This is a genomic window from Priestia endophytica, from assembly GCF_026790145.1.
GTDB classification, from domain to species: domain Bacteria; phylum Bacillota; class Bacilli; order Bacillales; family Bacillaceae_H; genus Bacillus_I; species Bacillus_I endophytica_A.
In genome coordinates this window covers 18,726-76,396 of sequence record NZ_JALAMS010000018.1, presented here as the reverse complement: position 1 = coordinate 76,396, position 57,671 = coordinate 18,726, and the positions used below count along the sequence as shown (strand labels likewise).

At 35.3% G+C, this 57,671-nt stretch carries 53 protein-coding genes (1 of these 53 only partly in view); 11 read left to right on the top strand and 42 right to left on the bottom strand.

All coding sequences use genetic code 11. The features are described 5' to 3' along the window. The 7 genes from MOC86_RS14160 to MOC86_RS14130 form a co-directional block, all read right to left on the bottom strand. A protein-coding gene (locus MOC86_RS14160; protein WP_268584738.1) for a hypothetical protein crosses the window boundary here: on the bottom strand, positions 1-14 show its start. 292 nt of this gene lie to the left of the window's left edge; 14 of the gene's 306 nt are visible here — the first part of the coding sequence; its start codon is at positions 12-14; the stop codon falls past the left edge of the window. Between the two features lie 195 nt (positions 15-209). Beyond that, on the bottom strand, positions 210-590 hold the full coding sequence (locus MOC86_RS14155) for a RidA family protein (protein ID WP_268584737.1): 381 nt from the start codon (positions 588-590) through the stop codon (positions 210-212). Positions 591-626: 36 nt separating this feature from the next. After that, a complete protein-coding gene (locus tag MOC86_RS14150) occupies positions 627-1,355 on the bottom strand; it encodes a 4-carboxy-4-hydroxy-2-oxoadipate aldolase/oxaloacetate decarboxylase (RefSeq protein ID WP_268584736.1) in 729 nt (242 codons plus the stop codon). Next, a complete protein-coding gene (locus tag MOC86_RS14145; protein ID WP_268584735.1) occupies positions 1,355-2,086 on the bottom strand; it encodes a PIG-L deacetylase family protein in 732 nt (243 codons plus the stop codon). Before MOC86_RS14145 ends, MOC86_RS14150 begins: the two co-directional genes overlap by 1 nt. A 244-nt stretch (positions 2,087-2,330) precedes the next feature. Then, positions 2,331-2,972, bottom strand: a complete 642-nt coding sequence (locus MOC86_RS14140; RefSeq protein ID WP_268584734.1) for a GntR family transcriptional regulator — start codon at positions 2,970-2,972, stop codon at positions 2,331-2,333. Between the two features lie 488 nt (positions 2,973-3,460). Continuing rightward, on the bottom strand, positions 3,461-4,822 hold the full coding sequence (locus MOC86_RS14135) for an MFS transporter (protein ID WP_268584733.1): 1,362 nt from the start codon (positions 4,820-4,822) through the stop codon (positions 3,461-3,463). A 113-nt stretch (positions 4,823-4,935) separates the two neighbouring features. Continuing rightward, entirely contained in the window at positions 4,936-5,892 is a 957-nt protein-coding gene (locus MOC86_RS14130; RefSeq protein ID WP_268584732.1) for a catechol 2,3-dioxygenase, read from the bottom strand. A 618-nt stretch (positions 5,893-6,510) separates the two neighbouring features. On the opposite strand from MOC86_RS14130, the gene MOC86_RS14125 reads away from it, so the two are divergent. After that, on the top strand, positions 6,511-7,671 hold the full coding sequence (locus tag MOC86_RS14125) for an MFS transporter (RefSeq protein WP_268584731.1): 1,161 nt from the start codon (positions 6,511-6,513) through the stop codon (positions 7,669-7,671). A 600-nt stretch (positions 7,672-8,271) separates the two neighbouring features. Here MOC86_RS14125 and MOC86_RS14120 read toward each other — a convergent pair. The 7 genes from MOC86_RS14120 to MOC86_RS14090 all read right to left on the bottom strand — a co-directional run bounded on the left by MOC86_RS14120 (position 8,272) and on the right by MOC86_RS14090 (position 14,493). Beyond that, positions 8,272-8,730 carry a L,D-transpeptidase family protein gene (locus MOC86_RS14120; protein WP_268584730.1) on the bottom strand — a complete coding sequence of 153 codons (459 nt, stop codon included), beginning with the start codon at positions 8,728-8,730 and terminating at the stop codon, positions 8,272-8,274. Continuing rightward, a complete protein-coding gene (locus tag MOC86_RS14115; RefSeq protein ID WP_268584729.1) occupies positions 8,727-9,032 on the bottom strand; it encodes a L,D-transpeptidase in 306 nt (101 codons plus the stop codon). The genes MOC86_RS14120 and MOC86_RS14115 overlap by 4 nt, the downstream gene beginning before the upstream one ends. A 491-nt stretch (positions 9,033-9,523) precedes the next feature. Then, a complete protein-coding gene (locus MOC86_RS14110; protein WP_268584728.1) occupies positions 9,524-10,768 on the bottom strand; it encodes a serine hydrolase domain-containing protein in 1,245 nt (414 codons plus the stop codon). A gap of 320 nt (positions 10,769-11,088) precedes the next feature. Beyond that, positions 11,089-12,471 carry a protoporphyrinogen oxidase gene (gene hemG / locus MOC86_RS14105; RefSeq protein ID WP_268584727.1) on the bottom strand — a complete coding sequence of 461 codons (1,383 nt, stop codon included), beginning with the start codon at positions 12,469-12,471 and terminating at the stop codon, positions 11,089-11,091. A 388-nt stretch (positions 12,472-12,859) separates the two neighbouring features. Beyond that, positions 12,860-13,234: an ArsR/SmtB family transcription factor gene (locus MOC86_RS14100; RefSeq protein ID WP_268584726.1), complete on the bottom strand. Its 375-nt coding sequence runs from the start codon at positions 13,232-13,234 to the stop codon at positions 12,860-12,862. Further along, the gene (locus MOC86_RS14095) at positions 13,235-13,654 is read right to left on the bottom strand and encodes an SRPBCC family protein (protein WP_268584725.1); all 420 of its coding nucleotides are present in this window, start codon (positions 13,652-13,654) and stop codon (positions 13,235-13,237) included. Positions 13,655-13,944: 290 nt separating this feature from the next. Next, the gene (locus MOC86_RS14090) at positions 13,945-14,493 is read right to left on the bottom strand and encodes a hypothetical protein (protein WP_268584724.1); all 549 of its coding nucleotides are present in this window, start codon (positions 14,491-14,493) and stop codon (positions 13,945-13,947) included. Between the two features lie 484 nt (positions 14,494-14,977). Here MOC86_RS14090 and MOC86_RS14085 point away from each other — a divergent pair, with 484 nt between their 5' ends. Continuing rightward, complete coding sequence (locus MOC86_RS14085) at positions 14,978-15,337, top strand: hypothetical protein (protein WP_268584723.1); 360 nt, start codon at positions 14,978-14,980, stop codon at positions 15,335-15,337. A gap of 143 nt (positions 15,338-15,480) precedes the next feature. Here the strand turns inward: MOC86_RS14085 and MOC86_RS14080 are convergent, their stop codons facing one another. From MOC86_RS14080 to ybaK, 6 genes are all read right to left on the bottom strand, one after another. Beyond that, on the bottom strand, positions 15,481-16,407 hold the full coding sequence (locus MOC86_RS14080; RefSeq protein ID WP_268584722.1) for an alpha/beta hydrolase: 927 nt from the start codon (positions 16,405-16,407) through the stop codon (positions 15,481-15,483). Between the two features lie 74 nt (positions 16,408-16,481). Continuing rightward, positions 16,482-16,637, bottom strand: a complete 156-nt coding sequence (locus tag MOC86_RS14075) for a hypothetical protein (protein ID WP_268584721.1) — start codon at positions 16,635-16,637, stop codon at positions 16,482-16,484. A 43-nt stretch (positions 16,638-16,680) separates the two neighbouring features. Beyond that, positions 16,681-17,343, bottom strand: coding sequence for a hypothetical protein (locus MOC86_RS14070; RefSeq protein WP_268584720.1), 663 nt, complete (start codon positions 17,341-17,343; stop codon positions 16,681-16,683). Between the two features lie 45 nt (positions 17,344-17,388). After that, complete coding sequence (locus MOC86_RS14065) at positions 17,389-17,583, bottom strand: hypothetical protein (RefSeq protein ID WP_268584719.1); 195 nt, start codon at positions 17,581-17,583, stop codon at positions 17,389-17,391. A gap of 605 nt (positions 17,584-18,188) precedes the next feature. Further along, the gene (locus MOC86_RS14060; RefSeq protein ID WP_268584718.1) at positions 18,189-19,385 is read right to left on the bottom strand and encodes a cytochrome P450; all 1,197 of its coding nucleotides are present in this window, start codon (positions 19,383-19,385) and stop codon (positions 18,189-18,191) included. 468 nt (positions 19,386-19,853) lie between these two features. Beyond that, positions 19,854-20,336 (bottom strand): Cys-tRNA(Pro) deacylase, encoded by a 483-nt coding sequence (gene ybaK / locus MOC86_RS14055; RefSeq protein ID WP_268584717.1) that lies wholly within the window; start codon positions 20,334-20,336, stop codon positions 19,854-19,856. Between the two features lie 320 nt (positions 20,337-20,656). On the opposite strand from ybaK, the gene MOC86_RS14050 reads away from it, so the two are divergent. Then, a complete protein-coding gene (locus tag MOC86_RS14050; RefSeq protein ID WP_268584716.1) occupies positions 20,657-21,331 on the top strand; it encodes an NAD(P)H-dependent oxidoreductase in 675 nt (224 codons plus the stop codon). Between the two features lie 371 nt (positions 21,332-21,702). Then, entirely contained in the window at positions 21,703-22,818 is a 1,116-nt protein-coding gene (locus MOC86_RS14045; protein ID WP_268584715.1) for an NADH:flavin oxidoreductase, read from the top strand. 276 nt (positions 22,819-23,094) lie between these two features. Here the strand turns inward: MOC86_RS14045 and aldA are convergent, their stop codons facing one another. Together aldA and rhaD are read right to left on the bottom strand one after the other, a co-directional pair. Then, entirely contained in the window at positions 23,095-24,561 is a 1,467-nt protein-coding gene (gene aldA / locus MOC86_RS14040; protein ID WP_268584714.1) for an aldehyde dehydrogenase, read from the bottom strand. 45 nt (positions 24,562-24,606) lie between these two features. Further along, positions 24,607-25,431 (bottom strand): rhamnulose-1-phosphate aldolase, encoded by an 825-nt coding sequence (gene rhaD / locus MOC86_RS14035; RefSeq protein WP_243520898.1) that lies wholly within the window; start codon positions 25,429-25,431, stop codon positions 24,607-24,609. Positions 25,432-25,902: 471 nt separating this feature from the next. Here rhaD and MOC86_RS14030 point away from each other — a divergent pair, with 471 nt between their 5' ends. The 3 genes from MOC86_RS14030 (at position 25,903) to MOC86_RS14020 (ending at position 28,782) form a co-directional block, all read left to right on the top strand. Then, positions 25,903-26,715 carry a DeoR/GlpR family DNA-binding transcription regulator gene (locus tag MOC86_RS14030; protein ID WP_268584713.1) on the top strand — a complete coding sequence of 271 codons (813 nt, stop codon included), beginning with the start codon at positions 25,903-25,905 and terminating at the stop codon, positions 26,713-26,715. A 392-nt stretch (positions 26,716-27,107) separates the two neighbouring features. Then, entirely contained in the window at positions 27,108-27,422 is a 315-nt protein-coding gene (rhaM, locus tag MOC86_RS14025) for an L-rhamnose mutarotase (RefSeq protein ID WP_268584712.1), read from the top strand. A gap of 88 nt (positions 27,423-27,510) precedes the next feature. Continuing rightward, the gene (locus MOC86_RS14020) at positions 27,511-28,782 is read left to right on the top strand and encodes an MFS transporter (RefSeq protein WP_268584711.1); all 1,272 of its coding nucleotides are present in this window, start codon (positions 27,511-27,513) and stop codon (positions 28,780-28,782) included. Between the two features lie 398 nt (positions 28,783-29,180). On the opposite strand, the gene MOC86_RS14015 is transcribed toward MOC86_RS14020, so the two are convergent. From MOC86_RS14015 to MOC86_RS13950, 14 genes are all read right to left on the bottom strand, one after another. Continuing rightward, positions 29,181-29,894: a LutC/YkgG family protein gene (locus MOC86_RS14015; RefSeq protein ID WP_268584710.1), complete on the bottom strand. Its 714-nt coding sequence runs from the start codon at positions 29,892-29,894 to the stop codon at positions 29,181-29,183. After that, positions 29,894-31,318 carry a LutB/LldF family L-lactate oxidation iron-sulfur protein gene (locus MOC86_RS14010; RefSeq protein WP_268584709.1) on the bottom strand — a complete coding sequence of 475 codons (1,425 nt, stop codon included), beginning with the start codon at positions 31,316-31,318 and terminating at the stop codon, positions 29,894-29,896. The genes MOC86_RS14015 and MOC86_RS14010 overlap by 1 nt, the downstream gene beginning before the upstream one ends. 18 nt (positions 31,319-31,336) lie before the next feature. Next, the gene (locus MOC86_RS14005) at positions 31,337-32,053 is read right to left on the bottom strand and encodes a (Fe-S)-binding protein (protein ID WP_268584708.1); all 717 of its coding nucleotides are present in this window, start codon (positions 32,051-32,053) and stop codon (positions 31,337-31,339) included. 103 nt (positions 32,054-32,156) lie between these two features. Next, a complete protein-coding gene (locus MOC86_RS14000; protein WP_268585076.1) occupies positions 32,157-32,846 on the bottom strand; it encodes a FadR/GntR family transcriptional regulator in 690 nt (229 codons plus the stop codon). 221 nt (positions 32,847-33,067) lie between these two features. Then, positions 33,068-34,336: an L-rhamnose isomerase gene (rhaA, locus tag MOC86_RS13995; RefSeq protein ID WP_268584707.1), complete on the bottom strand. Its 1,269-nt coding sequence runs from the start codon at positions 34,334-34,336 to the stop codon at positions 33,068-33,070. A gap of 16 nt (positions 34,337-34,352) precedes the next feature. Continuing rightward, the gene (rhaB, locus tag MOC86_RS13990) at positions 34,353-35,768 is read right to left on the bottom strand and encodes a rhamnulokinase (RefSeq protein ID WP_268584706.1); all 1,416 of its coding nucleotides are present in this window, start codon (positions 35,766-35,768) and stop codon (positions 34,353-34,355) included. 271 nt (positions 35,769-36,039) lie between these two features. Next, complete coding sequence (locus tag MOC86_RS13985) at positions 36,040-37,008, bottom strand: AraC family transcriptional regulator (protein WP_268584705.1); 969 nt, start codon at positions 37,006-37,008, stop codon at positions 36,040-36,042. A gap of 347 nt (positions 37,009-37,355) precedes the next feature. Beyond that, the gene (locus MOC86_RS13980; RefSeq protein ID WP_268584704.1) at positions 37,356-38,192 is read right to left on the bottom strand and encodes a sugar phosphate isomerase/epimerase family protein; all 837 of its coding nucleotides are present in this window, start codon (positions 38,190-38,192) and stop codon (positions 37,356-37,358) included. A 107-nt stretch (positions 38,193-38,299) separates the two neighbouring features. Then, the gene (gene kduD / locus MOC86_RS13975) at positions 38,300-39,082 is read right to left on the bottom strand and encodes a 2-dehydro-3-deoxy-D-gluconate 5-dehydrogenase KduD (protein ID WP_111923051.1); all 783 of its coding nucleotides are present in this window, start codon (positions 39,080-39,082) and stop codon (positions 38,300-38,302) included. A 154-nt stretch (positions 39,083-39,236) separates the two neighbouring features. Further along, a complete protein-coding gene (gene kduI, locus MOC86_RS13970) occupies positions 39,237-40,067 on the bottom strand; it encodes a 5-dehydro-4-deoxy-D-glucuronate isomerase (RefSeq protein ID WP_019395252.1) in 831 nt (276 codons plus the stop codon). 60 nt (positions 40,068-40,127) lie between these two features. After that, positions 40,128-41,141: a sugar kinase gene (locus tag MOC86_RS13965; RefSeq protein ID WP_268584703.1), complete on the bottom strand. Its 1,014-nt coding sequence runs from the start codon at positions 41,139-41,141 to the stop codon at positions 40,128-40,130. 2 nt (positions 41,142-41,143) lie between these two features. Then, positions 41,144-41,782 (bottom strand): bifunctional 4-hydroxy-2-oxoglutarate aldolase/2-dehydro-3-deoxy-phosphogluconate aldolase, encoded by a 639-nt coding sequence (locus tag MOC86_RS13960; RefSeq protein ID WP_113752517.1) that lies wholly within the window; start codon positions 41,780-41,782, stop codon positions 41,144-41,146. A 169-nt stretch (positions 41,783-41,951) separates the two neighbouring features. Beyond that, a complete protein-coding gene (locus MOC86_RS13955; RefSeq protein ID WP_268584702.1) occupies positions 41,952-43,499 on the bottom strand; it encodes an MFS transporter in 1,548 nt (515 codons plus the stop codon). A gap of 159 nt (positions 43,500-43,658) precedes the next feature. Next, on the bottom strand, positions 43,659-44,762 hold the full coding sequence (locus MOC86_RS13950; protein WP_268584701.1) for a glycoside hydrolase family 88/105 protein: 1,104 nt from the start codon (positions 44,760-44,762) through the stop codon (positions 43,659-43,661). A gap of 576 nt (positions 44,763-45,338) precedes the next feature. Here MOC86_RS13950 and MOC86_RS13945 point away from each other — a divergent pair. Further along, positions 45,339-46,103 (top strand): IclR family transcriptional regulator, encoded by a 765-nt coding sequence (locus MOC86_RS13945; RefSeq protein ID WP_268584700.1) that lies wholly within the window; start codon positions 45,339-45,341, stop codon positions 46,101-46,103. A gap of 99 nt (positions 46,104-46,202) precedes the next feature. Here the strand turns inward: MOC86_RS13945 and MOC86_RS13940 are convergent, their stop codons facing one another. Continuing rightward, positions 46,203-46,964, bottom strand: a complete 762-nt coding sequence (locus tag MOC86_RS13940; RefSeq protein WP_268584699.1) for an IclR family transcriptional regulator — start codon at positions 46,962-46,964, stop codon at positions 46,203-46,205. A 1,064-nt stretch (positions 46,965-48,028) separates the two neighbouring features. Here MOC86_RS13940 and MOC86_RS13935 point away from each other — a divergent pair. Further along, positions 48,029-48,775 (top strand): ABC transporter ATP-binding protein, encoded by a 747-nt coding sequence (locus MOC86_RS13935; protein WP_268584698.1) that lies wholly within the window; start codon positions 48,029-48,031, stop codon positions 48,773-48,775. Then, on the top strand, positions 48,772-50,736 hold the full coding sequence (locus tag MOC86_RS13930; protein ID WP_268584697.1) for an ABC transporter permease: 1,965 nt from the start codon (positions 48,772-48,774) through the stop codon (positions 50,734-50,736). The genes MOC86_RS13935 and MOC86_RS13930 overlap by 4 nt, the downstream gene beginning before the upstream one ends. Positions 50,737-50,758: 22 nt before the next feature. Here MOC86_RS13930 and MOC86_RS13925 read toward each other — a convergent pair whose 3' ends face one another. From MOC86_RS13925 to MOC86_RS13905, 5 genes are all read right to left on the bottom strand, one after another. Beyond that, positions 50,759-51,757, bottom strand: a complete 999-nt coding sequence (locus tag MOC86_RS13925; RefSeq protein ID WP_268584696.1) for a sensor histidine kinase — start codon at positions 51,755-51,757, stop codon at positions 50,759-50,761. Further along, a complete protein-coding gene (locus tag MOC86_RS13920) occupies positions 51,754-52,428 on the bottom strand; it encodes a response regulator transcription factor (RefSeq protein WP_268584695.1) in 675 nt (224 codons plus the stop codon). The genes MOC86_RS13925 and MOC86_RS13920 overlap by 4 nt, the downstream gene beginning before the upstream one ends. 511 nt (positions 52,429-52,939) lie before the next feature. After that, the gene (locus MOC86_RS13915; protein WP_268584694.1) at positions 52,940-53,932 is read right to left on the bottom strand and encodes an NAD(P)/FAD-dependent oxidoreductase; all 993 of its coding nucleotides are present in this window, start codon (positions 53,930-53,932) and stop codon (positions 52,940-52,942) included. A 72-nt stretch (positions 53,933-54,004) separates the two neighbouring features. Beyond that, the gene (locus MOC86_RS13910; RefSeq protein WP_268584693.1) at positions 54,005-54,238 is read right to left on the bottom strand and encodes a ferredoxin; all 234 of its coding nucleotides are present in this window, start codon (positions 54,236-54,238) and stop codon (positions 54,005-54,007) included. 160 nt (positions 54,239-54,398) lie between these two features. Then, on the bottom strand, positions 54,399-55,940 hold the full coding sequence (locus MOC86_RS13905; RefSeq protein ID WP_268584692.1) for an NAD(P)/FAD-dependent oxidoreductase: 1,542 nt from the start codon (positions 55,938-55,940) through the stop codon (positions 54,399-54,401). Between the two features lie 308 nt (positions 55,941-56,248). Here MOC86_RS13905 and MOC86_RS13900 point away from each other — a divergent pair, with 308 nt between their 5' ends. Then, on the top strand, positions 56,249-56,824 hold the full coding sequence (locus MOC86_RS13900) for a TetR family transcriptional regulator (RefSeq protein ID WP_268584691.1): 576 nt from the start codon (positions 56,249-56,251) through the stop codon (positions 56,822-56,824). Positions 56,825-57,671: the final 847 nt, after the last annotated feature.

The window sequence follows — 57,671 nt, the reverse complement described above, 5'->3', positions numbered from 1 at the left end:
TTAAAATCCTTCATTCATAAACATCCTTTCGTATACATTTGTATACACTTTTTATATTTCCACTGTATACAAACGTATACGATTTGTCAAAAGAATTTTTTCTTATTTTCCAATCTGTTAACGCTCATTTGCTCATAGATTTTATGAACAAAAAGAACCCCACCTTGCATAAGGTAGGGATTGAATGACTACTTTCTTTATGTTAGATATTACAAAACTGCTGTCATTTCGATTTGCACTCTAAGTCCATCTCTTAGTTTTTGAACAGTACTATGTCTTGCCGGACGATCATCTTCATTTGGAAACATCTTCAGCCACTCTACATTAACAACTTTCTTATATTCACGATCAGTTAATGAAACGCTTAGATGAGCAATATCGTCGGTCGTTCCCCCAGCAAGCTCCATAATCTCTCTCATATAATGAAAAAGATTAGCTACCTCTTCTTCAACGCTTTCTGGCATTTTTCCTGTTTCTGGGTCAGAGCCAATAATTGCTGACGTATATACCATATTGCCTATCTTTACTGCCGTTGGTATTGGGTTCTGATGATTAGATCCTTTCACATGTAAAACTTGACGTTTTGCCATCTGTCCATTCGCCCCTTTTCAAAATTCACCAATTCTCTATCCATTTAATTCATTTGATTTTAGACATTTCTTGTTAAACTCATCTTCATCTTCATAATAAACAACCTGTTCTTTTTCAAGCGTTGGTCTAAGATTGTAGAAGTCTAAGCTTATTTCTCCCCGTGCAATTTTCTGCTTTGTTCCCTCTTCTTTTTGGAGACGTTGTTTTGATAACTCTAATGTAGACTGAAAATCTGCTTTTTTCACAACAACAACGCCATCCTCATCCGCCATGATCAAGTCGCCTGGATCAACAGAAGCTCCGGCACAAACAGTAGGTGCATTTACCCAACCACCTCTTGTCTTAGTCGTTCCTTGAGATAATACTGCTCTCGTCCAAACCGGAAAACCTAATTCACGAATTTGAGCTACATCTCGTATTCCTGAATCAATGATAACACCTTGAACCCCTCGTTTAATTAAGGCAGAAACAATTAATTCCCCAATCATACCTGTTACTCCCTCGCCTACAGTTGTAATAATGAGAACATCACCTGGTTTACAAACTTCAATTGCAGCATGAATCATTAAGTTATCTCCTGCATGACAAACAGCCGTTACTGCAGGGCCGCAGACTAGCGTTTTCTCTAAAATAGGCTTCAAACTATTATTCATAAGTCCAATCTTACCTTGTGCTTCATAAACAGTTGAAACATCAAGTTTCTTATATTCTTCAACAAGTGTTGCGTCAGGTCTTGTAATATTCGTTACAACGTATTTTTCCATTAGATGAATTCACCCCCAACATAAGGGAAGAAACGGCTAAATGCTTCAGCATACTTATATTCATTATTTCCCGAACATCTACGAGCATGGTTCCCGCGTAGTTGTGCCTTTGCTCCATAATAATTAATTAAATGGTTCTGTGCTTTAAAGCAATTCATAGCTGCTTGCTTTTGCTCATACGTTTCAGTTATGTCAATAATCACTTCTGGTTTAAAATCACTAATTTCCGATTGGTGTGGTTCAAAACCAAAGATACTAGCTTGTTTTGTTCTTTCTGTTCCCTCTAATCTAACTCCATTCGAAGTTGATAAAACACTTGCATCAAATACAAATTTAGAGACTGTTTCATGATCAGGATTAAAGGCATCTCTAGGTCCATGAGTTAATATATGATGAGGTTTTACTTCTCTAATTTTACGAACTAGGCGATCCATTCGCTCTGAATTGATCTCCATGTGATAGTCTTGATAATCCCAAATTTCAAAATTTTCAACCCCTAGGCATTTTGCGGCTGCTTCAATTTCTCCTTGTCGATGAGCTTTTACACCTTCCAACGTTTGTCCTTCAATATTCCAAAGATCGTTTGATTCTCCTCTTGCTCCATAACTTAAAATGACAAGCGATACGTTCGCTCCATGACTCACGTACTTGGCAATTGTACCGCCACCTCTCCAAACAAAATCTGCAGCGTGTGCACTTACAACTAATAGATTCGTATTCTTATCAATCATTTTCCATCCCCCTAAATTCTTTGATTAAGTTCTAAAAAACGAATTTAATGATCAATATTGTTCAACAATTTTGTTTACACATTTAGTATAGAATACGGTTTCATTCTTGTCAATATTCATTTCTTTCTAATAACAAAAGGAAATATTGAATGATGTAACATTTATACTGAACGTTTAGAAACTTTCAAAGCGATTTCACAAATCATTATAAAAAAAGATGAGGTTTCCCTCATCTTAAACTAGATTATAATAGCAATGAAAAATTCTCTTTAATTGTAGTACGTACATTTGCAATATGATCCATTACCGCTTCTTGGGCTAATTCTTCATCATAAGTTTTTAATGCTTCAAAAATTTTCTTATGTTCTTGAAAAGAACTCTGGTTTCTTCCAGGAATCAATATTGTTCTAAAATGATACCTTGATAATTGTGTTCTAATGACATTCAAAATTTTAACTGCTTGTTGATTCTTTGAGGCTTGATACATAATTCGATGAAATTCTTTATTTAAATTAGAATACTCATCAAATTGATTTTGTTTCAAAGCCTCGTCCATCTGTTCCAATATTTCTTCCAACTTATTCAGTTCAACATCACTAATGTTTTTGGTCGCTGTACGGGCTACTAATCCCTCTAGCACTTCACGGATTTCTAAATAGTTCATCATCTCTTCCAAAGTATATGCTTTGATAAATGCCCCTTTATTCTTTTCAATCTCTACTAAATTTTCTTGTTCTAGTTTTAATAAAGCTTTTTTAATTGTATTTCGGCTAACTCCAATGACTTCCGAAAGTTCATTCTCTGTTAATTTTTGAGATGGTTTATAACTTCCATCTAATATTTTTTCTTTTATAAATTGATAAGCATTCTCCATGGGTCTACTCATAGATTGATCCCTCTTTACTCAAGTTTATAGTTATATTATACCAACATCATCGAGTAATTAATACAATATTGTTGAACAATAAATAGCAATATAACATGCTTTTACATCCTCATTTCATAAGTAGAATAAACGGCGCTGATGTAATGAGCACATGATAACAAAATCCCTCTTATTTAGAGCTCTAATCTTATTGTTACAATCCAAATTCTAATTTCATCTATACTTTTATATGGCTAGTTAGACTGAGATGAATAAAGTACTATGGAGATCTTTTATACACACATATATTAAGAAGAGATCTACTAAGCAAGAGGTACTAAACTTAAATATAGAATAAATGGAAAAAGTACACTATGGAGAGTTATATTATTTAATGACTATATGATGAGGCCAATTATTAAGAGAATAGCAAAATCCCCAATCTAGTTGTTTAGCAGCTAAATTGGAGATAATGACAGAAGTTTTTTAGATATTAATAAAATGAACCGTTACTTTGAGTCATTAAAATGAACTTGTATGTTCTCTTTATATGTCAAAGAAACAGTAGTCGAGTTTTTCTTCACAAAAAATAGAAAAATACAAGCAAATACTCCAGGAAGGGCAAACGTAATAAAACATAGACTCATAGAAATATTAAATGTGAGTAGCATTCCACCTAAAGTAGGTCCAAGCATTCCACCTAATCTTCCAACACCGTTTGCTAAACCAATACCTGTAGAACGTACATCATTAGGATAATATTGTGATACAAAGGCGTTTAACAGGCTTTGAGCTCCCATTGTACAAACCCCTGTAATACTCACTAAAGAATAGAGAAACAAAGTGTTACCTTTTATGCCAAGCAATGCAAGACACACTGCTCCAAGCATGTACATACACATCAATAATTTCTTAGAACCTTTTCGATCTGCAATAATACCTAATAAAATGGTTCCTACTAGTGCCCCACCATTTAAGGTAATAGCAAAACTTAAACTCGACACAAGAGGATAACCAGATTGTTCCATTAATTTAGGTAACCAAGTATTTAGTCCATAAATCATTAATAAACTCATAAAATATACCGCACAAAAAAGGAAAGTGCTTAGTGCAAGTTTATTCTTAAATAATTTTGAAATAAATATCCCTGTACTTTTATCGTCTACAACCTTTACATTATTGTATTCGCTTTTAATTTTTGCTTTATAGCTTTTATCTATTTTATGAAATGTTTTTTCAATTACATCTAACTTTTCATTTCGAGTAAGAAAATGAATCGATTCTGGTAGAGCTTTGTTCATGAAAGGAATTAAAAACAATGGTATAATGGAAAACCACAGAACAGAACGCCATCCAATAGAGGACATAAACAACACAGTAACAGCTGGAGCCAACATTCCTCCAACTTGATTTCCACAAAGCACTAGAGTAATAGCCTTATTTCGATTCTCCTTAGGAATATATTCAGTTAATAGTGTAATGACAGTAGGTAAAGCCCCACCAAACCCAATCCCAGCAAGAAATCTATACCATGAGAACCAAACAGGATCATTTGCAAATCCAGATAAAGTTGTAAACCCACTAAAAAAGATGATAGATACAATTAAAAGCTTTTTTCTCCCAAATCGGTCTGCTAGCATGCTTAAGATGATAGAACCAAACATCATACCAAACAAACCATAACTTCCAATGACACCTGCTTGAATGGGTGATAAAGACCATTCTTTAATTAAAACAGGTACGACAGATCCGTAAACAACCAAATCATAACCTTCAAATGAAATGATAAACAAGCACCAAAATACCAAATGATAATGAAAGCGCTTAAATTTAATTTCATCGAGAAACCTTTGCAGAGCATATACGTTCATAAATATTCTCCTCGGCTATTATATTTTGATAAAACTATAGGTTGTTATATATCGTGTTTCGAACTCAAAATTTGACAACGTTTACAATTTCAAGTTCGAAACACCTTCAATGTTTATCTATTTAATACTGGCGTACCATACGTATGGAAGGTAGATACCGTTTTGTTTCCCCAAGCTTGGCCCTTCGCTCGGTCTTCTTCTGTCCAAGTAATTGGTTCCCAATCAGGGGCTGTAATATAGTATCCCCCTGTGCATAGTTCAATTCTCGTTCCACCTGGTTCATATACATATGTGGCAAAGGTTTGCTGTATAGCATGCTTACTCGGAGCAAATTCTATAAACACCCCATTATCTAAAAAGATGTCAGCTGCTCTCAAAACCGCTTCACGACTTTCTAAATTAAATGTAAGATGATGTAATCTCCCTTTTTCTCCTGTTCCATCCAAAGTATAAGCAATTTCATATGCTTTGTTCGTAAGATGCAGCCAAGCTCCAGCCTGTTCTCCATTATTGAGAACAATTTGTTCACTTAATTTACACCCTAATTCATTACGCATGAAGATACTATTTTTATCTATCTTTGAAGCAAGCAAATTAATATGATCTAGTTGCTTCACCCCTACCCCTCGAGCAGTATACTTTTGTGGTTGATTTTTTAATGATGGTTTTAAATGAACGGGCGGAGCATATTTTTCTGTTTCATAATATATTTCCATCACATGACCATCTGGGTCAGTGAAACGATAACTCTTGCCATGACCAATATCACCTTCTGTCCAGCCACGTCCATAACCCGTTCTTTCTATAGAATTGGCTCTTCTTTCTAGCGCTTCTAGACTGTACGTTCTCATCGCCATATGCCCTAAACCTGCTTTATTATTTTCTGTTAACTTTAAACTATACAATTCATAATCGTTCCACGCTCTTAAGTACACAGATTGTTTTTCTCTCTTTACTTCTTCCATCCCTAAAATATTTGTAAAGAAATTAAGACTATCTTCAATTTTTGGTGTTAGCAATTCTACATGCCCTAAATGAGCTACATCCCTTACTTGTTCATTATTAAGCATTTCAACATCCCCTTTAACCGAACAATATTGTTTAACAATTTTGATTATAAATAAATTTTCTTTTACTGTCAATCAAAGTTTGAATAGTCAGAAACTATGGATTTTTAAAGATTATAAAGAACAACTATATTTATAATGGACAAGACTATTAAATAATTAAAGTTGTTTAACTTCCTCTCTAATGAAATCAAATCTCTTTATATCTATTTGTAATTGACAGAATAATCGAAGTAAATCACAATTTTATAACAACATTGTTTAACAATTTTGTTTTCATTCAAGTGTCTGACATTTACTCGATATATCAGAATATGAAGTGAATAATTTAATAACGGTACAGAAAATCTAGAAATTCACAACAAAATGAGTAAGAATAAACTCATACCATACTAAAGTCTTTGAAACTCCTTTGACTAGAGGGAATATTTGCTGTTCAGATAAAAGTTAAAGGATAACAGGCTCTAAAAGAGCATGGGAAAAATCCAACAATAGAGGCTAAACATGTAGTACTTGCTCACAATGATTGGATAGTAGGAGGAAGAAAAAATACAATTTCAAGAAACCAATTATTACCTAAAAGTCTTGGTTTCTTCTTTTGTTCGTAAGGAGAGTAATTATATGATACTTTATATCATTGTCCTTTTATTTCTCATCTTTCAAACAAGTGTACGAGGAAATACTGTGCTCGTCACTTTATATGCTGTGGATCTTCATGCTTCACCTACCTATTTAGGTATAATTGTAGCAGCAACATCTCTCTTTCCTATGTTTTTTGCAAGTTATGCAGGGAGGTTATCAGATCAATGGGGCTATCGCTTCCTGTTTATTATGGGGACAATAGGGACAGGAATTTCCTTGCTATTACCCTATTTCTACGAAAATCAGTTATTTGTTCTTTTACTTTCACAATCTTTATTTGGACTGTTTCAAATTTTCACTATTGTAACGGTTCAAAATTTAATTGGGGCTTTAAGTAATAAAAAAACTCGTTCGCATCATTTCGCTGTATTTAGTTTAGGTGTTTCAATTTCTAATTTTTTAGGTCCTTTACTTACGGGTTTTTCTATTGATCATCTTAGTTTCTCTCAAACTTATTTACTACTAGCTATTTTTGCTATTGTGCCTGGAGTTTTTATTATGTTTAATATTATCCATTTACCAAGACCTTTAACTCCACCAATTGAAGAAAAGAATAATTTTAGAGAATTACTTTTTAATCGTTCACTTAGAAAAACTTATATTACTAGTGGCATCATTTTAACTGGGGTAGGAATGTATGAGTTTTATTTCCCTGTATATGCTAAAAGTATTCATCTTTCCGCCTCCCTTATTGGAATTATTTTAAGCTGTAACGCTATAGCTTATATCCTCTCCCGCTTATTAATGAAACCATTAGTAGATAGATTTAAAGAAGAGAGTATTTTAAGTGGCTGTTTATTTGTCTCTGCTGTAGCCTTTCTTCTGATTCCTATATTCACCAACCCGTTATTATTAATGATTTCTTCTTTTATTATGGGATTAGGACTAGGTTGCTGTCAGCCTTTATCAATTGTAATGGCCTATAATGCGTCTCCTCAAGGTCGTACAGGAGAAGTATTAGGGATACGTCTTACGATTAATAAATCTGTTCAATTTCTTGTACCGATTATTTTAAGTCCATTGGGATCCTTATTTGGATTCTCCCCTGTTTTTTGGTCTAATTCGATTTTGTTTTTGTTTAGCAGCTATTCACTTTCAGGGAAAAAGCATTTTTCAAAAGTAAATTTGTTTAATAAATAATGGCTTTAAAAGCATACTTTTAAAGCCATTATTAGAACAGATATTGTTACTAAAATAAAAGACAGTAAAGAGAATATGACAATAAGCCTGTTTCTTTTACTGTCTCTATTGAGAGAAGTAAACAAATGTCCTTTTAGTTATTTAAAGACAACCTATTATAAATTAGTGAAGGAACATGAGATTAGTTTTAGCAAGGATAATATAATAAGAAGAAACTTGTCAAAAATGTATAGATTTATAAATTGAGGTAAATAACCCGATAAGACCACCTATCACAGAGAGATAAGAAACAAATGGAAGACTAGATATTGGTTCATTTATCAATAAACTTCTCCCTCCATGAAAACACAACATAATACCATATAAACTAAATTATTCTTCCTTATATAATCAATGTTCTATGCAACTTTAGTTTACATAATGAAGATTATAAGCATTAAAGAAGGTTAGGCATCTAGTTACCCAACCTCAATTGAATATAATAAAAGAGAAGTGAATTTTTCTGAATATACAATATAACCTTTTGTTTCTTTCAACATCTTTCCTCATTGGTTGAAATTCATTATCCCTTTTCAAAAAGTTATTTATCTTCTCACTTTATCAAATTCCAAGTGCTTTTTTTGTTGCAGGCCCCACAATTCCATCTACTGTTAAATGGCGTGCTTTTTGAAATTGACGAACAGCCTGATCGGTATTCGCACCAAAAATTCCGTCTACTCCTTTGGTGCTATATCCAAGAGACGTTAACTTACGCTGAAGAATTTGCACTTGGCTACCTCGACTGCCTTTCTTTAAAATAGTTCCGGTAGAAGGTCCTGGTGTTGATCCATTGTTATTATTGCTTGATCCTATAAGTCCATATGCTATTGTAATAGAATCGAATGATTTTCCGGAAGTTGTGATGATAACCGTTGTATTGGTTGGCACTTGGCTAAATAACCACTCTACATCATTATCATACATACGAATACATCCACTGCTTACATAATAACCAATTGAACTCGGATTATTATTACCATGAATCGCATAAGTTGTACCCCATGTTCCGCGTGCATTCAAACCAAGCCATCGGTTCCCAAGTGGATTTCTTGGATCGCCCTCTGGGATGTTTCCCGTATAGTAAGAGGTCTATTCACAATCTTGTTCACAATCTTAAATGTACCTTCCCGTGTTAAAGAGGGCGTTCTCCCTGTTCCCACTTTAAAGACTCTCTTCAAATGGCTATTTTCATAATAAGCAAGCTGATTGTTTGCCTTATTAACAATGATAAATTTACTGCCTGCTGCAGAACTAGTAATTCCCTCTACACTAAAAAATACCAAAAAAACCAAAATGAAGAGTATAAACCCTTTTTTAAACAAATTCTTTCCCCCTTTCTAATCCTCAATACTCTCTCTCTTTTTATAATCTTTTCAATTTATTTAATGAACATTTTTCTTGTCCTATTACCAAATACAATATTTATGTAGATTAAAATTTTAGATGTTGAAAAAGCAGAAAAAAACCTACTGTCCCCGAAACAGTAGGTTTTTTCTATTTTATAGATTGTATATGATATATAAACATAGTTAATATAATCTTTGTTATCGGAAATTACTACTTGGGTTAGTACCAGCAAAGCTGACACTAGCCGCAATGTAGATGTAATTAAATTGGAAATTATTTATTGGTGACCTCGTTAGATCTCTCGATGATTGCAAGCTTTGAATAGATCTCATAGAACGTGCGGCCATGCCCCTGCCCGCTTCCACTTCATCCAACCAACTCCGCGTCGGGTCATGGTTCTTTCCCAATAAGATCGATGAAATTAACCGGCCTTTCTTTAAACGAACAACGAACCGCGAGCTCGGTATCAGTCTTCGATTGCCTGATAGACCAAGGTCCAGAAGTCATGGATAAGCCGCGATGAATCTGGAGTGGACGCTCCGACCTGGGTGAGCAGAATTCCGGTGAGCTGTTTTTCCGGGTCAGCGTACGTCGCGGTGCCGCTTCCGCCGTCCCAGCCGAACTGGCCGATGGACGCGTAGTCACCACGGTAGGTACGCACCGCCATCCCAAAGCCCCAGCCGCCGTGCTGCCCTTGGCCGAATGACACATGGACGTTGTTGCGGGCCATGGCGTTTCGGGCGGCTTGTTGCTCGGGCGTGAGGCGGTTGGTGGTCATCAACTGGACGGCGGGGCGGGATAGGATCCGTTCGGTCCCGTGCATCCCGTGATTCAGCAGCATCCGGAAGTAGGCGTGGTAGTCGTCGACGGTGGAGACCAGTCCGCCTCCGCCGCCCTGGAACGCTGGAGGCTGGCTGTAGCGTCCCCCCTTGGCTTCGTCCCAAACTATGAACCCTCCGGTCTGCGGGTCAGGGGCGTAGAGGGTTGGCAGCCGGTCAATCTTGTTGGCAGGCACGTAGAAACCGGTGTCCTTCATGCCCAAGGGGTCGAAAATGCGTTCGCGCAGAAACGTCTCAAACGACTGGCCCGTGACCCTGGCGACAAGCACACCGAGTAGATCATTGCTGATTTGGTACTGCCAGCGCTCTCCAGGATGGTGCATCAGCGGAAGCGTGCCAAGGCGGCGCATCCACTCATCCGGCTCGGGCATCGGCTCCGGTAGATTGGGCGTAAGCCCCTGCTCGAAGATCGCGTTCATGATCGGAGTGCCCAGCGACGTCATATCCATGCCGAGCCCGAACGTGGAGGTCAACAGGTCCCGTACAGTGATCGGCCGCCGCGCCGGCACGGTGTCTTCAAGCGGGCCGTCAGCCCGTTTCAGTACCCGCCGGTCGGCGAGTTCGGGCAGCCACGTCTCTACCAGATCGTCCAGCCGCAGCCTGCACTCGTCGAGCAGGATCATCACCGGCGCGACCGCGACCGGCTTGGAAGTGGACGCCATCCGGAAAATCGTGTCCCGGCGCACCGGTGTGCCATCGTCATGGCGCATCGTGCCGATCACTTCGACGTGCGTCTCACCGTACCGGCTGACCAGGGCGACGAGCCCAGGAATCTTCCCGGACTCGACATGCCTTGCAAGCACGTCGCGCATTCTGCTCAGCCCTGTTTTGGAGAAGCCGCTATTGCTTTGTCCCATTGTAATCTTTTTCATTTGGTTTTCCTCTCTTTACTTTTATTATCAGCCCTATTTGTTCTACAAATTCTGTTTTGTTATTCATGCTTGAAAGCCCTTTGTCACTCTATCTAATCTATTTTCTTTTGGATATAAATATAACTGTTCATTGAATTCTATACCTAAAGGTACGCTATCCGATAAATAAGATTTAAAGTTTTATGCGAATGTAACTTTAAAACAAAATTAGGTAAAACCTACTTATAATTCCTAATCGGGTAAAGTAACTAAATTTTGCATAAACAAAAAAAGAAGGTGTCCCAAAAGTATACCTTTTAGGAGCACCTCCTTTTTCTATATTAAAACATCTGTATAAGCTTCCTTGCTGAATCTGCTCCGTTTTTGATGCAGTCAGGAATGCCCACTCCGTAATAGGAACAACCGGCAAGAATGATTCCAGGATAGTCGGCTGCCATTTTGCTTTCCAGAGCTTCTACACTTTGCGGATGGATAATCAAATAATTCGGCATTTGGTCTGTCCAATTGGTTACTTCACTGGCTATTGGCTCAGCGTCAATCCCCAAGCTTTTGTGAATATCGCCTAGAGCAATCTCAAGCAGTTCTTCTTTGTTCATGTTCTTTAATGAAGCGAATGAAGGATGACTACTTTTATAAAAAAGTCTGACTAGCAGATTGCCGGATTTTGAGGTATGGACCCATTTTCGGCTTGTCCATGTACAGGCATTGCAAAACAATTCATTAGTATTCGCAGTGATGAAGCCCGTGCCATCCGCGGGCAGGATGCTGTCAGGAACGTCAAAGCCAAGATACACACTAACCAATGAACTGCTTTTCAACCCAGCAAATTCGTTTTTAAGATCCGGGTCATTGATTAAAGATTCAGCAGCTGTATGTGGAATGCTAAGTATGATGTAGTCCGCTTCGATCCTTTCCTGATTGTTTAGATACACATGATAATGGCTGTTTTCTTTTTCAATTTTATGGACTTTGGTATCTTTCAAAATTTCAGCGTCAACAAAATTTTCCTCAAACGCATCAATTAATGTATCTAAGCCATTTTGAAAAGAAAGAAACTTTCTTTCCCCGCCTTTAAATTTCTGTTTATTAGCTTCAAGCCCTTTTATAATACTTCCGTATTTTTCCTTATAATCTATTAAATACGGAAGAGAAGAGGCAATGGTTAAGTCACTAAGTTTTCCAGAATAGACACCGGAAAGAACAGGGGCAATTTGTTTTTCAACCAACTCTGTTCCAAGAAAATACTCAAGAAAGGAACCGATAGAATCGTTTTTCGTAAATATTTTATTAGTTGTATACAAATCCTTCATTGCCGCCACTTTTCCTTCGGCAGAAACGAGCGTGCTCTTCGCCAACGATTCTATGCTTGCAGGAATTCCGAAGACAGCATCATCCGGAATGGGCTTTAATTCTCCGTCAGTGTATATATAAGAACGGCCTGTCGCATTGTAAACAACATCCTTTTCTAAACCAAGTTCTTCAATCACAGGCATTGTTTCCAATTTACGGGACACAATCGAATCTGCACCTGCTTCCATTAAAAAACCATTTCGTTTGACTGTTCGGATTTTCCCGCCAAGCTGATTGGACGCTTCAGCCAGAACTAGCCTGACATCTTCCCTATTCGCCTTTTTCCATTTTTGTAATTCATACATGGCCGATAACCCCGTTATACCGCCACCAATCACAACAACTGTTTTCACTTACTTCCACCTCTTATATCATTCCATATCTTAGAAGGCGACAGGTGCCATCCAAGTATTTACAGACACTATCCAAATTTCCTCACTGATATTAATAATAGTGTCGCTGATTTTCAAATCCTTTTGTTTTATTATAAAGGTGAATGTTTTAGGATGAAAGGAATTAGCTGATTGTTAACATTGAAAGATGCATTTGAATAAGACCAACTCATTAAAGTAAGTGGTGTCTAACAATTGTGATACAGTTCAAAGAAGGAAAAAAACAGGGGAACAGTATATGTAATTCATCTCATTCAAAGTCTTATAATTGCTGTTCTTCTTACTTAGGTTATATAGATGTTCCTCAACTAACATAATCGTTAGTTGAAGAACAAAAAAAGATCGGCAATTAACTCTCCTGGTCTTCTGCGGTTTCAGATTTCATTAGTTTCAGACTATTTTCTCCGGGGCTTTCCACAATATGTTTCAATATAGAAAGCTTGTTTTCCCAGAACTTCTCGTAAAAAGCAAGCCATTGCTTTAGTTCCGTTAACGGCTCAGGATGCAATCGATATATTTTTTCTCTGCCTACCTTACGTCCACTGACTAGTTCTGCTTCTGAAAGGATACGTAGATGTTTGGCAATGGCGGTACGACTAATCGGAAAATGGGATGTAATTTCTGAAATAGGTAATTCCTTTTCTGCAAGTAATCTTAGAACCTCTCTTCGAGTTGGGTCAGCAATTGCTTGGAATACATCGTGCTTTTGTTGTGATGCGGACACTTAGCTCTCCACAGTCCTACGAAGATTTTCAATAATTCCTATCCATCTGCCAGACATTCTACCGTGAATAACTGAAGCCTTTTCGTTCGCTTTCTCCATAAGCTCATCCCGCTGTTTCCAACCGCCATGAATAAGTGTAAACTCAGTCTTTTCTCCCAACTCTTTTAAAATAAAGGAAACAAACCAACCTTCCGTATCCCATGTAAAAGAAAGACGGTTTGGCGGATCGATTTCTGTTACTTTACAAGGTGAAGGACCAAAAGGTGATTGCAAATGGAATTCATGACCTACTTCTGCTAGGAAATCATTTGGCATGAACCATGCTGCAATGCCATTAGCAGTAGATACTTGTTCCCATACCTTTTGAATCGGCGCTTCAATGACAACTGTTTGTTTAATATCTTGTAATGTATTTTCCATTCATTCTCCTACTTCCCTCTTTAAATACGAAACCTTTTGGTTTCACTTTTTCACATTATATAAAACCTTTTGGTTTCATGTCAATATTAATTTACCTTCACCTATTTATACTTATTCATGATTTGACAACCATTTTTCATAAATGAACACTAAAGATTTATTCAATATTTACTTAACATAACCCCGTTCTGAATGTAGAACGGGGTTAGAATATAGTGGTTTAATCTTTGATGTAAGATACTTTACTGTACTTAAAAGTAGAATAATAAAGTTGTTTAAAAACCTCGCCATTACTTAAATGTACATCTAAGCAAATAGACAACATCATAATTTTTCAGCTCGTTCATATGACTATCTATATCCTCATAAAAATCAGTAGACAGAGTACGAGTTCCCTCTTTGCTACTTGGATAACCTATACTCACTAAAACAATATTCTTATCCTTAATTGAAATGTTATCTAACGGATTACTTCCCGAGACATTACTGAAATTATCACCTTTCATGGTTTCTGGACTCCATGCCGTGCTTGTAGCTTCATCACTATGAATGCTAATCGAAAAACGAACTTGGTTGCTTTCTTCATTTGTTTTTGCTGTGCTAAAGACCATCATACCCTTATTTTTAACCTCAGTAGACATACGGTTTAACTCTCCAACCAATTTTCCTGATTTATACTTTTCAACCCACACATCTACCTCTTTATACTTATCATCAGTATTGAAATCAAATACAAAAGATTGATCTGCGGTGCCTGAGAGTAACGCTTTCTCTCTTTCCGTCAACTTAGCGCCAGAAATAGTGTAATTTTCAAGTTTTTCGAACCATCTCCATTGCAAGCAACTAGAGAAAGTGTAAGCACCGTTAACATGACAAATAATAATACTCTCCTCATAATTCCCCCTAACTTGACCCCATTTTTTATTCGTTACCGATTGGTCAACTTTTATATATAATAATGCAACCCTATATTGTTAATATAAATACATAATCTAAAGCGCAATCTAAATATTAACATATATACCATATTTATCATATAGGTGTTATTTAAAAGAATAACCCGCATTTTTTAAATTACTTTATGATTACTTTTGTCTTCTTTAAGTAAAGAATCCTTTTTTGAGGATTTCTAAATCTAATAACAATAGCCTACGTTCGGTTTTCTATTTATTAAACTGTTTTTCCATCGAATACATATTATTTATGACGGATTCCTCCTTGTCAGCTTATATAATTGAATATATAATCGCTAATGCAATCACTCTAAAAAAATCAGAATGTCTGTGAACCTAACAGCTTCATAGGCTATGTTAGGAGGAAACAATGTCAAAAGTAAGTGCAGTAGAACAAAACTATGCAATCGCAGCATTCGAGTCCGTTATCCGAAAGTCTGAGCATGCGTTAGATAGTATGGCATCAGATGTTCCGGCCCGTAAAACATTGATAAAACGATTAAAAGCCGCAAAGGTTGGATTGGCGGTTTTGCAGTCTGTCTGGCAGGAAAAGTCTTTTGAATACAATATGACAGAAAACAAGGAAGCACGAGATGTTTTAGCAGGAATGCTTCCGATGTTGGGTAAGTTTTATGATAAGGCAAAACAAGGCAGTTCACAGCATACATTAATACAGCGACGCATTGCTGCCTTTGAACTTGCAGTGAAATTTCTTGATGAGCGATCCTAAAAAAATTGGAGAGTGTAAGACAAAAAGCCGGAACGTCGATTTCCGGCTTTTATCTACAGTCTGAGAGGAGTTTTAAACAAATAAGAAAATATGTAGGCGTATATATGAAGGTTAAATCTACTAATCGTACCCTTCAATATAGATTAAATTTCTTTATTTAAAAAAGCGCCTGTACGTTGATAAATATCTCTATATTCATCAAGGTGAGTGAATTTACCTAAGAAACCATGAACAACACCTTTATATCTTTTCGTTTCCACATGTACACCAGACTTCCTTAAGTTTTCTGCAAATAGTTCCCCTTCATCGCGAAGTGGATCATATTCTGCCGTAATCACAAGTGCCTGTGGAAGGTTCTCTAAGTTTGTTTCTTTAACAGGCGAAACGAGCGGATTATTAGGATCTGTATTTTCACCTAAATAGAAAGCATTATATTCGGCTAGTTGATCACTTTCTAAGCCATAACCTTTTGCATTTTCAATGAGGGATGGGTAACGAAATTCACTAGCGTCAAGATCTAGTGCTGGATAATATAATACTTGTTTCGTAATGGTGAAGTCTTTTTTGACACGTGCCATAAGGGAGATAGCAGCGGCTAGATTCCCCCCTGCACTATCACCTGCAACAGCAAGATTCTTACCATCCCAATTTAATTCCTCTTTATGTTCTGTTGCCCATTTCGTTACATTATAGCAATCTTGTAAACCAGCCGGAAACGGATGTTCAGGAGCAAGACGGTAGCCAACAGAGATTACTTTGTAACCAGATTCGCTTGCAATTGGACGAACGATCTCGTCGTAACTTTCTAAATCTCCTGCAATAAATCCCCCACCATGAAAATACATAAGAAGAGGGTATGGGCCTTCTTCCTTTGGAGTATAGATTCGGACTGGTATATCTGCTTCAGAAACTGGGATGTTTTTTTCTTCAACTGAATAAACTTGTACACGTTTTCCAACAGGTAAGATAGGGATATAAGCTTTTCTTTGTTCTTCTGGAATGACTTCCTGTTTAGCCGGTAATTTTTGCATTAAATCAAACACTTTTTTTATTTGGGGATGTAATGGCATACTAAATAACCTCCTACATTTATTGTTTAGAATTTTTTTATTCGTAGTTTGCTATATTCAGATCTACGGATATTTTAGAAATAGTTTTTTTCAGGAAAAGCTGTTTCATTTTGTTCAGACGGAAATTGACGAGATAACTTTTGATATCTAATTGTTATTAGTTTTCTCCATGACTCGTATTGTCGTAATGTCTCTGGAATTGAATCTGCTTCACGCAACGCAATAGCCAATGCACCCGCATCTTATATCGCCATGTTTGCCCCTTGACCTTGGTTATGAAGCATAGCATGTGCAGCATCGCCGAGCAGGGGGTATACAATTAGAAGACCAACGCTCTAATGGATCAATATCATAGAGGGCTCGACAATTAAACTCTTCTATACTTTCTACGATTTGTTGGATTTTAGGATCAAAGTTTCTTAAGTGTTTGAGAATATCTTTTTTCTCTATATCCGGCCGCCATGATGGATCTTCGGATGGTACCGTAATATCAACCGAAATTTGCTTTCTATACTGTAATGGCAACAAATAGACCTGTACTTGCCCATCTACAAAAATTCTTAGTGTGTTATCAGAAGCAAGACCAAATGTAGCTTCTTCATTTATAATCGCTCGATAAGCATGATAACCAGAATAAACAGGAGTGACATTACAAAATATCGAACGAGCCTTTGAATGAATCCCATCCGCTGAAATAACTAAGTCAGCATCAACAGAGATACCGTTTGTAAAATGTGCTTCTGCATAATCGTTATAGGTGATGACACGCTCACACTTATGGTTCAAATGAACTGATTCAGGTGGTAATTGACTAATAAGAGTATTAATTAAATCTGCTCGATGAATTAATCTTGCCCATCTTTCATCTGAATTTTCAGTAAAAAGAGGGCACTCTTCTTTTATAAGAAGATCTCGATTACCGGTCAGTATCTCCATAAAATCGCTCTACCAACTCTTACTCTCTATTTCCTTATAAATTCTCTAATCCTTGAACAACTCTACAGATGGTGGACGCATACCAATACCTGCTCCAACCTCCTTTATAGCTGAGACCTGTTCATAGATTTCAGCATGAATTCCTTCGTTCTGTAGAGCAACTGCGGTTGCTGTACCACCAATTCCTCCTCCCATAATTATAACTCTTAAGTCGGCCTTTTCCTTATTTTTTAGCTTCATACCTAACTTCCCTTCACAAAAATAATTGGAAAATAAGTTTATGTACGATTAGGACACTGAACAAGCTCTATAATATATCAACACTTTACCTATCCAAAAATATATTCTCTTTTTTAAGTTTTGGTAATGTTAATCACCCTTTCATTTTTATATTTGTCATTATATCGATAGGAAAAATGTTCTCGTAAGTGAACATTTTGTAACATTCTGATTTTCCACATTGACAGAGCGATACGAAAATTTATAATACACCGATCCCTTTACCTACTAAAAGGAAAATACAAAAATACTTTTTCAAACTAACATTATCATCCCTCTACGAAGCAACACCTTGTCTTTATAAATGAATGATGGGAATAAAAAAAGATGTTCTCTTAATCGAGAACATCTTCTTCTATTTAACAAGTTTATTATCCAGTTTTCTTCTTCATCATTACCCTAGCGAATTCTCTTTTATATTTATCAAAATCTAAACAAAAAATTGGATAAGTCTTTATGTTCATTTTCAATCTAAAAATAGACTATTTCCCCTAGATTAAGAAAAAATGAATTATCGAAGTTCATGTGCTGCATTGTATTCCTAAATATAGAACCCCTCTAAAACTCTAATTCTCCTGTACTTCTAGCGGAAATTCTTTAAGTCCAAACACAAATGCACTTTGAATAGGCAATAATTCAAAATTATGGGGGATACAGATTTTTGAGAATTCTTTTGTTAATTGTTCAAAAGCAATTTGTCCTTCCATTCTAGCTAAAGGGGCACCTAAACAGAAATGAATTCCCTTTCCAAATGATAGATGTGGATTAGGTTTTCGATTAATCATGAACTGATCAGCATTTTCAAACTTATTTTCGTCACGATTAGCTGATCCAATCCATAGTGTTACAGAGTCTCCTTTTCTTATGTGCTGCCCTTTTATTTCCTTATCTTCTTTCGCAATTCTATGAAGTGCTTGAACAGGTGAACGGTAACGTAATCCTTCTTCAATGGCTAATGTAATATGCTCAGGATTTTGCTGAAGCCCTTGGTAATGGCTCGGTTCTTCTAATAACCCATACATTGTATTTCCAATAAGATTTGTTGTTGTTTCATTACCTGCTGCTAACAGCAAGCGACAAAATGAGACAATTTCACCGTCTGTTAGCTTTTGTCCTTCTATTTCAGCATCTATTAAAATAGAAATAATGTCTTCCTTAGGATGAGTTCTTTTGTATTTAATAATCTCTTCAAAATACGTATCCATTTCAGTAATACTTTGCGTACGAAGCTTTTGTAATCTTTGAAGTGCCTCTTCTGATGAATCTTCTGGTCCTGCAACTAATAAATCAGACCATCTTTTAAAGTCCCCCATATCTTCTTCGGGAACTCCAAGAATATCAGCAATAACCATAACAGGTAATGGATACGCTAAATCTTTAATTAAGTCAAACGTTGTTTTACCTTTCATATCATCTATAAGGTTTTCAGTAATTTGTTCAATTCGAGGTTTCCATAAATTTAATTCTCTTGGCGTAAAAGCTTTGCTCACAAGTGAACGTAATTGAGTATGACGAGGAGGATCGAGACTAAGAATGTTTGGTTCTCCTTGTTGAACAGGTCGCTGTGAAGAGAATACTTCCTTATTTTTGATAATTGCTTCAATGTCTTCATATAAGAATATATCCCAGCAATTCTCCTCTTCATTGTATGTAATAGGTGAAGTCTTTCTCATTTTTTCATACCATTCAAACCGCCCGTTCCAATTTTCCTCTGGAGTAGAAAATGTATGTCTTGAAAAAAACCCCAATGTTTTTTGTTTCATTATACTCGCTCCTTTTTCATAAATAATCAAAAAACCGAGCTTTCTAAGACAGAAGGTCTTTTAACAATGAAATACGGTTATCTAAAACCATCAACCTTCATACGTATCTATCTTTTTCCCTTTCTCTTCTAGTTTCTAAACAAACTCCCCTTTTTCCTCTATATATCATGTAAATATGACAGCAGACCTACTTTCAGGTTTCCCTATAACAAACGTAAAGGAGTTAACTTTTAAGTTAACTCCTTTAGTAGATTGTTCATTATGAGATCATTTGAGATGCATTTCACAGCGGTAATGAAAGCGGAGACAGTTTCGTTTTGCTCACAAGCAACCATCTGTTAAAAGGTAACCTTTCAAACTTTTATTACACTTAGACTTCCACAAAACCGAGCTACTAAAAACACTACGTACGATTTTTTAATAATCAGCTTGTATAATTTTTATGATTCCACTTAGCTGGTCCTAATTTTACGTATCTTTTGTAATTGGCGCAAAAGTAACTCTGATTACTTTTTGCAGATCACTTGGTGACACTTGTACTTGATGTCCTACACGTCCACCAGAAAAATAAATGGTATTAAAGGTTTTCGCTGTATCATCGATAAACGTTTTAAACTGTTTTTTCATTCCTATAGGAGAACACCCTCCATGTACATATCCTGTAAGATGTAAAAGGTCTTTTTGCAGAATCATCTCAATTGACTTCTCTCCTACTGCTTTCGCCCCTTTTTTTAAATCTAGCTCTTTTGCAATTGGCACCATAAAGACATAATGTTCTTTTGATTTCCCTACTGTAACAAGTGTTTTAAATACTTGTTCAGGATTTTCCTTAAGATAGGTGGCAACTTCAATTCCTTGAAGCTTTGTACTATCGAAAGAATAATCGCGATACGAAATCTTTTTCTGATCAAGGATTCGCATGACGTTTGTTTTGTCTACTTTTTTCCCCATTATTATCACCACTATTATCATAACAGATTTAGTTTTCTTAAAGGTTAGGTTATACTGAAAATTCCCTTACTCCTCCAAAGCTATCTTCTTAATTATTAAGCCATTTCACATAGCTTCAGAACCTCACCGAACATTAGCTTGTAAGGGATGATAGTTTGACTTCTCTTACTACTTTAGTTTTTCTAAAACCTTTACCCAGTTGTATTTATTTTACTAAAATGGTTTAGTCCATTACAATATACTCGTATTGAAGATTACCGTTAGTTACATTCTTTATTCATGGAATGATGTATGAAAAAGCTAAGAAAGGTGGATTTATGATGATTAATCATGCAACAAAAAAACAAGAGCTTATGGACGCCTTTAACTTTCGTCATGCGACAAAAGTATTTGATCCAGCAAAAAAAATTTCAGAAGACGACTTTAATTTCATTTTAGAAGCAGGCCGCTTATCACCAAGTTCAATTGGATATGAGCCATGGAGATTTTTAGTCGTTCAAAATCGTGAAACTCGCGAAAAATTACGTGAAGTAAGCTCCGGAGCTCAAGGCCAGTTTCCGACAGCTAGTCACTTCGTTATTATTCTTGCGCGCAAAAATGCCACACCTCAGTCAGATTATGGGCAACATATTTTAAAAAATGTGAAAAAAGTTCCTGATGATAAGATGGAGCAAATGGTGAAAGCTTATCAACACTTCCAAGGTGTTAACCTTAACCTATATGAAAGTGAACGAGCGCTGTTTGACTGGGCTAGCAAACAAACATACATTGCACTCGGTAATATGTTAACAGCCGCAGCATTAATTGGCATTGATTCTTGTCCAATTGAAGGCTTCCATATGGAAAAGGTAAATGAAGTCTTAGAGAATGAAGGTTTGCTAGATCGTGAAAACTTTAGCGTCTCCGTTATGGCAGCATTCGGATACAGAGCTGAAGAACCACACCGCGAAAAATCTAGACAGAGCCAAGATGAAGTTGTTCAGTGGGTTGATTAATATTTGACATGTATAAATAAAAAGCCGATTTCTCTATTACGGAATCGGCTTTTTCACTCCATATATGAATTCACAAGCGCACACGTATAGGTTGTTCATCTACCGCTCTAGTTAAGAATATATGTGTTGACAAAGAAAGATATATAGTGATAATTTATCCTCCAACACATTAAGTTAAATATGGCACATATTAAAAAGTAAAATTAGACACTAAACATATTATTTGACAGGTTAACTAAAGGAATGATAATTTATATGCGTGCGCATGCAATAAATTATTTATGTACTAAACTGTAACATTGATTTTTTACCAACAAATGAATTTTTTCAAAAAAATCAAACTTAAATTAACAAGTAAAGGAAGTAGAAAAATGATGAATTCACAAAAATCTATTGAACCTTTGTTTAAGCCATTTGAATTTGAAAACCTAAAACTTAAAAACCGTATCGTCATGGCACCTATGACTCGTAGTTTTTCACCAAATGGAATTCCAGGAGCTGATGTTGCCGCTTACTACCGTCGCAGAGCAGAAAATGAAGTTGGGTTAATTATTACTGAAGGAGTACTTATTGAACATCCTGCTGCAGGAGCGGAACACAATGTTCCTCATTTCTACGGAGAAGAAGCGTTAAACGGCTGGGCACGGGTCGTTCAAGAAGTGCATGAAGCTGGCGGAAAAATTGCTCCACAGATTTGGCACACAGGAATGGCTCGTCAAAAAGAACATTTCCCTGGTTCAGATGCTACTCCTGTTGGACCTTCAGGCATCAACTTTAGTGGTGAACAAGTATCTGAACCACTTAGTGTGCAAGAAATTAAGGACATTGTGAATGCTTATGGGCAAGCTGCTGCTAATGCTAAAAAAATCGGTTTTGACGCAGTTGAAATTCACGGAGCTCATGGCTACCTAATTGACCAATTCTTCGCTGATTCCTTTAATAAACGTAGTGATGAATATGGCGGGGATTTAGTTCAACGCACTCGCTTTGGAGTAGAAGTTATTAAAGCCGTACGTGAGGCTGTTGGTCCTGACTTCCCTATCATTTTTAGATTTTCTCAATGGAAAGCTAACGACTACAATTTCAAACTAGCGAAAAACCCTGACGAACTAAAACGTTTTCTCACACCACTTGTGGAAGCTGGCGTTGATATTTTCCACGCATCAACTCGTCGATTCTGGGAACCAGAATTTGAAGGCTCTGATCTTAACTTGGCAGGCTGGACTCGTAAACTAACAGGCAAACCTGCTATTACAGTTGGCTCTGTTGGATTAGATTCTGAATTTATGGATCTACTTACAAAAGGCCAAGGCAGTCAACCTGCAAGCATTGATGAATTAGTTCAACGTCTAGAAGACGAAGAGTTTGACCTTGTAGCAATTGGTCGAGCACTATTGAATGACCCTGCATGGGTAACTAAAATTCGTGACGGTAAAACGGAAGAGCTAACTGCCTTTACAAAAGAAGATTTAAAGACTTTAGTATAGGATATCAATCAATAAGAAAACTAAAATAGGCCCAGAAGAAGCTTCAATAGAAGTTCCCTCTGGGCTTTTTCTTCTTTGTATCTAATGTCATCTAAATAAAGCAGTTTATTCAACCTATATTTAGGTGAAGGTCACTGCCCTTTTCTGATTAAAAGGATTCTCCATTAAAATCATCCACATGAAAAAAAGGACTAATTCACAGATTGGTGAATTAGTCCTAAAATATGTTGCAAGTTATTAATATTGCTCTCAATATTAAATTATATTTCTCTTATATTATTTTTTATTTGGATTGTGTTGGAGATAAACAACATGAGTTTGTAAAAATTCTTCTAAACCATGCTTACCATCCGCTCCACCAATTCCAGATTTCTTACGACCTGCATGGAAGCCCTGAATAGCTTCAAAGTTTTCACGGTTGATATATGTTTCACCAAATAATAATTCATTTGCAGCGCGCATTGCTGTATCTAGGTTCTGTGTGAAAATAGAAGATGTTAAGCCATACTGGCAGTCATTTGCTAGTTCAATCGCTTCGTCTAAATCTTTAAATGTCATAATTGGAAGAACAGGTCCAAATACTTCTTCTTGTACGATTTGTGAATCTTGCTTTACGTTCACAAGAACAGTTGGTTCATAATAATAGCCGACTTTTGCATCCCCGCGTTTTCCGCCTGTTAATACTTGAGCCCCTTCTTCCACTGCTTTTTTCACCATTGAGTCAACAGACTCTACTGCTTGTTTGTTTGTAAGTGGCCCCATATCTAAGTCTTTATCTTCAAGTGGATTACCGTATTTCACATTTTTCATTGCCGCAACGATTTTTCTAATAAATGTATCCGCGATATTTTCATGAACATATACACGTTCCGCACAGTTACACACTTGCCCTGTATTAATAATACGTGAGTCCACAATCGCCTTAACTGCTAAATCGATGTCTGCATCCTCTGCTACAATAGCTGGTGCTTTTCCACCAAGTTCTAGACTTACTTTTGTTACGTTTTTAGCAGCTGCTTCCATAACGCTTACACCCGCATTTACGCTACCTGTTAAGCTTACTAAACCAATTTTTTCATTTGAAGCAAGTTCATTACCAACTGTACCACCGCGTCCTGTTACAAGGTTAAATACACCTTTTGGAATGCCTACTTTTTCCACTAGTTTTGCAAATTCAATTGCATTATTTGGTGTATCACTGCTAGGTTTAATTACAATTGTATTACCTGTCACTAATGCAGGAGCAGCTTTTCTAGCTACAAGAAAGAATGGGAAATTCCATGGTAAAAATCCAGCTACAACACCAATTGGTTCCTTAAAAATCATAATGTTTTCATTTGGTCTGTCACTTTGAAGAATTTCTCCTTCGTAAGTTCTCGCTGATCCTGCCATGTAATCAATATAGTCAGCTGTAAATTCAACTTCTGTAGTAGAGAGAGCAAGTACTTTTCCTTGTTCTGCTGAAATAACACGTGCTATATAATCTTTATTCTTTCGAATTTCTTCAGCTAAACGAGTTAAATACTTGGCTCTTTCAGCAGCAGGTTTTTTCTTCCACTCTTTTTGTGCCTCTTCTGCAAAATTGATAGCTTCTTTAACTTCTTCGATTGTGCAGCTTGGTACTTCTGAAATAATTTCTTCCGTTGCTGGATTTATTACTTGGATGAATTCATTGGAACTAGAATTCGTGAACTCTCCATTGATATACATTTGATATTGTTTAACATCTGTTTGTGTGCTCATTTCCCAAGTCCCCCTATTAATTGTGAATTTTATCTACGTTTATTTTTATAAGTTTAAAATTCCCTGTTTTGGCACAACATTAAATGCATCTGCTAGGTCTTGAAGCTGTTGATCTGTAATTGTTTGTTTAACTCCGCCTTGTGCACATACGATTGTATATACCTCTGCAGCTTTTTCAGCTGTTTCAATTAAACCAAATGTTTCATCCATCGTAGTTCCGGCTCCAAATACCCCATGATGAGGCCAGATAACAGAACGAACATCTTTCATTTTTTCTGCAGTTGCTTCCCCGATTGAATCAGTTCCTGGAACCATCCATGGAATAATACCAATTCCTTCTGGAAATACAACAATACATTCTGTGCACATTTGCCATAATGTTTTTGTAAACGCATTCTCATCTAAGCTATGAGTGAAAGTCATTCCAATAAGGTTAGTTGCATGGCAATGCATAATAACACGATGATCTGGATCCACTTTTAATCGTTCAATATGGCTCATTAAATGGGAAGGAAGTTCACTTGTTGGTACTCCTCCGTCTTCTAATCCCCATAAAATATCAAGAGATCTACCATCCTCAGTTATACGAATGATACCAAGATTTTCAGCTGGGTTATCGATTACATTTTTGAAGTATTTACCTGAACCAGTTACAATAAAATACTTTCCAGCTAAAGCAGAACCATCAAAAATCATTGGTACTGTACGCTTAATATCATTAATGTTTAAATACGTAGCTACTTCCTCTTCTTCTAATAGATAGCTAATATTTCCCCCATTACGTTCATCCCACCCTAATCGGTAAAGATTTGCGGTCGTTTTCGTCATTTCTTGGAGGAAAGGAGCTTTTAATATGTCTTTCTTTGTCATAACCTCTTTCACTTCATCATCTCTCCCTTTATTCTCTTTAAGAGATATTATAAATAGCTTTTTAATTCTGGAGTTTATATATAATAACTACTACTTTAAATATTTGAATCAAAGTATTTACAAAACCATGATATGTTTTCTAAGAAAAAAAGTCAACATAAATAAACAACATTTTTTTGTTTTGTTTTGTTTTTCGTTTTTTCAACCATTATTTCATCTTTGTTTTTTATCTACTAACCATTCGGTTATAGAGTATTCCAACTTGTGATATTAGTTAGTTAAGAATAATAGTAATTAATTTATTTATATAAGAAAAAACACTTTTAATTTTCTTTTTATTATAGGGAATCCCTCTCTATTTAAGAAATATGATATGATTAAACAAAAATAAACAAAAAATGACTAATATATTTATTTTTGGATTTACTATTCATAATTTTTTAAAACTGTAAAAAAGAAGGGAAGTTAGAAATGCTAGTAGCTGAAAGACAAAAAAAGATAGTGGACTTAGTAAACTTACGAACGACCATCCGTGTTTCTGAACTAAGTGAAATATTTTCTGTAACAGAAGAAACAATTCGGCGTGATCTTGAGAAGCTTGAAAGAGAAAATAAGTTGCGCCGAAGTCATGGAGGAGCTCTCAGCATTCAGGAGAAAAATCTAGAAGTGGATTTTTCTGAACGAGAAATCATAAATGTAATAGAAAAGAAAATAATTGCTCGTGAAGCTGTTAATCAAGTAAAAAGTGGAGATCGGATTATCCTTGATGCTAGCACTACTGCATGGTATATGGCACGATCCCTTCCTGATTTTCCACTTACCGTTATTACAAATTCGATTAAAGTAGCAATGGAACTTAGTAAAAAAGAAAAAATTGAAGTTATATCAACAGGAGGTATACTGCTTCCTAAATCGTTATCTTACGTTGGGCCTTTAGCAGAACGTTCCCTTGATAATTATCACGTTGACAAAACTTTTCTTTCTTGTAAGGGACTTGATTTAACGAATGGATTAAGCGATTCAAATGAATGGCAAGCATTATTAAAAAGGAAAATGATTGAAAGATCAGCTAAAACTATTTTGATGGTTGATTCAAGTAAGTTTGGACACCGAGATTTTTCTCATATTACTTCCTTACACAATATTAATCAAATTATTGTAGATGCCAAATTAGACAACACTTCAAAAGAAATACTTAAGGAGAAAAAGATAACGGTAACAGCTGTAAATTGGGGTAATGAGCCTGCTTCTTATTTTTTTAAAGAAGCTACTGTACACAGTTAAATAAAATTTTATATGCTATTCTATTCGGCAAACTCCTCTATAGGTAAGTTTGCCTTTTTTATAAACAAACACTTTTAAAACACAAACAAAAATAAAACAAAAATAATTGTTGTTTTATTTTGTTTTTATGTTAATATGTATACTATAAACAAGATGTTTCAAGATTCTTCTTAAAGAGAGTAACAATTTACACTTTATGTTCAGTTATTTTCGTTAGGTAGAAAACTATTTTAAAACAAGGAAAAGCTAGCAAGCCGGCAATTAGACATTTCTAGATTTGTAAACAAATTCAAAGCACTACCCCTAGTTTAATTTAATAAGTACCATGTCGTAACACATGTGTATTGTAAGCGCTATCTTAATATCGCTATAAACTATTTGAGGTGAAAGTAATGATTAGAAAAGCAAGTATTATGTTTGTTTATAAAGATCAATTTGACGAATACAAACGTCGACATGATGAGATATGGCCAGAAATGGTAGAAGCATTAAAAGAACATGGCGCTCATAATTATTTAATTTTCTTGGAAAAAGAAACTGGAAAATTGTTTGCTTATTTGGAGATTGAAGATGAAGATAAATGGAGCAAGATGGCTGAAAGCGCCATTTGTAAAAAGTGGTGGGATTATATGGAGCCTTTAATGGAAACGAATTCAGATAATAGTCCCCGTTCTGTGGACTTAGATGAATTGTTTTACTTAGCATAACTCTTTAAGAAGATACAGTCAGCAAGAAAATCACAGAAATCCAAACATTTTTATCATTGTTTGGGTGAACTTGGGAGGAGTTTTGAATATGGCCAGTAATACTAAAGGTGGATTAAAGTCTACTCTTACTGTAGCGATGTCAAACTATTTAGAAGCAGGATCCATTGTAGCTGCTGCTGGTGGACTAACGCTTTGGATGGAATATTTAAATCTAGATGACTTTAAACTAGGGTTACTAGGAGCACTGAGTGCCAACGGTTTCGCGTCAGCAGCAGGAGCTTTATTAGGAGGCATTCTAGTTGATAAGTATGGTCGTAAGTTAATTTATAAATATGATTTACTCGTATATATGTTTGGTGTCTTACTAACTATTTTATCTTTTAACTTTCCGATGTTATTAATCGGCTATGTTATTACGGGATTAGCTGTAGGAGCTGCCATTCCTGCTGCTTGGACGTATATAGCAGAAGAAGCACCTGAAAATGAACGTGCAGCTCGTGTAGGCTGGGGACAGTTGGCATGGTCTATTGGTCCCGCTATCTCTTTACTTCTTTCCGTAGCATTAGCTCCATTAGGTCTATTAGGAAGTAGAATTATTTTTGGTCAGTTATTTGTAATCGCTTTAATTACGTGGATTATGCAACAGCAAATCAATGAATCAAAAATTTGGGAAGAAGAAAAACAAAAAGAAGAAAGCCAAAAAGCAAAAGGCAAAAAGCTAGAAAACCCAATTAAAGAATTATTCACAATCAAGGCAAATCGCCATGCCATTGTTTTATTGCTTGGTATCTATTGCTTCTGGAACCTAGTTGCTGGGGTAATGGGGTACTTTATGCCTTATATTTATGAAACTGTTGGAGGGCTTTCATCAACACAAGCAAATTTATTACAAGCCTTTTTATGGGTGCTAACCGTTTTAGGATCATACTTTGTTTTTATTAAATTAGGTGATAAGGTAAACAGACGTATATTATATGGAATAGGAGCTGCTATGGGAATCGTTGCTTGGGCTGTTCTCACATATGGCGGAATGGGAATGACTGAACTGCTTATATTTGTCATACTATGGGGAACTGCAGCAGGCTTTGGTGCTCAAGCCTTCTATGGCTTATGGTCAAGTGAGTTATTTCATACAAAATATCGTGCAAAAGCACAAGGATTTCTTTTCTGTACATCACGTGTAGCTGTTGGCCTTATTTCACTTGCAATTCCAACTATGATTTCTACCTTAGGATTTAAAGTATCAGGTTCTATTATGATTGGATTCCTGCTAATTGCAGCAGTCATTGGATTAGTAATGGCTCCAGAAACAAGAGGAAAATCATTAAAAGAAATTGAAGAGGAACGATACAGCGCTTAAAAGAATACATTAAATAAGGAATACAATCAAAAATAGCCAAGCTCCGTTTTAGGGGCTTGGCTATTTTATTCTAAGTTATTGATTTACTCCCCCTCTAAAAAAGGCTTACAGAGCTTTTTATCATCTACTCCATTTACACAGAAAGTCCCTTCCTCACCTTCTTAAATTCCTATATATAATGTGCATCGTACTTTTGGCTTCTATCATTTTTATAATTTGAGCAGCTTTGCGAGCCTGTCCTCTTTCTTTAAACAAGCCATTATTTTTTTCTAACCTAAACATTCATGTCTTTATTCATTACATTGATTCTACTTGCTCGTTTATTCTCCCTTTATCTATCGCCTTATAAAGACAAAGAGAGATTCTAGTTAGAATCTCTCTTTGTCTTTACCCCATTATCACACAATTAAATAAAAAGCTTTTAAGGGGCCATGCACACCCACAACCAAATTCATTTCGATATCTGCAGAATTACTTGGTCCAGAGATAAAGTTAATACAAGAAGCAACGTCTTCTCCCTTTTCCACCTGTTGATTTAAATCATGAACTGCTTGTGTAATTCGTGGCACAATCGTCTCGCGTGGAATAATAGCCACGTAAATAGTTGGTAAAAAGTGTAGGGCTCGTCCTTGTCCTGGATGAGTTTTCACAACAATTGTTCCTGATTCTGCAAGTGCATAATCACTGAATACAATGCCAAAGTTAGCTTTTTCAGCTAAGGCATGGTTCTCTTCGCGTCCTTTGCCTGAATTCCACACGCTTACCTCTATGTCTTCTTTTGGCCATTGTTCCTTAAGCAAATTTGCTAATCCATATTCTTCGAAACGTAAATCATCAGCAGTCATTATAGGACCGCCTCCATGCTCAGAAACAATTTGTTTTAATGTTTGTGATAAGTTAGCTTTTGTTGTTTCTAGAACAACAGTATGAATTTTACTGCAATGCTCTGTAAACGTAGCTATTAATTCTTTTTCTGTGTATCCTTTCATTACTTCCCAATTCACGTTATTCTTCCAGTCTGGCCGTGTAACCCCACTCTTTCGTCTTTCACGCCCGAGTTGTTCAGCAATATGATTTAAAAAAACTTCTTGGTTTTGAGATGTTCCTTTCATTATTTTTCACCGCCTTTTTTATGATCATCAAACCAGTCCCGGAAACGTTCTTTACTTGGAGCTGGAAATTCACGAATCTCTGTCCAATTTTTTAAAGGTCCAATTCCTTTAGACACTCGGTCTCCTGATACAATAGGTCTCATAGCTGTAGGTGCCATCTTTGTTCCTAATTTGTACAAAGCAGCAGATGAAGCACCCATGCCAAACATTTTCATCGCAAGTTTCTCAGCGAGAGGTGCACGACCTTCTTTTTCAACGATAACTTGACGATGTTTTACAAGCAGATCATGCAATGGGATTTTAACTGGACAAGCATCTGTACATGCCCCGCAAAGGCTCGATGCATATGGAAGCTCTTTATAGTCATCATAACCGCCTAATAATGGACTTAATACTGCACCAATCGGACCTGGATAAATAGAGCCATAAGAATGCCCTCCAACATGACGATATACTGGACATACGTTAATACAGGCTGCACAACGGATACATTGTAAAACTTGGCGGAACTCAGATCCTAAAATTTCAGAACGGCCATTATCGACTACAACAAGGTGAAATTCTTCTGGACCGTCTGCCTCTTCCTCGTATTTAGGCCCCACTGTCGTAATATAGCTTGTTAGCTTTTGACCGACTGCACTTCGACATAGCAATCCAACAAGCACATCGAGTTCTTCCATTGTTGGTACTAGACGTTCCATTCCCATTACGGCAATTTGCGTTTTAGGAATAGCTGTGACAAGATCTGCATTTCCTTCATTGGTTACTAGACAAATAGAACCTGTATTTGCAACTGCAAAGTTACAGCCTGTTACCCCAATTTCTGCTTCAAGAAATTTTTCACGAAGGATTTTACGAACAAACTTTGTCATTTCGTAAGGATCTTCTGATTGCTCATAACCCAATTTTTCTTGAAACACATCACGAATTTGTTCTTTTTTCATATGAAGAGCTGGAGCTACAATATGAGAAGGTGGCTCGTGATCATCTACTTGCAAGATGTATTCGCCAAGGTCACTCTCTACTACTTCACATCCGATATCTTCGAGTGTTTTATTCATTTCAATTTCTTCTGTCACCATTGATTTAGACTTAACGACTTTTTTAGCTTGCTTTTTTTCTGCTACTTCCTTAATATATTGAGCTGCTTCTTCTTTTGTTTTGGCAAAAAATATATGGCCCCCACGTTTTGTAACATTTTCACTTAATTGCATTAAGTAATAGTCTAGATTTTCCAATGTGTGTTGACGAATTTGCTCTCCTAACTCACGCCAGTCTTCCCAGTTCCCAAGCTCATCACTAGCTGCCAAACGACGTGTATACAAGCGCTCTTGAGCTGTAGATACGGCTTCACGCATTGTAGAATCTTGAATACCTTTATCAACGCGTTCATTAAACTTTTTATCGCTAATTTTCATGCTCATTTTTTATTCCCCCTTGATTTAACGGCTATTTAATACCTCCGCAATATGCAATACTTTTGCTGATTCTCCCAAACGCTCCATTCTTCCCCCAATATTCATTAAACACCCACAATCTGCACTAATTAAATAGTCTGCTCCTGTTTCCCTAACATTCGCTACTTTTTCGTCTACCATTTGTTCGGATATTGGCATCATTTTGACAGAGAAAGTTCCACCAAATCCACAGCAGTTTTGGGAGTTCGGAAGTTGTTCGACTTCTAATTCTTTTACATTAGAAAGCAGCGTAAAAGGTGCTTCTTTAACGCCTAACAAACGTGTCATATGACAAGATGTATGATAAGTTGCTTTTCCTTTTAAACGCGCTCCCACATCTGTAACCTTTAAAACGTCTACAATAAATTGAGTTAGTTCATATGTTTTTTCGGCAAGGCACTTCGCTCGTTCCTCCCATTGAACATCTCCTTTAAACATATGCGAATATTCATGGAACATAGTTGCACAAGATCCAGAAGGCGTAACTACGTACTCCGCATCTTCAAAAGTTTGAATCATATTTTTAGCGGCTTTCTTAGCCTCAGCAACATAGCCGCTATTATAAGCAGGCTGACCGCAACAAACCTGGGAGGTAGGAAACGAAACTTCACAACCAAGGCGCTCAAGTAACTCGACTGTTGCTTTACCAACATTTGATTGGAAAGTATCGACTAAGCATGTGATAAATAGACTCACTTTCATTTTTAAATCTCCTCTCAACATACACTTAAATTTATCTGGTCATCTGACTACTAAAAGATAAAAGGTAATGATGAAAATAATATATGCAATCTAGAAAAGTTCTTTAAATCGCGCTATATTCATCTTTATGATGTCTTAAAACAGACTGTAGTTTTTCACTTTCTATTAAATGATTCATCATTGCCTTGCTTGCACTCTCAACATCCTGTTTTTTAATAGCTTCATAAATAGCTAGATGTCCACAGAATAAATTTTTGGTTATTTGTTCTTCATATAAAATGGAGTGATAGGTCTCATGGATCGTTTTTTCGATCATTTTTGAGATATGGCTCATAAGTTTTAATAAAATTAGATTATGAGAAGCCTTAACAATTGTCAGATGAAAGTGAAAATCGATAACCCTTTCCCCTTCTTTATCACCCGCAACTGTTTTTCCTTTGTCAATCCAGCGTTCCATTTCCTTTAAATTTTCTTTAGTACGCTTTATAGCTGCGGCTCGTACAGCTCCCACTTCAACAATTTTTCGAACTTCAAATAAGTGAACAAGATCTTCTTTTTGCAATAAAAGATGAGAATGTAGAGGTATTAGTAAATGGGAATGATCAAACTTTTTTACATAGGTTCCTTCTCCTTGTCGCATCTCAATTAACCCCATCGCACGAACAGCACTTAATGCTTCACGCACAGCAGACCTTCCAACTCCGAATTGTTCTGCAAGCTGATGAACAGAAAGCAGCTTATCCCCTGGTTTTAACGTCCCTTCTCGTATCATAGAAAGAATAAAGTCTGATATTTCTTCATATATCTTTTTTGGACGAATTGATTTATACTCCACATGTCATCATCCTAACACCTTTAAAATTGTTCTTATTCTATTAATATAAAAAGCTTAGTCTTGATCTTTATTTGTATAAGAAAGAATTGTTAAAATATAAAACAGGGGAATTGATCTATTAGATCCTCCCCCTGGCTATACCTATTTATAAATTTACTATATTGTTTTTAATCAATATGTTAGGCTAAAACAGAGTCTCTTTTTACTAATACATCTTGCTCATATTGCTTCACGTCTTCTAACCATGTTTCTTTTACTGGAACTCCCATTTTTTCGCAGTAATAATCCCAGATTGCACCAAAAGGATATGTTTTAAATTCTTCCATTAATGCTAATCTTTCCGTAAAGTTTCCATCTTCCTGTAACTGTTTTAAATGTTCATTTGGCACTAACATTGCATATAGTAATGCTTTAATCATATTTCTTGTGCCAATTGTCCATGCTGCTACACGGTTAATACTAGCATCAAAGAAATCCAGACCAATCATGACTTTATCCAATGCACCATTGCGAACGATCTCAAGAGCAATCTCACGTAATTCATCATCTAATGTCACAACATGGTCACTATCCCAACGAACAGGTCGTGATACATGTAGAGCAAGTTTATCACTGTAAAGTAACATAGATGAAATTTTGTTTGATACTGTTTCAGTTGGATGGAAATGTCCTGTATCTAATAAACATAACTTATTATTTTTTAATGCATATCCAAAGTAAAATTCATGTGACCCTACCACATAAGACTCAGAGCCAATTCCAAATAGCTTACTTTCAACAGCATCAAGGTTATATTCTTCATTTATTTCTTCGCTAAAAATCGTATCTAGTGAATTTTTTAGTCTTTGACGAGGCGTTAGGCGATCACTTGGAACATCTTTATAGCCATCTGGAATCCAAACGTTTGTTAAAGATGGTGTACCTAATTCTTTACCAAAATACTCCCCAATTTTACGGCTAGCGATACAATGGTTAATCCAGAATTCTCTAATTTTCTCGTCTGGATGTGATAATGTTAAACCATCTGCTGCTTTTTCATGTGAAAATAATGTTGGATTGAAATCTAAGCCTAAACCATGTTCTTTCGCCCACTTCACCCAGTTTTCAAAGTGTTTCGGCTCTATTTGATCTCTTTCTACTGCTTCTCCATTTGTTTCCGCATAAATGGCATGTAAGTTCACACGGTGTTTTCCAGGAATTAAAGATAGCGCTTTCTCAAGGTCTGCTCGTAATTCCTCAGGTGTTCTTGCTTTACCTAGATAATTTCCTGTTACATCAATACCACCTGATAACTCTCCTTTATTTACCTCAAACCCAGTAACGTCATCTCCTTGCCAACAATGAATCGAAATAGGTACATTTTTTAACTGTTCCAATACATTATCAACATCGATTCCCCATTTTTCATATTCCTTTTTCGCAATCTCATACTTTTCATTAAGTGTCATTTGATATCTTCCTTTCTTATGCTGTAATAATTGAAGGTGAAAACTTTTTCACTTCAAAAGAATGCTTAATAATTGTTCTTGCTTCGTTTATATCTTCAATTTCACCGACTGCCATTAATTGTGAGACAATATTTCCAATGGCTGTCGCCTCTACTGGACCTGCATATACTACTTTTTTCGTTGTATCAGCAATTAGTTGATTTAACATTTCATTTTGACAACCGCCACCAATGACATTAATCTTTTCAAACTTTCTTTCAAATATCTCTTCAATTTGATTAATTGCTTGTTGATAGCTGCATACCAAACTATCATATACACATTTGGCTACTTCGCCAGGTGTAGTTGGTATTGCTTGTTTTGTCTCTTGACAATAGCGTTGAATTTCCTCAATCATATTTTCTGGCTTTAAAAACCTTGAATCATCTACATTAACAGTAGAGGTGAAGTCTTGAACTTGGCGAGCTAAACCAACTAACTCGGCAAACGAATATTGATCCTGATAATTTCTTTTTACTTCCTGTATCATCCAAAGTCCCATAATGTTCTTTAGGAATCGATAGCGATAATCAATACCGCCTTCATTCGTAAAATTGTAATCTAGAGCCTTTGTAATACAAATAGGAAAATAGTTTTCGACTCCAATTAAAGACCATGTCCCTGAACTTATATAGATGGTCTCGTCTAGCTCTGGAACTGAGATGACGGCTGAGCCTGTATCATGTGTTGCGGGTAAAATAACTTTCATATCAAAACCAAATTCCTCTACGAGATCCTCTTTCAGCGTTCCTAACACTGTTTTAGGATTGTGAATCTCCTGAAAGATCTCCTTTTTAATGCCTAATTGATCTAGAATTTCGTCATCCCACTTCTTTGTAAATGCATTAACTAATTGAGTTGACGTAGCATTTGTATATTCATTTGCCTTTTTTCCTGTTAGTAGATAATTAAAATAGTCAGGAATCATAAGAAAAGATGCTGCCTTATCTAAAATCTCTGGATTGTTTTGTTTAATAGAATAAAGTTGATAAATCGTATTAAATTTTTGAAACTGGATACCTGTTTCTAAATATAGACGTTCCTTCATTATGATTTTAAAGACTTCATCCATCATTCCATCTGTTCGTGGATCCCGATAAGCAACAGAGTTAGTCAAAGGTTTTTCATTCTCATCTAGGAGTATAAAGTCAACTGCCCATGTATCAATTCCTATACTTTCAGGCTTTAGACCTTTACCTTGACATTTTTTAATCCCTTTTTTGATTTCTAAAAATAATCGATCAAGTTCCCAGCAAAATTGGTCATCTTTTCGAACAATTTTATTTTCAAAACGATGAATTTCATTTAGTTTTAATTGTCCATTTTCGAGATGGCTAGCAATCAATCGACCACTAGATGCACCAATATCAACAGCTAAACAACATTTCTTCATTACTATCACCCTTTATCTGAAAGCGTTTGCTTATGTTCTTATCTTAAAACAGATTGAAAGAGTAAATAATGACTAAAATTATTTATTTATTGTCCTTATTTGCAAAAATACATTACATTTAACTTTTAATTGTTATAGACGTCTTCTGTTATCCTAAACAAATTTATCGGACAAGTTCTTTTAGAATCAAAGGATATAATATAAAAAGTTTCAGCTTTGTGATAATCGTGTTTACTTGGATAAATACTCCATAAAAAGAACATTTAGCTCCTTATTTCTTCGCTAAATGTTCTCTAAATTGTTTTGGTGTTTGATTATATTTATTTTTAAAAATTCGATAGAAATAACTAACATTATCGTACCCAACTTGCTCTATTATTGTCGTAATTGGCATATCTGTACTTTCTAATAACTCTTTTGCTTTGCTTAAACGTTTTTCTTGAAGCAACTCTTTAAAGGTATAATTTGTAGCCTTTTTAATTTCTTTACTTAAAGCATAGTGGGGTTGATTTAATTGAGACGATAACTCATATAACGAAGCTTTTTGGAAATTTTCATCAATGTACTTTAAAGACTCAACAATTAAATAATGCTGCACAGGATAATCTTCTGTATGTTCAGCCTTATCAGCGTGTTTAATTAACTCAACAATTAAAAGTCCCATATATAATTTAACCGTTGAGTCAGACATAAAGGCAGAGGACATAATTTCTATAATAATTTTTTTAATTAAATCTTGAATACTTTTCACTTCTGAAACTTTGAAGTAGAGAAATTGTCCGTTTTGAGTGCTATTGTATAAACTGTTGATTAGAAAATTACTAATTCTATTTTCAGTTGTTAGGAAAGAGAAGATAAAATCAAAAAATTGAGGTTGAATAATGAAATTAATAATGATGTCTTCTGTTGCACATGCGGCAATTTCATGTTCAATATGCTGATTTAAAAATAACAGCTCTCCTTGTTTTAAATTTATTTTTTGATTACCTACCTTTTGATTTAATTCTCCATTATAAACATAATTGATTTCAATATAATTGTGTTTATGTTTAGGAAAATCAACAAAGCGTGTATGTTGGCGAACCATAATCATCTTATCTTTACTGAGAAATTTTTCACTTTCAATAATAAAATTGGACTGATTTGTGTAAAGCTCTTTTTTGATCTCTCTTCTGTTTTGTAAGATTATTTCCTCTTCTTCTGTTATCTTTAATAACTCATTTAAAAGCTCATCTTGCATAGAAGTTCTCCTTTTTTATTAACTATTCTAGCGTTTACATTGGCGTTTTGATTACCTATTATTATTAACAATTAAAAATGATAATGTAAAAAATATTTTTGATTAAGTTCCTTATATTAATACAAATATACTTTAAATTGTTGATAAAAGTAATCTAGATTTTAACAATAAAAAAAGTCCTTTGCCAAAACAAAGGACCTTTGATAAGTTCATTTTTCTTCTACCGTTTTATTTAACCTTTAAAAAACTACCTAGAAATGCAAAACTAAACATGTCCATTAAGCAAAGACGATCCAATAATTGATAAATACTATATCAGATCACAAAATGCTTTACAATATCGTTCCTTAACCTTGCTTATACTTCTCTCTTAAGAAAACAGCACTTTCATCTATAAAAGGTTCTTGTGTATCTTCCATTAAGATATTTATAAAAGGTTTTTGCTCCTTTATTAATTTCATTACTAGGTCATAATTTAATAATCCTTTACCAACAGCAGCTGGTTTTAACATTTGATTCTCTACAATAAAGTCTTTGGCATGTAGGATAACCATTCTATCTCCAAATAAGTTAAATGCTTCTTCAAAAATCTCGTCCTGTTCTTTATAATTATCTATCGTCAGTAAATTTACTGGATCAAAAATCACTTGCAGATTATTGGAATTGACACAATCTAAAAGTCTTTTCATGACTTTTGATGAATAAATAGGATGATTCACTCCTGCTTCAATTCCTACAATTACGCCAAATTTCTCAGCTTCTTCTACAAGTTCACGGACACTTTCGACTACTTCTTGGAATGGTTCTTCTTTGAAGTTTTCTGTAGTATAAAAAATTTCAGCATTTACATTACCAGTTTCCGTCCCTACAATACTGCATCCGAAATCTCTTGCATATCTTATATGTTCTTTAAATCTTTCTAAGCCTTTTCGTCTTTCCACTTTATCAGGATGAATCATATTAATATAACAGCCTAATACAGCGATTTGAATACCATGTTTCTGAAAGGTACTTCCTACATAATGAGCAAGACCAGGGCTTAAACTTCCTAAATCTGTATTTACATAATTTAAAGATTTACTTAAAGCTAACTGTACAGATGTAAGCCCCTTTTTTTCAATTTCTTCTACTAATTCCTCTAAACCATTCTTTTCAATATCATGACCTCTTATGCCTAGGTTCATTTATATCATCCTTTTTTATTTTTAGTGTCCAGCATATCAAATGTAATATAATAAAGCTGTATCACTATAAATGCGATACAGCTCATACAATTTTTAATAATCTACTCTTATCGAGCTAACCAACCGCCATCAACAGCTAAAATGTGGCCGTTCATATAGTCAGAAGCTTGACTTGCCAAGAATACGGCTGTTCCCATTAAATCTACCGGAGTTGCCCAGCGCCCAGCAGGGATACGGCTTAAAATTTCTTTGTTACGCTGTTCATCAGCACGGATAGGAGCTGTATTCGCTGTTTCTACATATCCAGGCGCAATAGCGTTTACTTGGATGTTATGTTCAGCAAGCTCATTAGCAAATGATTTTGTAAGCCCTGTTACAGCATGTTTGCTTGCTGTGTAAGAAGGGACAAATTTTCCACCTTGGAAAGAAAGCATCGAAGCGATATTAATGATTTTACCGCTTTGTTGTTCAGCCATTACTTTTGCCACTTCTTGACTTAAGAAATAAACTGCATCTTGATTAATCGCCATCACTGCATCCCAATCTTCTTCTTTATATTGAAGGATAGGAGCCCGTCGGATAGTTCCAGCATTATTAATTAAAATATCAATCTTTTTATATACGTTAAGACACTCTGAAACTACTTGTTTAATAGAGGAGCGATCTGATAAATCTGCTTGATGGAAGTGAACATTTCCTCCAGCTTCCTCCACAAGAGCTCGTGTCTCATCCCACTCTTTTCCATGTGTTACAATGAACACGTCCGCGCCTGCTTTAGCAAGGGCCACAGCACATCCTTGACCTAGCCCTTTGTTCCCACCAGTAATGATTGCCACTTTCCCGTCAAGACGGAAGAAGTCCATTGAAAATGAATTCAAATTATTTGACATTGTTTAACTCCCCCATTTTTATGTATTCTTGATGTTTCAATCTCATTTTTCGGCTTCACGAACCCAAAAACTTACATTTTACATTAAAGAGAAACAAATAGTATCGCATATGTTAGGATACTATTTATTTTCTCTTAGCTAGGTGTTAACTAACTTATCTCAGTTCTTCCATTTCCACATGATCCATATCATCATAAGTAATATTCTCTCCACACATGCCCCAAATAAATGTATAGTTACTTGTAGCTGTTCCAGTATGAATAGACCAACTTGGTGAAATGGTTGCTTGTTCATTTTTCATAACTAAATGTCTTGTTTCATCTGGTTTACCCATAAAATGGAATACACGCGTATCTGGTTCCATATCAAAATATAAGTAGACTTCCATACGTCGCTCATGAGTATGGCAAGGCATTGTATTCCATACACTTCCTGGTGAAAGCATCGTTAATCCCATTTGAAGTTGGCAACTTTCACAAACGTTTGGATGGATATATTGATAAATATTGCGCTCGTTTAATGTTGCTTGTTCACCTTTATGAAGTGGATCAATTTCTTTTATATCAATTTTTACTGTTGGATAGGTATGGTGTGCTGGTGTTGAGTTGATATAAAATTTAGCTGGTTTGTTAGCATCTTTTGAACGGAATCGAACATCTTTTGTACCGCGTCCAACATATAAACCGTCACGGCCTTTCATTTCATATTCCACTCCGTCAAGAATAACAGTACCTTCGTCTCCAATATTAATAATGCCAAGCTCTCGACGTTCTAAAAAGTAGTTTACGCCAAGTTCCTTATCTAATTGAATTGTTAGTTCCTCTGTTCCAGGAGTAACTCCGCCAAAAATCATTCGATCATTATGTGTGTATGTTAAGTGAACACGATCTTTCTCAAAAAGAGTTTCAACTAAAAAGTTCTTTCTTAATTCCTCTGTTGTTTGATGTTTTACATCTTCGGGATGATGAGCGTAACGAGTTTCCATTATTCATTCTCCTTTATCATTTAATATCGTTTTTTAGTCATAAAATTTTTAATTCTCTTCTTATCGAACAATCTTTCCTCTTTCATTAGCTACAAATTCTAAAATCTCTTCTTCAGAAAAAGCATTACAGTCACCATGAACCGTATGCTTCAACGCCGAAGCAGCTGTTGCAAATGAAATGATTTGTTGTAAAGGTAATTGATTGATTATTCCATGAAGTACACCTGCTGCAAATGCATCTCCCCCGCCAACTCGATCAATAATTTGGTCGATATGATGGACCCTACTTTGATGCAACTTTCCATCCCCATACAAATTCCCTTGCAATGTATTTACTGAAGCGGAAATAACATGACGGAAAGTTGAACTCATATACTGAATATTCGGATACATTTCTTTGATTCTATCGTAATAGTATTTAAGTCTTTCTGTTTCTGATAAAGAATCTTCTGCTTTCTCTATTGAAAGTAAATGAATCGCATCCAATTCCCCGCAAAAACAAATGTCTATATAAGGTAAGAGAGACTGAATTGATTCAGACGCTTCTTTATGACTCCAAAGAGTTGCACGATAATTAAAATCAAAGCTTGTTTTTATCCCTTTTTCTTTCGCCTTCTTTAAAGCTAGAAGAGTTAATTCTCGTAAACTAGGAGACAGGGCTAAAGTGATTCCTGAAACATGAAATAGTGTTGCTTCATGAAAAATTTCTTCTAAATCCAGCTCTGCTATTGTTAAAGTAGAAAAACTAGAGTATTTCCGATCGTACATCACCTTCGGACTCCGTTCTCCTATACCACGCTCTAGATAATAAGTGCCTAACCTTTCTCCCCCTGTTAGAACATAATCCGTATAAACTCCATGAGATTGGAGATGACGATTAACTCCACGGCCAAGCGCATTATCTGGTACTTTACTAACGAAGTAAACATCGTGTCCAAAATGGGAAAGTGAAATTCCCACATTTGCTTCTCCGCCTCCATAGTGCATTGTCAACTTATCTGACTGCCAAAGACGCTCTCCAGTATTAGTAGAAAGACGAAGCATAATCTCACCAAGTGTTACCACTTTTTTCATCATTACCCCACCCTTGCCTCTTGCACTTTTTCTACATACTGACGAGCAAGTAAGGTAATTTGTTCAAAGTCCCCTGTTTTCGCTGGAGCAATCAAATTGCCTCCTACTCCTACAGCCGTACAACCATTTTGAATCCATTCTTTAATATTTTCTAAGTTTACACCTCCTGTTGGCATAATATTGACTTGAGGAAGTGGTGCCTTTACTGCTTTAACAAAATCAGGACCAAAGGCGCTTCCTGGGAATAATTTCACAATGTCTGCACCATATTCTAATGCAGTTTTCATTTCCGTAATTGTCATGCAACCAGGCATGTAAGGAACTTTATATAAGTTGCATAGTTTTGCCGTTTCTTTATCAAAGCTTGGACTTACAATAAACTCAGCCCCAGCCAAAATTGCAATACGTGCCGTTTGGGCATCAAGCACTGTTCCCGCACCGATAATGACATTGTCATTGTTATCATAGATAGAGACCAGCTCTTTGATCACGGTATCTGCATCTTGAACAGTAAATGTAACTTCGATACCCTTTATGCCTCCTTTTATACATGCTTCAGAAATACGGATAGCTTCTTCTGTTGAATCACCTCTTACAACTGCAACTACTCCACAATCAGAAAGTTTAGATAATATATTCATTTTTGAGTCATCCTCCAGAGAAATAGGATATCAGTATTTCCAAATAAGAAATATAATTTCTTATTTGGAAATTAACAATTCTAATTATATATGAAACTATTTGAAATTTCAATCATTAATGAGTCTATTTAAAGCTTCTATAATGGAATTTCACATTAAAAACGGTTGTTTAACTTGTTTTTGACTTCTTTTTATCTTGAAGATTTTTATAAGCAATCCTATTTTTATATCCAACTGGATTGTTTCCCCAAAGCTTTTCATACTGCCACCCTGATAATTGTTCAACCACTTTACGCGCAGTAGCGTCAACGTGACTCATAGAACCCCCACTTTTCAACCTGCTAATCTCATTTAATAAAATCGTATGATTCTCTTTTGTTAACTTGTATCTGTAAGAGATTAAAAAACCTCCAACAAGAAAAATTAAGGTTCCTATTGTTAAAATTGCCACGATAGCATTAAGTGCTGAAGCTGATTGAACATCTTTTCCTGAAACAAAACCAGCTTCTTGTAGAATAAAACTAACAAGGAACACAGCAAGTGCTTGAGAAGCTTTGCGTATAAATGTCATCATACCTGCAAATACGCCTTCTCTTCTTTGCCCTGTAAGAACTTCATCTACATCTGGAATAAAAGGATAGTTGTTCCAAGGAATAAAGTTTAATCCACCTCTTCCAAGGCCCGCTATACCTATCAAAATGAACAACATTACCATCAAATTGGACGGATTAGCATAATAAACAACTAAGTATCCAATGACACCTATCATAAACAGAGAAATTGCGACTCTATATGCTGGAGCTGGATTTAATTTTAAAGTTATAGTCATAGCCATCCATACCCCAAAGATTTGCAGCAGATACATAACTGTCATTAAATTGGAAGCTGCAACTGCATCTTGTGAAAGTGAAAAAACAATGAAATACGTAAAGACTGCATTAAAGATATCTTGGCTTAGATAAGCCCCTAAATACATCCCTAAATGTTGCCTGAACACTCTGACTCTTAAAGTTGAGATTAGATCTATATATACCTTTTTTACATTTTCAAAAAATGGAATTTTTTCTTCTTGCACTTCTTCATTTAATATATCCTCTAAAGGTCTTTCCCATGTGAATTTGTAAACAAATGTTAATACACAAACAAAAATGACTGTAAAGATGGTTCCTGCATAAAGGAAAGTCATAGGATCATCTTTTCCTAACGCTTCAACTAGCCTTCCTGGAATAAATGCAGCAAATACGGCTGATAGCTGAGCGGTAAACATTCTGGCACCAGTGAACTTTGCACGCTTTTTAAAATCTGTCGTCATTTCTGATGCTAATGTTTCATAAGGAATTAACACCATTGTATACACAATTTCAAAGGCGATATATGTAAGTAAGTAGTACCAATAACTCATTCCGCTGACCCAAATTAAGGAATAACAAAGCACTAAAGGAATGGAAATCAATAGAAAGAATCTTCTTCTTCCAAATTTCTTTCCGAGTTTAGTTTTATGAAAGTTATCTGTTATATAGCCCATTACCGGAGCTGCTATAGCATCGACAAAACGAGCAATTGCAAAAATAGATCCAGCTTGAACTGGGGTTAGCCCACAAAATGTTGTGTAGAAATACAATAGCCAAGCTGCTGTTAAAGCAAAAGCACCTGCACCTAAAAAATCGGTGGATCCATACGCTAAATAATTAACAAGTTTTATCTGTCTCTTCTCCATCCCCATTTTCTCTCCCGTCATATATTAGAAGCGCTTTCATATAGATGTGAACTGAATATCTACTTTCAATTTAATAATAAAATTGACTTTCTATAGTTAAATTACGAATACTCATGAAGTGTTACACTTCTAATGAGTATTCGTAATGCCCCCTTGTAATTAACTATAGGAATATAAAAATTCAGCTAAGCAGAGAACTGCTAATGACTGTCCATACGGCATTGTTGTTATTTTAATTTCCTTATAAAAATCTAAGCTATCTCCCATACCTGTTCCAACTGAAACTTTTTGTAAAGCTCCATCTTCATTTACTTCTCTCAGCATTCCTTGAATAGCTTTATAAGCAACTTCCTTATATTCTTGGCTTATATAGCCTTTATGAACAGATTTTAAAATTCCATATGCAAACCCTGCTGTGGCAGAGGCTTCAAGATAAGATGTTTTATCATTAATTAGTGTATGCCATAAACCGCTTTCATCTTGATACTGAGCCAATGTTTCTACTTGTCTCTTTAATGTATCAATCAAGAATTCTCTAAAGAAATCCCCTTCTTTTAACTCTAATATTTCTATAATTTCCGGAATTGAAATGGTAATCCAACAGTTCCCTCTTCCCCATAGGGCTTCTGCATAGTTGTGATTTCCTTCAAACGTCCATCCATGGAACCATAATCCTGTTTTTCGATCACTTAAATATTTAATGTGTATTAAGAATTGTTTTTTAGCTTCTTCTATATACTCTTGTTTATTGAAAAGCATACCTATCTTTGCTAATGGTAATACAGTCATCATTAACGTATCATCCCATAGCTGGTTTTTATTTTCCGGACCATATGTCATATGTTGCAGTCCGTTTTCTTTTGTACGTGGCATATCATGCATTACCCATTCTGCCCACTCTTCAAGATGAGGAATAAGTGATTTATCCTTTGTTTCTTCATATAGAAAGGCCAATGTTAAAAGCGGAGCCATTGTATTTACATTTTTAGGTGGAACTCCTTCTTCAAATCTATCTTTAAACCAATCTGTTACAATCTTTAAAGCTTTTTGATCGCCTGATAGTCTTGAATATTTATGTATTCCATATAATCCTACACCTTGCGGCCAATTCCACATTGCCCAACTCTTGTCATCTACGACTACGTCATCAAAATGCAGCAAAAATTCCCCAGTATTATCTTTAATCTGTGAAAGATTATTCATTAGTAAATTGATATAGCTTATTACTTCTTCTTTTTCAATAAATGCTTTATTTTGAATCATGCTGTTCCCTCCAAGCAAAAATAAATTATACCTCTCATACTTTTCATAGTTTGACCTATCTCTTTACTCGTTTTGCTCTCTACAAAAAGTATCGGGATTCACAATTATGAAATAAATAAGAATATTTGTCTGAAATATTGAACGCGCTTTCAATTATAATACTTCATGCTTATCTTTTACTCTAGATTACTATAATTTATTAATCAACCTTTTTTTCACATTGTGAATTCTTATTTCATTATACGAAAAGTATTATTAAATATCAATATGTTTTTCATATTTTCAAAAGATTATACACAAAAAACAAAGATATAAACACATATAACAACTATAAACAAATCAAAATAGACAATTTTATCACTTTATATTTTTGTATTAAATCATCATAATGTGGATATTTTTTGGGTTTTATAATTATGAATTCATTAATCATTTGACTTTTTTATATGGAGATCTGATTTTTTGAAATAAATACTCCCTTTTCCCATTGTATAATGAGTAATAGATTTTTAAGTAGGAAACCTCTATAATTAATAATAACGTTAAACAAATTATCTATTATGGGATGTGGCAATATTGATTAAGAGTGACACCGTTCAATCTGTTGATAGAGCGTTAGCGATTTTAGGAATCGTGTCTCAACACAATCAAATTGGTATTACTGATATATGTAAATCTTTAAATTTAAATAAAACAACAGTGTATCGATTAGTATCAACGCTTGTGAGTAACGGATATATTGAACAAGTAAAAGATTCAAATAAATACAGATGTACCTTCAAATTATTCGAAATGGGTAATAAAAGAATACAAGACCTTGATTTATTAGAGGAGGCAAAACCTGATCTTGAAAAATTGGCTCAATTAACAAAGGAAACAATTCATCTTGTTGTTGAAGAAGGAACTGAAATCGTCTATATACATAAAGTTGAATCTACTAACACAATAAGAATGCATACATGGATAGGAAAGAAGAATCCGATGTATCGTACAGCTGTAGGGAAAGCCATTCTTGCATTTTCTAATAAGGAAAAAGTAATAGATGTATGGAATAAAAGTGAAATTGTGCAAAATACCCCTTACACGATTACAAAAATTGATGATTTTCTAGATCAATTAGTATCAATAAGGGAAAATGGATACGCAATTGATAATGAAGAAACTGAAATTGGAATACGATGTGTGGCAGCTCCCATTTTTGACTTTTCTAAGAATGTAGTTGGTGCCCTCAGTATTTCTGTGCCAACACTTCGCTTTCCAGAAGAAGAAATCAACATCTACGGAAAATATGCCAAAGAATGCAGTGAGCACATCTCCAAGAAACTAGGTTATATAAACTAAGTTTTCTTATGTTATAACAAAGAATTTAAAAACATATAAAAGCCAAGGATTTCTATAAGGAAGTCCTTGGCTAAATTTAACTCTAATTCACATTCTCTGTTAATGAAGATCGTTTAAGATATTATTTTTACAAATTTGTATTGCTTCAATAATTTGTTTTTGAAACTCTTCCGTCAGTCTATATTTAGGAATACTAACACTAAATGCCCCATACTTTTTGTTATTCAAAGTAATAGAGGCTCCAATACAAAATACATCTTCTTCATGTTCAGCATTATCATAAGCATAACCCATTTCCCTAACCTTCAAAATCTCTTCCGTAAATTCAGACTTATTTGTAATGGTGTTGTTCGTTAATTTATTTAATGGCTGACGATCTAAATAATTTTGAATTTCTTCATCTGATGAATAGGCCAAAATAGCTTTTCCCATTGCTGAACAATACATAGGAATACTATTGCCAACTTTTGAATAGAGACATATAGGATTTTTACTCTCTATTTTTGTGATATAAATAATACTATCTTTATCTTGAATACCTAAGTGAACTGTTTCATTCGTTACTCTTTGTAACTCTTCTAAATGCGGTTGTGCGATTTTTTTAATATCTAAATTATTTATTGATTTATTAGCATATTTAATAATTGATAAACCGAGACTAAATTTCTTTAACTCGGCGTTTTTTTGGACATAGCCTATCATGAGTAAAGTGTCTAGTATTTTTAAAGCTGTAGAATTCGTTAGACCAGTTTCTTTGGCAATTATATTCAAAGACTGCGGTTCATCGCAACTCGATAAAAAATCTAAGATATGGGAGGCTTTAATAAGAACCGTTCCATAAGGCTGCTTTGTTTTCTCCATTTGTATCACTTCCTATTGTTGATTAAGAGAGGATGGAATCATTTATATACTATAAAAGAGTTCTTTTTTAGGTATTTTGTAAGTGTAAAAAAATTCACAAGTCAAACAGACTCGTGAAAATCATATCATTAACCGTACAAAAAGAAAACATAATGCAGTTAAGGTTAAACTTTGATTCTAGGAGAAAGATAATGTAAGAAAGGATAAAAAAATTCTGGCGTAAAAACTTCAAATTACCCTTCTAACACTTAGATATCCTAATATTAGTATTCAATACGAATCATCCGTTTCATCATTTGGTGCTGCTCCCCATTGACTTTTTCTCCACTTTGTTTGCCGATGAAAATGTCTTGAGAATAAACTCCTTATCCATAAATTGATGCTGACACCCTCATTTTAATCTCAGCCCCCCTACATGCATGTATCCCGATTTTCTCTTTTTATATTCTTTTTGTGTTTCACTCTCTATTATATTAATAAAAACGTTCGTAAAAATGGATGTATTCAAAAGAACGTTCGTAATTTAATTTAAAAATTAAACGAACTTAAAAATGCTAGATTGGTTATAAAATTAAATTATCCGTAAACATACACTTTTACGGACGTCCACTTTACGAACCGTATGTTTGTGTTCACCTTTTATGGAGTAAAAAGGTAATTAATGGATATGAACATTGTGCTCGTTTATAATGGAAAAAAATGAAAAAAGTTGTCCTGAAACAAGTTTGTGCTTTTTACTATCTGGAACATAAAGAGGATATCTCCTTAAGAATATAATGTAAGTGCTAAATAATAAAGATTTAGCACTGATCTCACTGGATAATATAAATATATAATAATTATTTTTTTATCATAGAAATAATATTCATCATATACGTATAATTTGTATTAGTTGACATTCGAAAATTGATTTAAGAATTCCATTTATTACATTCACTAGTCGCTAACATTTATTTTACATATTCAAATTGTAATGTGACAAAATTGTAATCTAACTTCCTGTTACATCTATGGTAGGGAAAAGGATGAATTTTATAGTATGTAACATGAGGAGGAGATTTTCGTTGAAAAAAGTATTACAAACTAAAAATTTATCTAAATCCTATGGAAAGACACAGGTTTTAAAAAATATTGACCTGACCATAACTTCGAGTGAATTTACAGCTATTATGGGGCCTTCTGGTTCAGGAAAAACAACACTAATGAATGTGCTATCGACGATTGATAAATTTTCTGGCGGGGAAGTCTGGCTTGAAGAACAAGCTTTGTTAGATTTAAACAAAAAAGCATTACGCACATTTCGCCAAGAACGAATGGGTTTCATCTTTCAAGATTACAACTTGCTTGATACTTTAACGATTAAAGAGAACATTCTTCTGCCCCTTTCATTAAGGAAATTTTCTACGGATGAGATGGAAAGACGGCTGAGACCAGTTATTCAGGCATTGAATATTGAAGAAATTCAGGAGAAATACCCGACAGAAGTTTCTGGTGGTCAAAAGCAACGGGCATCATCTGCACGTGCCATTATTACAAATCCTGCAATTGTCTTTGCAGATGAACCTACAGGCGCTCTTGATTCCAGATCAGCAACACAATTATTAGAACAGTTAGCGAGCTTAAATGTAACGTTTCAAACGACTATTCTTATGATTACACACGACTCCTATGCAGCAAGCTTCTGTAAACGAGTTATCTTCTTGCGTGATGGAGGAATCGTAAACGAGCTATATAAAGGTGACCAAAGTCAAAATGACTTCTTTGATCGAATCCTTCACATCCAGAGTGCCATGGGAGGGAATCAAAGGTGAACTTACTGAATGTAACGTTCCGGAACGTTCAGCGTAATTTCCGTGTTTATACGATTTATCTGTTTGCCATGATTACAGGTGTTATGATCCATTTCACCTTCTCATCACTGATGTATAACCAGGATATATTGGATGTACTCAAAAATAAAGAGAATTTCCAAACGGGGGTGTCGATTGCCTCCGTGGTTATCTTCCTCTTTATCATTTTCTTTATTCTTTATGCTAATTCTTTCTTTATGAAGCAAAGAAAGAAGGAATTTGGACTCTATTTACTTCTAGGTATGAAAGAAAGCCAGATTACCCGAATGGTATTCGTTGAAAATTTGATCATTGGATCATTTTCGCTTGTAATTGGAATACTTCTTGGCGGTCTATTGTCCAAGTTATTCGGTATGGCGTTAATGAACTTAATGCAATACGACAATGTTATTACGTTAAATTTTCCTTTTCAAGCGATCGGCTCGACAATCATCCTGTTTCTCTTGCTATCGATCATCGTCAGTATCCAAAGTTTCATCATGATCAGTCGCGTGCAACTGGTGGAGTTGTTTCATGCCAAAGAAAAAATGGAAAAACCCATACCTTCTTCGTTCATTATGGCAGCTTTATCGTTAGTGTTATTAGCAACGGAATTCTATCTGATCAGCCGGGGCAAAGAATCAAGCATATGGCAAGAACACGCAACTTTCGGCATGATTGCTGTAACAGTCGGCATTATTGGTGGAACGTATTTGTTCTTCCGTCAGTTCTCCGGTTGGCTGCTTCAAAAGATAAGCCAGAAGCATAATTTCCATGAAGGCAATAGGGTATTGTGGATCTCGTCATTGCGTTTCCAAATAAGGTCGAATACGTTAAATCTTACCTTCATCTCTTTGTTCAGTGCGACCATTATTTTCTTAATTGGATTCGTTTCAATCAATTATGCTGTCCAGTTTGAAGCTGTCGGCAGGAATTTACCGAATGATATTGCATACCAGTCATTGGATAAGGAAACAAACGATAGAATTGATGCTAAAATAAAAAATTCCGATCACTCAATAGAGTATCACAAAACTTTGGAAGCCTTAGTAGGAAAGCCAAATACAGACATGAACCTTGCTTTTGAGAACCCTGAGTATTTTTCAAAGGACGTATTTCTTTTTCCTGAAAAAGCATATAACGAAATCATCTCATTGCGTGGAAATCAGGAGGAAATCCATTTAGATGATATGGAAGCTGTATCTCTGTCACAAGGAACAGATTTCCCAAAATCCTTCCCCTCTGATCAGTTGCCGCGTTTTAAAGTGAATGTTAATAAAGATATCACTCTAAAACTAGTAGAGAAGAAAGATTACGCATTATTAGGCTGGGCCAGCGACCCTGTTCAATCGATGATATTAAAGCCCGCAGTCTTGATTATTTCAGATAACGCTTATCAAAACTTAAAAAGCACAGCCAAAATAATCCCTTTTGAAATTTATGAGATTGAAAATGAGAAGCAGGCTGAATCCTTATCAAGTGATATACATGCCATTGTTACGAAGAAGCCCGACACTTACTATTCTTCGTTTGCTGATGTGTATTCAAAGCAAATAGAAAGTTCATCTTTAATGTTATTTGCAGCTGCTTTCCTGGCTGTCATTGCACTGTTTGCATTGGCTAGCGTTATTTACTTTAAACAATTGCGGGAAGCAACGGAAGAACAGAGACAGTATTCCATTCTGCGAAAGATAGGTGCCGCAGACCGTGAATTGAAAAGCGTAATCCGTAAACAACTTCTCTTTGTTTTCTTCCCTCCGCTAATCTTAGGCATTCTGCACAGCTGGCTCATTCTAAAATACTATATCCTGGATTCTGTTCAAGATTTCCCGCAACTTACTTCGATGCTCTGGTTCATCTTTGCTATATACTTTATGATTTATGTATTGTTTTATCTGTCTTCTGCAAATCTCTACTACAAAATCGTAAATCAGAAATATTAATTAGAAAACGCAATGGCCTTTATCATGGTCTCATTGCGTTTTTTTGCATATTAAAATATGGATCAACATTTTTGGGAAAGTGCATAACAAATTCGGTATACAAACCTGTTTCAGAGGTGCACGTAATATAGTGACCAAGTTTATTGGATAACTGCTGGGCTAAATATAACCCCATCCCTGTAGATTTTGTGTATGTACGCCCGTTAGATCCTGTAAAACCCCTATTAAATATCCGTGGTAAATCTGTCTTTTCTATACCTATTCCATTATCTCTAATAATCAGCTGCTTTTCTTTTAAATCAGAACCTGTCTCAATCTTTATTTCCCCTTCTTCTTCCGTGTACTTCAAGCAATTTGAAATTAATTGATTCAGGATAAATTGCAGCCATTTGGTGTCACTTTGGATGGTGATGGGTTCTATCTGTAACTGCAGGCGGATTTTCTTAGAAATAAATGTTTTAGAATGAGTTTTTATAACCTCTTTCACCAATTGATTCAAATCACAATTCTTAATATCATAGTCTTGATTAAAGTTATCTAACTTTGCATAATAAAGTGCTTGATCCACATAATGCTCTATCCTTGATACCTCATCATGAAAACTCTTGACATCGATTTCTGTCTGCTGCATCAATCGTAGCACTGAGATGGGTGTTTTAATTTCATGAAACCACGATACAATAAAATCGTAATACTCGTTTTGTTTCTCATGAATCTGATTGAGAGACCTTATATGTTCCCTTTCCTTCTCATCAATCAACTGCTGTAAAAAGGCTGCCTCTAAAGAAAGGTTCTCATGATCTTCGTCACCCCTGGCTCGGATCGCTTGTAAATTTTGCTGATACCGGTACAAAAAGAAAATAATTAATACGAAAAGCGTTAATACCCAAGCATATAGAAAAGTGTACCAGTTCCATGTCATATTGGTGTCAGTGTAAAACACGGTCGAAACCATACAAAAGATAAAAACTAACAAAAAGATATAAGGCTTCTCGTGTTTTAAAAATTGTATTAACCTCATTCGATCAGATACCCCATTCCTTTACGTGTTACAATAAAGTCTTCTAATCCAATTCCAGAAATCTTACGCCTTAATCGATTTACATTAACAGTCAGTGTATTATCATCGACAAACTGTTCATCATTCCAAAGAGCTTGCATCAAGTCATCTCTGGATACAATTTTCCCTATTCTGCGCATCATCAATTGCAAGATGATAAACTCATTACGTGAAAGTTCAATAGACTGTTCCTCAAACTGGATGGTTGAGTTTGTTACATACAAAGACAAGTTCCGGTGCGTTAACTTTAAGTTAGGTCCATTTTGATAAGTATAATTCCGGCGTAACAATGCACTGATTTTTGCTACAAGAACATCTAAATCAAAGGGCTTCTGTATAAAATCGTCCCCTCCCATATTAATAGCCATGATGATGTCCATGTTTTGATTTCTAGAGGAAAGGAACAGAATGGGCACACTTGAGATTGCACGAATCTTCTGGCACCAATAAAAGCCATCAAAGGTTGGCAAGTTTATATCTAATAAAATTAAATCAGGCTGGGATTTCTCAAAATCATCTAGAATGTGGTCAAACTCCTTAATCTCTATAACTTCATATTTCCACTTCGTTAGCGTATCAGCTACTATTTTTCTAATCTTTTCATCATCTTCAATTATCATAATTTTAAACATAACAATCTCCTATTCATGAACTAAATTCATAAAGGTTTAACGTGCGTTTTAGCACCATAATACCAATTATTCCAAACTCCTGTCATTTGCACAATACGTTACTACAGAAAATGGCCCTTTAATGGAATAGGTTGTTTGATTGCGTTTGTAAAAGTATACCTAAATGACAAGAAAAAGCTCAAACTTGTTGGCATTCAACAAGTTTGAGCTTTTATTACTTCCTGTAATGGATTTTATGTTAACTAAAAATATATACAATATATAGCTTAAAAACGAAGACTATACTTTATTTATCCGATATATTAAAAGTCTCTCAACCATTAGACAACCATATTTATCACCAGGAAGACCTTGTACAATAAAAAAAGGCAACTCGTTTACAAGACAAGTCTGCCTAAAATCAAATAAAAACATTCATAAACTATTTAAGATCCTGTTTTAACAAGACATTTTATTAGAAATAATAAATTCTTTTTATATGATTCTAATTTTCACACCAAAATCCATTTATTTAAGCAAAGAGGGATGTACTATGCATAGGCTGTACTTTTGCTTCAGGATCCATGTGGGCTTTCGCGTTGTTGACGGCTGTAGGTCCTTCTCCAAAACCTGCTACAATGAGTTTGACTTTTCCATCATACGTACAAATGTCTCCAGCTGCATAAATTCCAGGAATATTCGTTTCTTGTTTTGAATTCACCACAATAGCATTCTTATTTACTTCAAGATTCCAGGTTTTAATTGGACCTAAAGAAGAAACAAATCCATAGTTGACAATGACATCATCTACCTCAATGGTGTCTTTTATTCCTTCTTTGGTATGCTCGACGACTATTTGAGTAATGGCTTTATCTCCAATAATCTCGGTTGGAACATAGGGTGTTTTCACTTCGATAGAAGAATTTATTAATTGTTCAATACTATGTTCATGTGCACGAAATTTATCTCGACGATGGACCAATATCACTTTTTCGGCAATTGATTCTAACAGGAGCGCCCAATCTACAGCTGAATCTCCTCCTCCAAATAGAACCACTCTCTTTCCCGCAAATTGATTCATATCTTCAACAAAGTAATGAAGATTAGATAATTCAAATGTTTCAGCTTTCTTCAAGTCTAACTTTCGTGGTTGAAATGCACCATTCCCGGCTGTAATAATAATCGTTTTCGTGTAATGAATACCACAATTAGTTTGCAGTTTAAAGATTCCATCCGCTTGTTTATCGACGTGTTCAACAGCTTCTTCTAAACAAACGGTAGGATGAAACGGCTCCATTTGTTTTTTTAGCCCGTTAATTAGATCCTGCGCCCGCACTTTTGGAAAACCAGCCACATCATAAATATACTTTTCTGGATATAATGTCGTTAATTGTCCACCTAATTGAGGAAGGCTTTCAATAATTTTCACCTTAGCTTGTCTCATCCCTCCGTAGAACGCTGTAAATAAGCCAACAGGTCCTCCGCCAATAACCGTAATATCATAGATGTCGTTTTCTTGTGTCATATTTTTTTCACCTCTATCTGCATTATTGTTCTTTCCCTCCATTGATTTAACACGTAAGTTTATTTCTTGCCTTTACTCTCTAGTGAAGGGTGTATTGGCTATTTTGATGGAATCCGTTGGACATCCTTCACACGCATCCTGAACATCCTCTTCTACGTCGTGAGGAACCGGTATCTTTCCTTGATTCTCATCGATTAATACGAACGCAATGCCTTCGTCATTATAATCATAAATATCTGGGGCTGTTGCTCCACAAGCTCCACATGCAATACATGTATCTTGGTCTACTTTTGTATAAATACGCATATTTCTTTCCTTTCTACTCGTCAAGTCTCTATGATCATTGAAGCAATCAAAGAGCCTTGACCAATAAATTTATAAATACATTTTACGAATGAACGTCACTTCTTCTCATTTCTTACTTCCTTAGGAATCATGAACAGTATAATAAACTCTGTATTTATTTTCATACCTTGGTATTAGAAGGGAACATGGAAGAGAATGATTGTAAGACCTTCTCATCAACTTCCAATGAAAAGGAAGGAATCAGCTCATCTAATCTTTCTTGTATTTGTTGTTCATCTACGTTTCCTAATTCATCTACCAATTGCTGCTTCTCTAGAGATCCATCTCCGCTCAACAACATGTTCAGTGTACGTGCATTAATAATGTCACGTGGGGAAAGGACTAATGCATTCATCATAAAATATTTCAGGAACATAGAAGTATTGTTCTCTTCGTTCGCTAATTTCACGGCTTGTTTAAGATACAAATTGAAATACTTCTGTGCAAAGGACACACCTTTTAATGGTTCAGCCCCAGTATGTTCAATGCCTTCCCAACGTAAATCTGCAACTGAACTAAGCCACCATGCCGGTTCAATCGCTTCCTGCATTCGTTGCAGCACGTAGCGTTCAAAGTGAGGTTGAGAGGTATGTTGTTTTTCATGTAAGCAAATGTCTAACATTTCAGCTTCAATAGCAGCTACTGTCATTCCTTGTCCATGAATGGGGTCAAAGTTACAAAAAGCATCGCCGACTACAAGTAACCCAGCTGGCCAATCTTCCATTTGTTCAAAATGTTGGCGAACTGATTCAGATATACGATAGCCCCGTGGAACACCTATTGGCTCTAGCTCTTTGACTATTTCCCCAATCATAGGGCTAGTGAGTTCTAATTCTTTTTCGTATTCTTCTGGGTTCGTTGACGGATAGTGTGCACCACCTGCACTAAATAATAATGTTTGGGCCATATTATCCTCGATGTATTCTATCATTCCCGCGCCAATTCCTTTAGCTGGTTGTGCTTCTGAAACCACAGCCCCCCATTTCTCCCTAACATGGGGCGGTACTCGGTAATATCGTGTACTATAGCCAAGAGATACTTTTAAACGTTCTGGTTGTGGCACTTCAAATTTCATAGATTCAAACCATTTAAGTAATTTGGAAGAGCGTCCACTTGTATCTACTACTAAATCAGCAGACACTGTTTGTTCTTGTTTTTGTTTTTGTTCACTTCGTTCTCTTATATGAACCCCTTTCACTTGCTTGTAATCATCCGATATTTGAAGACCTGTTACTTCTTTTTTGGAAAGAAAATGTACATTTGAGATTTTTTGTACACGCTGGCGGAACGTCCACTCTAATAGCGCTCGACTGCTTGATACATTTTTTTCAAGATGAACCATTTGTATACGCCCTTGTGAAGTGAATACACTCCCTTTTTTATTTTGTGTGGAAGGAGCTCCTTGATTTAATAAATCATCAATGTAGCCAGGAAAGAAACGTTCCATAATCATACTTCCACGTGTCAAAACACGATGAGGATGAAAAGCTTGGGGCGTACCTGAACGAGTAGATGACTCTTGAGGTAGCTCATCCCTTTCTACAATGATGACTTCTTCATAATGCTTAGAAAGAACGCGAGCTGTGAGTAAACCTGCAATGCCTCCTCCAATAACAATGGCTTTTTCTTCTTTCGATTGATAAGGTGTAAACGATTTTTTCATTTTTACGGTCTCCTTTCATATCTTCCGATTGGAAGCGTAAATAATAATGATTTGATGTGCAGATGCTACGATTTAGATAGAAGTTAAAATAGAAGAGATTCTGTCACCTGGTTTTTAAATTTTTTCACAAGAGTAGAAGTACATGGTGTATTTAAATTTGTCATCATTAAAATATTCTGAATACACCTTTTAGACACATGTATATTTTATTTACTCTTGTAATTTAAATATTAAGATGTATAATTAAGTTTATCAATAAACAATATAGCGAAACTGTCTATTAACAGTACAGAAACGAGGTAATGTATGTGGCGAAAGAAAAAAAAGAAGACTTACGAGTCAAAAGAACACGTAAGCTTCTTTCTCAAGCGTTACTTTCTTTAATAGAGCATCATTCTTTTCACTCCATTTCTGTAAAAGAAATTTGTGAAGAAGCAATGGTACATCGCGCTACATTCTATACACATTTTAATGACAAATATGATTTGTTGGCTTATTCATTAAAAGAAATGGCCGAGGAGTTTCATTTTGAATACAGTAGTGTAGAAGAAGTGCACCTAAAGTTATTTAACGTGGCAATTAAGTATAGACGATTATTTTCTCAACTATTCGTAGAAGAAAGGGACTCATTAAGATATCTTATAAGAAAAGAAATGACTGAAAAAATGAAACAACAGATTATGAGTGAAACCAACACTCAAAACATCCCTCCCTCTTCAGAAGTTACTATGGCAGCATTTGTGGGAGCTACTTTAGGCGTTTTAAATTGGTGGATTGAGAATGATATGGCTCTTAGTGGTGAGGAAGTTTATAACGAGATCAAACAGATATTGAATTTGGAACATCTTGAAAAGATTCAGGATAAGACGATTGGTAAAGAATAAGTAATGAATATTTTATTCTCTTAGGACAAGGTAATGAAGGTTATTGAGCTTTTTCTAAACGTTTGATAAATCATAGTATTCTCTCAAATGAGTCGTTAAGTATATGAAATAAAGAAGAGTACCTAAACGTAATTAATATAACAAAAAGGAGATGGTTTTTAATCTTCTTCTTTTTTAATTTATATAAAGAAAAAGCACAAACTCGTTAATAATTAACCAGTTTGTGCTTTTTACTTCCTCTAAACGGTGTTATGTTAAGTCAAATTTTATCTCACTGTAGCTAAAAGAGATCTAATTTACAGAGACAAATTCATTGATGAGCACCAAGATATCTATGTAACTAACTTTTGATAAAGCCTTCTTTAAATCAACTGTACCATTCTTCTAGTTTTTTACCTTCTAAAACATTCAATTTACTTAAAATGTCTCTCGAAATTCTAGTGCGCCACTTCCATTAGCTGTAATTAGACATAATAGGAATTAAAAAACAATTAAAAATAATCTTTTCTATATAGAAGTACATAAATCTGATGTATAAAGCTAGTTAACATAAGCTGAATTATCGGTATCCGATCTTCGTAGAATTGATTTTAAGGTACTTATCCATATGACTGATTAATAATGTAACAATCGCTCACTTAACTGTGCCATAGAGTTAATCCCAACATACATCTTATAAAAAAAGGAGTTTCGCTTCCGTTTATCTAATTTTATTAAGAGACAGATATCTCAAATCTGTGTTATAGTAATCTTTCTACATATGGTCCCAAAATAAAAGGATGAGGTGTTTGATATGAACAAAAATGAGTTAGTGAATGCTGTTGCAGCACAATCAGAACTAACAAAG

Bases quoted from the DNA above. Each gene is read 5' to 3' on its own strand.
- MOC86_RS14155 (WP_268584737.1), bottom strand. From the start codon at position 590: ATGGCAAAACGTCAAGTTTTACATGTGAAAGGATCTAATCATCAGAAC.
- MOC86_RS14150 (WP_268584736.1), bottom strand. From the start codon at position 1,355: ATGGAAAAATACGTTGTAACGAATATTACAAGACCTGACGCAACACTT.
- MOC86_RS14145 (WP_268584735.1), bottom strand. From the start codon at position 2,086: ATGATTGATAAGAATACGAATCTATTAGTTGTAAGTGCACACGCTGCA.
- MOC86_RS14140 (WP_268584734.1), bottom strand. From the start codon at position 2,972: ATGAGTAGACCCATGGAGAATGCTTATCAATTTATAAAAGAAAAAATA.
- MOC86_RS14135 (WP_268584733.1), bottom strand. From the start codon at position 4,822: ATGAACGTATATGCTCTGCAAAGGTTTCTCGATGAAATTAAATTTAAG.
- MOC86_RS14130 (WP_268584732.1), bottom strand. From the start codon at position 5,892: ATGCTTAATAATGAACAAGTAAGGGATGTAGCTCATTTAGGGCATGTA.
- MOC86_RS14125 (WP_268584731.1), top strand. From the start codon at position 6,511: ATGATACTTTATATCATTGTCCTTTTATTTCTCATCTTTCAAACAAGT.
- MOC86_RS14110 (WP_268584728.1), bottom strand. From the start codon at position 10,768: ATGAAAAAGATTACAATGGGACAAAGCAATAGCGGCTTCTCCAAAACA.
- MOC86_RS14095 (WP_268584725.1), bottom strand. From the start codon at position 13,654: ATGGAAAATACATTACAAGATATTAAACAAACAGTTGTCATTGAAGCG.
- MOC86_RS14085 (WP_268584723.1), top strand. From the start codon at position 14,978: ATGTCAAAAGTAAGTGCAGTAGAACAAAACTATGCAATCGCAGCATTC.
- MOC86_RS14080 (WP_268584722.1), bottom strand. From the start codon at position 16,407: ATGCCATTACATCCCCAAATAAAAAAAGTGTTTGATTTAATGCAAAAA.
- MOC86_RS14070 (WP_268584720.1), bottom strand. From the start codon at position 17,343: ATGGAGATACTGACCGGTAATCGAGATCTTCTTATAAAAGAAGAGTGC.
- MOC86_RS14065 (WP_268584719.1), bottom strand. From the start codon at position 17,583: ATGAAGCTAAAAAATAAGGAAAAGGCCGACTTAAGAGTTATAATTATG.
- MOC86_RS14060 (WP_268584718.1), bottom strand. From the start codon at position 19,385: ATGAAACAAAAAACATTGGGGTTTTTTTCAAGACATACATTTTCTACT.
- ybaK (WP_268584717.1), bottom strand. From the start codon at position 20,336: ATGGGGAAAAAAGTAGACAAAACAAACGTCATGCGAATCCTTGATCAG.
- MOC86_RS14050 (WP_268584716.1), top strand. From the start codon at position 20,657: ATGATTAATCATGCAACAAAAAAACAAGAGCTTATGGACGCCTTTAAC.
- MOC86_RS14045 (WP_268584715.1), top strand. From the start codon at position 21,703: ATGATGAATTCACAAAAATCTATTGAACCTTTGTTTAAGCCATTTGAA.
- aldA (WP_268584714.1), bottom strand. From the start codon at position 24,561: ATGAGCACACAAACAGATGTTAAACAATATCAAATGTATATCAATGGA.
- rhaD (WP_243520898.1), bottom strand. From the start codon at position 25,431: ATGACAAAGAAAGACATATTAAAAGCTCCTTTCCTCCAAGAAATGACG.
- MOC86_RS14030 (WP_268584713.1), top strand. From the start codon at position 25,903: ATGCTAGTAGCTGAAAGACAAAAAAAGATAGTGGACTTAGTAAACTTA.
- rhaM (WP_268584712.1), top strand. From the start codon at position 27,108: ATGATTAGAAAAGCAAGTATTATGTTTGTTTATAAAGATCAATTTGAC.
- MOC86_RS14020 (WP_268584711.1), top strand. From the start codon at position 27,511: ATGGCCAGTAATACTAAAGGTGGATTAAAGTCTACTCTTACTGTAGCG.
- MOC86_RS14015 (WP_268584710.1), bottom strand. From the start codon at position 29,894: ATGAAAGGAACATCTCAAAACCAAGAAGTTTTTTTAAATCATATTGCT.
- MOC86_RS14010 (WP_268584709.1), bottom strand. From the start codon at position 31,318: ATGAGCATGAAAATTAGCGATAAAAAGTTTAATGAACGCGTTGATAAA.
- MOC86_RS14005 (WP_268584708.1), bottom strand. From the start codon at position 32,053: ATGAAAGTGAGTCTATTTATCACATGCTTAGTCGATACTTTCCAATCA.
- rhaA (WP_268584707.1), bottom strand. From the start codon at position 34,336: ATGACACTTAATGAAAAGTATGAGATTGCGAAAAAGGAATATGAAAAA.
- rhaB (WP_268584706.1), bottom strand. From the start codon at position 35,768: ATGAAGAAATGTTGTTTAGCTGTTGATATTGGTGCATCTAGTGGTCGA.
- MOC86_RS13985 (WP_268584705.1), bottom strand. From the start codon at position 37,008: ATGCAAGATGAGCTTTTAAATGAGTTATTAAAGATAACAGAAGAAGAG.
- MOC86_RS13980 (WP_268584704.1), bottom strand. From the start codon at position 38,192: ATGAACCTAGGCATAAGAGGTCATGATATTGAAAAGAATGGTTTAGAG.
- kduD (WP_111923051.1), bottom strand. From the start codon at position 39,082: ATGTCAAATAATTTGAATTCATTTTCAATGGACTTCTTCCGTCTTGAC.
- kduI (WP_019395252.1), bottom strand. From the start codon at position 40,067: ATGGAAACTCGTTACGCTCATCATCCCGAAGATGTAAAACATCAAACA.
- MOC86_RS13965 (WP_268584703.1), bottom strand. From the start codon at position 41,141: ATGAAAAAAGTGGTAACACTTGGTGAGATTATGCTTCGTCTTTCTACT.
- MOC86_RS13960 (WP_113752517.1), bottom strand. From the start codon at position 41,782: ATGAATATATTATCTAAACTTTCTGATTGTGGAGTAGTTGCAGTTGTA.
- MOC86_RS13955 (WP_268584702.1), bottom strand. From the start codon at position 43,499: ATGGAGAAGAGACAGATAAAACTTGTTAATTATTTAGCGTATGGATCC.
- MOC86_RS13950 (WP_268584701.1), bottom strand. From the start codon at position 44,762: ATGATTCAAAATAAAGCATTTATTGAAAAAGAAGAAGTAATAAGCTAT.
- MOC86_RS13940 (WP_268584699.1), bottom strand. From the start codon at position 46,964: ATGGAGAAAACAAAGCAGCCTTATGGAACGGTTCTTATTAAAGCCTCC.
- MOC86_RS13925 (WP_268584696.1), bottom strand. From the start codon at position 51,757: ATGAGGTTAATACAATTTTTAAAACACGAGAAGCCTTATATCTTTTTG.
- MOC86_RS13920 (WP_268584695.1), bottom strand. From the start codon at position 52,428: ATGTTTAAAATTATGATAATTGAAGATGATGAAAAGATTAGAAAAATA.
- MOC86_RS13915 (WP_268584694.1), bottom strand. From the start codon at position 53,932: ATGACACAAGAAAACGACATCTATGATATTACGGTTATTGGCGGAGGA.
- MOC86_RS13910 (WP_268584693.1), bottom strand. From the start codon at position 54,238: ATGCGTATTTATACAAAAGTAGACCAAGATACATGTATTGCATGTGGA.
- MOC86_RS13905 (WP_268584692.1), bottom strand. From the start codon at position 55,940: ATGAAAAAATCGTTTACACCTTATCAATCGAAAGAAGAAAAAGCCATT.